This is a genomic window from Campylobacter concisus (genome assembly GCF_902460665.1).
Lineage (GTDB): Bacteria > Campylobacterota > Campylobacteria > Campylobacterales > Campylobacteraceae > Campylobacter_A > Campylobacter_A concisus_AL.
The window spans coordinates 150,726-208,115 of sequence record NZ_CABPUR010000002.1 but is presented as its reverse complement, the minus strand read 5'-3'; the positions used below and the strand labels follow the sequence as shown (position 1 = coordinate 208,115).

The 57,390-nt window shown below is 36.8% G+C and carries 61 protein-coding genes (1 of these 61 cut by a window edge); 13 read left to right on the top strand and 48 right to left on the bottom strand.

Annotated features, from left to right (window positions below):
• The 7 genes from trpB to F3G66_RS04370 all read right to left on the bottom strand — a co-directional run.
• On the bottom strand, window positions 1–954 hold the 5' portion of the coding sequence (gene trpB, locus F3G66_RS04400) for a tryptophan synthase subunit beta (RefSeq protein WP_149707275.1). 228 nt of this gene lie to the left of the window's left edge; 954 of the gene's 1,182 nt are visible here — the first part of the coding sequence; its start codon is at window positions 952–954; the stop codon falls past the left edge of the window.
• Between the two features lie 15 nt (window positions 955–969).
• Complete coding sequence (locus tag F3G66_RS04395) at window positions 970–3,330, bottom strand: AAA family ATPase (protein WP_149707274.1); 2,361 nt, start codon at window positions 3,328–3,330, stop codon at window positions 970–972.
• Between the two features lie 8 nt (window positions 3,331–3,338).
• Window positions 3,339–3,953, bottom strand: a complete 615-nt coding sequence (locus F3G66_RS04390; RefSeq protein WP_149707273.1) for a phosphoribosylanthranilate isomerase — start codon at window positions 3,951–3,953, stop codon at window positions 3,339–3,341.
• Window positions 3,940–5,556: an anthranilate phosphoribosyltransferase gene (gene trpD, locus F3G66_RS04385; protein ID WP_149707272.1), complete on the bottom strand. Its 1,617-nt coding sequence runs from the start codon at window positions 5,554–5,556 to the stop codon at window positions 3,940–3,942. The genes F3G66_RS04390 and trpD overlap by 14 nt, the downstream gene beginning before the upstream one ends.
• Window positions 5,557–5,641: 85 nt before the next feature.
• On the bottom strand, window positions 5,642–6,214 hold the full coding sequence (recR, locus tag F3G66_RS04380; protein WP_149707271.1) for a recombination mediator RecR: 573 nt from the start codon (window positions 6,212–6,214) through the stop codon (window positions 5,642–5,644).
• Window positions 6,211–7,467, bottom strand: a complete 1,257-nt coding sequence (locus tag F3G66_RS04375) for an ArsS family sensor histidine kinase (protein ID WP_084109547.1) — start codon at window positions 7,465–7,467, stop codon at window positions 6,211–6,213. The genes recR and F3G66_RS04375 overlap by 4 nt, the downstream gene beginning before the upstream one ends.
• A complete protein-coding gene (locus F3G66_RS04370) occupies window positions 7,464–8,135 on the bottom strand; it encodes a response regulator transcription factor (protein ID WP_021091583.1) in 672 nt (223 codons plus the stop codon). The genes F3G66_RS04375 and F3G66_RS04370 overlap by 4 nt, the downstream gene beginning before the upstream one ends.
• A gap of 122 nt (window positions 8,136–8,257) precedes the next feature.
• Here F3G66_RS04370 and dnaJ point away from each other — a divergent pair, with 122 nt between their 5' ends.
• Window positions 8,258–9,400 carry a molecular chaperone DnaJ gene (dnaJ, locus tag F3G66_RS04365; protein ID WP_149707270.1) on the top strand — a complete coding sequence of 381 codons (1,143 nt, stop codon included), beginning with the start codon at window positions 8,258–8,260 and terminating at the stop codon, window positions 9,398–9,400.
• A gap of 642 nt (window positions 9,401–10,042) precedes the next feature.
• On the opposite strand, the gene pyk is transcribed toward dnaJ, so the two are convergent.
• Window positions 10,043–11,494 carry a pyruvate kinase gene (gene pyk / locus F3G66_RS04360; RefSeq protein WP_149707269.1) on the bottom strand — a complete coding sequence of 484 codons (1,452 nt, stop codon included), beginning with the start codon at window positions 11,492–11,494 and terminating at the stop codon, window positions 10,043–10,045.
• A gap of 90 nt (window positions 11,495–11,584) precedes the next feature.
• On the opposite strand from pyk, the gene F3G66_RS04355 reads away from it, so the two are divergent.
• Window positions 11,585–12,640, top strand: coding sequence for a TRAP transporter substrate-binding protein (locus tag F3G66_RS04355; protein ID WP_021091622.1), 1,056 nt, complete (start codon window positions 11,585–11,587; stop codon window positions 12,638–12,640).
• A gap of 152 nt (window positions 12,641–12,792) precedes the next feature.
• On the opposite strand, the gene F3G66_RS04350 is transcribed toward F3G66_RS04355, so the two are convergent.
• The 9 genes from F3G66_RS04350 to gatC are packed head-to-tail and all read right to left on the bottom strand — an operon-like array spanning window position 12,793 to window position 20,250.
• The gene (locus F3G66_RS04350; protein WP_149707268.1) at window positions 12,793–13,581 is read right to left on the bottom strand and encodes a shikimate dehydrogenase; all 789 of its coding nucleotides are present in this window, start codon (window positions 13,579–13,581) and stop codon (window positions 12,793–12,795) included.
• Complete coding sequence (locus F3G66_RS04345; protein WP_149707267.1) at window positions 13,578–14,423, bottom strand: SPOR domain-containing protein; 846 nt, start codon at window positions 14,421–14,423, stop codon at window positions 13,578–13,580. Before F3G66_RS04345 ends, F3G66_RS04350 begins: the two co-directional genes overlap by 4 nt.
• A gap of 13 nt (window positions 14,424–14,436) precedes the next feature.
• The gene (locus F3G66_RS04340; RefSeq protein ID WP_149707266.1) at window positions 14,437–14,979 is read right to left on the bottom strand and encodes a DUF1882 domain-containing protein; all 543 of its coding nucleotides are present in this window, start codon (window positions 14,977–14,979) and stop codon (window positions 14,437–14,439) included.
• Window positions 14,979–16,223, bottom strand: a complete 1,245-nt coding sequence (locus tag F3G66_RS04335; RefSeq protein WP_087579191.1) for a serine hydroxymethyltransferase — start codon at window positions 16,221–16,223, stop codon at window positions 14,979–14,981. Before F3G66_RS04335 ends, F3G66_RS04340 begins: the two co-directional genes overlap by 1 nt.
• Window positions 16,220–17,728, bottom strand: coding sequence for a lysine--tRNA ligase (gene lysS / locus F3G66_RS04330; protein ID WP_223154233.1), 1,509 nt, complete (start codon window positions 17,726–17,728; stop codon window positions 16,220–16,222). The genes F3G66_RS04335 and lysS overlap by 4 nt, the downstream gene beginning before the upstream one ends.
• Window positions 17,729–17,732: 4 nt before the next feature.
• Complete coding sequence (locus F3G66_RS04325; protein WP_021091630.1) at window positions 17,733–18,200, bottom strand: Fur family transcriptional regulator; 468 nt, start codon at window positions 18,198–18,200, stop codon at window positions 17,733–17,735.
• 1 nt (window position 18,201) lies between these two features.
• A complete protein-coding gene (locus F3G66_RS04320; protein ID WP_149707264.1) occupies window positions 18,202–18,813 on the bottom strand; it encodes a CvpA family protein in 612 nt (203 codons plus the stop codon).
• Window positions 18,813–19,952, bottom strand: coding sequence for a type IV pilus twitching motility protein PilT (locus F3G66_RS04315; RefSeq protein WP_149707263.1), 1,140 nt, complete (start codon window positions 19,950–19,952; stop codon window positions 18,813–18,815). Before F3G66_RS04315 ends, F3G66_RS04320 begins: the two co-directional genes overlap by 1 nt.
• Before the next feature lie 10 nt (window positions 19,953–19,962).
• Window positions 19,963–20,250: an Asp-tRNA(Asn)/Glu-tRNA(Gln) amidotransferase subunit GatC gene (gatC, locus tag F3G66_RS04310; protein WP_072594515.1), complete on the bottom strand. Its 288-nt coding sequence runs from the start codon at window positions 20,248–20,250 to the stop codon at window positions 19,963–19,965.
• A gap of 127 nt (window positions 20,251–20,377) precedes the next feature.
• Between gatC and F3G66_RS04305 the strand changes: the two genes are divergently transcribed.
• From F3G66_RS04305 to F3G66_RS09720, 6 genes are all read left to right on the top strand, one after another.
• Window positions 20,378–20,941: a hypothetical protein gene (locus F3G66_RS04305; RefSeq protein WP_149707262.1), complete on the top strand. Its 564-nt coding sequence runs from the start codon at window positions 20,378–20,380 to the stop codon at window positions 20,939–20,941.
• Entirely contained in the window at window positions 20,941–21,948 is a 1,008-nt protein-coding gene (locus F3G66_RS04300; RefSeq protein WP_087579195.1) for an L-seryl-tRNA selenium transferase, read from the top strand. The genes F3G66_RS04305 and F3G66_RS04300 overlap by 1 nt, the downstream gene beginning before the upstream one ends.
• Window positions 21,945–22,277 (top strand): hypothetical protein, encoded by a 333-nt coding sequence (locus tag F3G66_RS04295; protein WP_087579196.1) that lies wholly within the window; start codon window positions 21,945–21,947, stop codon window positions 22,275–22,277. Before F3G66_RS04300 ends, F3G66_RS04295 begins: the two co-directional genes overlap by 4 nt.
• Window positions 22,264–22,893 (top strand): type III pantothenate kinase, encoded by a 630-nt coding sequence (locus F3G66_RS04290; RefSeq protein WP_149707261.1) that lies wholly within the window; start codon window positions 22,264–22,266, stop codon window positions 22,891–22,893. Before F3G66_RS04295 ends, F3G66_RS04290 begins: the two co-directional genes overlap by 14 nt.
• The gene (hisG, locus tag F3G66_RS04285) at window positions 22,890–23,498 is read left to right on the top strand and encodes an ATP phosphoribosyltransferase (protein WP_087579198.1); all 609 of its coding nucleotides are present in this window, start codon (window positions 22,890–22,892) and stop codon (window positions 23,496–23,498) included. The genes F3G66_RS04290 and hisG overlap by 4 nt, the downstream gene beginning before the upstream one ends.
• 366 nt (window positions 23,499–23,864) lie before the next feature.
• Window positions 23,865–23,999 (top strand): hypothetical protein, encoded by a 135-nt coding sequence (locus F3G66_RS09720; protein WP_258030513.1) that lies wholly within the window; start codon window positions 23,865–23,867, stop codon window positions 23,997–23,999.
• A 307-nt stretch (window positions 24,000–24,306) separates the two neighbouring features.
• On the opposite strand, the gene F3G66_RS04275 is transcribed toward F3G66_RS09720, so the two are convergent.
• The 15 genes from F3G66_RS04275 to F3G66_RS04205 form a co-directional block, all read right to left on the bottom strand.
• Window positions 24,307–24,951, bottom strand: coding sequence for an ABC transporter ATP-binding protein (locus F3G66_RS04275; RefSeq protein WP_149707260.1), 645 nt, complete (start codon window positions 24,949–24,951; stop codon window positions 24,307–24,309).
• A complete protein-coding gene (gene tsf, locus F3G66_RS04270) occupies window positions 24,951–26,015 on the bottom strand; it encodes a translation elongation factor Ts (RefSeq protein WP_149707259.1) in 1,065 nt (354 codons plus the stop codon). Before tsf ends, F3G66_RS04275 begins: the two co-directional genes overlap by 1 nt.
• On the bottom strand, window positions 26,015–26,803 hold the full coding sequence (rpsB, locus tag F3G66_RS04265; protein WP_084041949.1) for a 30S ribosomal protein S2: 789 nt from the start codon (window positions 26,801–26,803) through the stop codon (window positions 26,015–26,017). Before rpsB ends, tsf begins: the two co-directional genes overlap by 1 nt.
• 145 nt (window positions 26,804–26,948) lie before the next feature.
• A complete protein-coding gene (locus tag F3G66_RS04260) occupies window positions 26,949–27,164 on the bottom strand; it encodes an acetyltransferase (RefSeq protein ID WP_149707258.1) in 216 nt (71 codons plus the stop codon).
• Between the two features lie 77 nt (window positions 27,165–27,241).
• The gene (locus tag F3G66_RS04255; protein ID WP_149707257.1) at window positions 27,242–28,021 is read right to left on the bottom strand and encodes a DUF4198 domain-containing protein; all 780 of its coding nucleotides are present in this window, start codon (window positions 28,019–28,021) and stop codon (window positions 27,242–27,244) included.
• Window positions 28,022–28,176: 155 nt separating this feature from the next.
• Window positions 28,177–28,908: a peptidoglycan editing factor PgeF gene (gene pgeF, locus F3G66_RS04250; protein ID WP_149707256.1), complete on the bottom strand. Its 732-nt coding sequence runs from the start codon at window positions 28,906–28,908 to the stop codon at window positions 28,177–28,179.
• 9 nt (window positions 28,909–28,917) lie between these two features.
• The gene (locus F3G66_RS04245) at window positions 28,918–29,532 is read right to left on the bottom strand and encodes a riboflavin synthase (protein WP_103588530.1); all 615 of its coding nucleotides are present in this window, start codon (window positions 29,530–29,532) and stop codon (window positions 28,918–28,920) included.
• 215 nt (window positions 29,533–29,747) lie between these two features.
• Complete coding sequence (locus tag F3G66_RS04240; protein WP_149707255.1) at window positions 29,748–30,599, bottom strand: YwqG family protein; 852 nt, start codon at window positions 30,597–30,599, stop codon at window positions 29,748–29,750.
• A gap of 10 nt (window positions 30,600–30,609) precedes the next feature.
• Entirely contained in the window at window positions 30,610–31,464 is an 855-nt protein-coding gene (locus F3G66_RS04235) for a CbrC family protein (protein WP_149707254.1), read from the bottom strand.
• Between the two features lie 192 nt (window positions 31,465–31,656).
• Window positions 31,657–32,592 (bottom strand): acetyl-CoA carboxylase carboxyl transferase subunit alpha, encoded by a 936-nt coding sequence (accA, locus tag F3G66_RS04230; protein WP_149707253.1) that lies wholly within the window; start codon window positions 32,590–32,592, stop codon window positions 31,657–31,659.
• 1 nt (window position 32,593) lies between these two features.
• Complete coding sequence (locus F3G66_RS04225) at window positions 32,594–33,805, bottom strand: beta-ketoacyl-ACP synthase II (protein WP_103583101.1); 1,212 nt, start codon at window positions 33,803–33,805, stop codon at window positions 32,594–32,596.
• Window positions 33,806–33,839: 34 nt separating this feature from the next.
• Window positions 33,840–34,073 carry an acyl carrier protein gene (acpP, locus tag F3G66_RS04220; protein ID WP_021091725.1) on the bottom strand — a complete coding sequence of 78 codons (234 nt, stop codon included), beginning with the start codon at window positions 34,071–34,073 and terminating at the stop codon, window positions 33,840–33,842.
• A gap of 86 nt (window positions 34,074–34,159) precedes the next feature.
• Window positions 34,160–34,903: a 3-oxoacyl-ACP reductase FabG gene (fabG, locus tag F3G66_RS04215; RefSeq protein ID WP_149707252.1), complete on the bottom strand. Its 744-nt coding sequence runs from the start codon at window positions 34,901–34,903 to the stop codon at window positions 34,160–34,162.
• A 58-nt stretch (window positions 34,904–34,961) separates the two neighbouring features.
• The gene (locus tag F3G66_RS04210; RefSeq protein WP_149707251.1) at window positions 34,962–35,381 is read right to left on the bottom strand and encodes a pyridoxamine 5'-phosphate oxidase family protein; all 420 of its coding nucleotides are present in this window, start codon (window positions 35,379–35,381) and stop codon (window positions 34,962–34,964) included.
• On the bottom strand, window positions 35,382–35,750 hold the full coding sequence (locus F3G66_RS04205; RefSeq protein WP_223154214.1) for an L-arabinose ABC transporter: 369 nt from the start codon (window positions 35,748–35,750) through the stop codon (window positions 35,382–35,384).
• Between the two features lie 84 nt (window positions 35,751–35,834).
• On the opposite strand from F3G66_RS04205, the gene F3G66_RS04200 reads away from it, so the two are divergent.
• Window positions 35,835–36,356, top strand: a complete 522-nt coding sequence (locus tag F3G66_RS04200; protein WP_149707250.1) for an ATP/GTP-binding protein — start codon at window positions 35,835–35,837, stop codon at window positions 36,354–36,356.
• A gap of 18 nt (window positions 36,357–36,374) precedes the next feature.
• On the opposite strand, the gene F3G66_RS04195 is transcribed toward F3G66_RS04200, so the two are convergent.
• Window positions 36,375–37,115 carry an EI24 domain-containing protein gene (locus F3G66_RS04195; protein WP_149707249.1) on the bottom strand — a complete coding sequence of 247 codons (741 nt, stop codon included), beginning with the start codon at window positions 37,113–37,115 and terminating at the stop codon, window positions 36,375–36,377.
• Window positions 37,112–37,807, bottom strand: coding sequence for a dUTPase (dut, locus tag F3G66_RS04190; protein WP_149707248.1), 696 nt, complete (start codon window positions 37,805–37,807; stop codon window positions 37,112–37,114). The genes F3G66_RS04195 and dut overlap by 4 nt, the downstream gene beginning before the upstream one ends.
• 129 nt (window positions 37,808–37,936) lie before the next feature.
• On the opposite strand from dut, the gene F3G66_RS04185 reads away from it, so the two are divergent.
• A complete protein-coding gene (locus F3G66_RS04185; RefSeq protein WP_002940779.1) occupies window positions 37,937–38,125 on the top strand; it encodes a hypothetical protein in 189 nt (62 codons plus the stop codon).
• Here the strand turns inward: F3G66_RS04185 and F3G66_RS04180 are convergent.
• The gene (locus F3G66_RS04180; RefSeq protein WP_223154232.1) at window positions 38,122–40,200 is read right to left on the bottom strand and encodes a bifunctional diguanylate cyclase/phosphodiesterase; all 2,079 of its coding nucleotides are present in this window, start codon (window positions 40,198–40,200) and stop codon (window positions 38,122–38,124) included. The two genes, F3G66_RS04185 and F3G66_RS04180, sit on opposite strands and share 4 nt — an antisense overlap.
• Window positions 40,201–40,567: 367 nt before the next feature.
• Between F3G66_RS04180 and F3G66_RS04175 the strand changes: the two genes are divergently transcribed.
• On the top strand, window positions 40,568–41,107 hold the full coding sequence (locus F3G66_RS04175; RefSeq protein WP_149707246.1) for a hypothetical protein: 540 nt from the start codon (window positions 40,568–40,570) through the stop codon (window positions 41,105–41,107).
• Here the strand turns inward: F3G66_RS04175 and F3G66_RS04170 are convergent.
• Both F3G66_RS04170 and ciaB read right to left on the bottom strand, forming a co-directional pair.
• Window positions 41,100–43,427, bottom strand: coding sequence for a putative bifunctional diguanylate cyclase/phosphodiesterase (locus F3G66_RS04170; RefSeq protein WP_149707245.1), 2,328 nt, complete (start codon window positions 43,425–43,427; stop codon window positions 41,100–41,102). The genes F3G66_RS04175 and F3G66_RS04170 overlap by 8 nt on opposite strands.
• A gap of 9 nt (window positions 43,428–43,436) precedes the next feature.
• On the bottom strand, window positions 43,437–45,278 hold the full coding sequence (ciaB, locus tag F3G66_RS04165) for an invasion protein CiaB (protein WP_149707244.1): 1,842 nt from the start codon (window positions 45,276–45,278) through the stop codon (window positions 43,437–43,439).
• Between the two features lie 91 nt (window positions 45,279–45,369).
• Here ciaB and F3G66_RS04160 point away from each other — a divergent pair, with 91 nt between their 5' ends.
• Window positions 45,370–45,783 (top strand): acyl-CoA thioesterase, encoded by a 414-nt coding sequence (locus tag F3G66_RS04160; protein WP_021091795.1) that lies wholly within the window; start codon window positions 45,370–45,372, stop codon window positions 45,781–45,783.
• A gap of 143 nt (window positions 45,784–45,926) precedes the next feature.
• Window positions 45,927–46,565, top strand: a complete 639-nt coding sequence (locus F3G66_RS04155; RefSeq protein WP_087577832.1) for a Crp/Fnr family transcriptional regulator — start codon at window positions 45,927–45,929, stop codon at window positions 46,563–46,565.
• Window positions 46,566–46,645: 80 nt separating this feature from the next.
• Here F3G66_RS04155 and F3G66_RS04150 read toward each other — a convergent pair whose 3' ends face one another.
• The 11 genes from F3G66_RS04150 to F3G66_RS04100 all read right to left on the bottom strand — a co-directional run bounded on the left by F3G66_RS04150 (window position 46,646) and on the right by F3G66_RS04100 (window position 57,151).
• Window positions 46,646–47,512 (bottom strand): formate/nitrite transporter family protein, encoded by an 867-nt coding sequence (locus F3G66_RS04150; RefSeq protein WP_103599937.1) that lies wholly within the window; start codon window positions 47,510–47,512, stop codon window positions 46,646–46,648.
• Window positions 47,513–47,675: 163 nt separating this feature from the next.
• Window positions 47,676–48,122, bottom strand: a complete 447-nt coding sequence (locus F3G66_RS04145) for a hydrogenase 3 maturation endopeptidase HyCI (protein WP_054197154.1) — start codon at window positions 48,120–48,122, stop codon at window positions 47,676–47,678.
• Window positions 48,122–48,466, bottom strand: a complete 345-nt coding sequence (locus tag F3G66_RS04140) for a formate hydrogenlyase maturation HycH family protein (RefSeq protein WP_021091884.1) — start codon at window positions 48,464–48,466, stop codon at window positions 48,122–48,124. Before F3G66_RS04140 ends, F3G66_RS04145 begins: the two co-directional genes overlap by 1 nt.
• Window positions 48,463–49,287 (bottom strand): NADH-quinone oxidoreductase subunit B family protein, encoded by an 825-nt coding sequence (locus F3G66_RS04135; protein ID WP_021091627.1) that lies wholly within the window; start codon window positions 49,285–49,287, stop codon window positions 48,463–48,465. Before F3G66_RS04135 ends, F3G66_RS04140 begins: the two co-directional genes overlap by 4 nt.
• A complete protein-coding gene (locus tag F3G66_RS04130) occupies window positions 49,284–49,823 on the bottom strand; it encodes a formate hydrogenlyase complex iron-sulfur subunit (RefSeq protein WP_054197155.1) in 540 nt (179 codons plus the stop codon). Before F3G66_RS04130 ends, F3G66_RS04135 begins: the two co-directional genes overlap by 4 nt.
• On the bottom strand, window positions 49,820–51,556 hold the full coding sequence (locus tag F3G66_RS04125) for a hydrogenase large subunit (protein ID WP_107709699.1): 1,737 nt from the start codon (window positions 51,554–51,556) through the stop codon (window positions 49,820–49,822). Before F3G66_RS04125 ends, F3G66_RS04130 begins: the two co-directional genes overlap by 4 nt.
• Window positions 51,553–53,034, bottom strand: coding sequence for a hydrogenase 4 subunit F (locus tag F3G66_RS04120; protein ID WP_107709697.1), 1,482 nt, complete (start codon window positions 53,032–53,034; stop codon window positions 51,553–51,555). The genes F3G66_RS04125 and F3G66_RS04120 overlap by 4 nt, the downstream gene beginning before the upstream one ends.
• Window positions 53,035–53,036: 2 nt before the next feature.
• The gene (hyfE, locus tag F3G66_RS04115; RefSeq protein WP_021091711.1) at window positions 53,037–53,681 is read right to left on the bottom strand and encodes a hydrogenase 4 membrane subunit; all 645 of its coding nucleotides are present in this window, start codon (window positions 53,679–53,681) and stop codon (window positions 53,037–53,039) included.
• 1 nt (window position 53,682) lies between these two features.
• Entirely contained in the window at window positions 53,683–54,603 is a 921-nt protein-coding gene (locus tag F3G66_RS04110) for a respiratory chain complex I subunit 1 family protein (RefSeq protein WP_084041928.1), read from the bottom strand.
• Window positions 54,604–54,612: 9 nt separating this feature from the next.
• Entirely contained in the window at window positions 54,613–56,580 is a 1,968-nt protein-coding gene (locus F3G66_RS04105; protein ID WP_149707243.1) for a proton-conducting transporter transmembrane domain-containing protein, read from the bottom strand.
• 1 nt (window position 56,581) lies between these two features.
• Window positions 56,582–57,151 (bottom strand): 4Fe-4S dicluster domain-containing protein, encoded by a 570-nt coding sequence (locus tag F3G66_RS04100; RefSeq protein WP_021091760.1) that lies wholly within the window; start codon window positions 57,149–57,151, stop codon window positions 56,582–56,584.
• Window positions 57,152–57,390: the final 239 nt, after the last annotated feature.

Here is a 57,390-nt window from a genome sequence, read left to right as displayed (position 1 = left end):
CCTTTTGATGTCGTTTAGGTGAGCGTGCTCTGGGCCTATGCCTGGGTAGTCTAGGCCTGCTGAGATGCTGTGAACTGGCGAGATCATGCCGTACTCATCTTGCAAGACCGTCGTTTTCATGCCGTGGATGATGCCAGTTTTACCTTTGCTAAGCGTAGCTGCGTGACAAGGCGTCTCTATACCAAGTCCGCCAGCTTCTATACCTACTAAATTTACGCTCTTATCATCTAAAAACGCACTAAAAATACCAATAGCATTACTACCGCCACCGACGCAGGCGATGACGTAGTCAGCCTTTTTGCCGTAGTCTGCAAGCTGAGCTTTGGCCTCTGTGCCGATGATGCTTTGGAAGTCACGCACGATCTTTGGATATGGGTGCGGACCAACGGCTGAGCCAATGACGTAAAATGCACTCTCTATCTCATTTACCCACGCTTGTATGGCTGCTGTAGTCGCCTCTTTTAGCGTTTTTAAGCCATCTTCTACGCTCACCACCTTTGCGCCAAGAAGCTGCATACGAAAGGCATTTAGCTGCTGTCTAGCCACGTCCGTAGCGCCCATATATACGTCACACTCCAAGCCCAAAAGTGCCGCTGCAGTCGCTGTTGCCACGCCGTGCTGGCCAGCTCCAGTCTCAGCTAAAATTTTCTTTTTACCCATTTTTTTAGCAAGCAGCGCTTGAGCTAGGGCATTATTTATCTTGTGCGCGCCAGTGTGGTTTAGATCCTCTCTTTTTAGGTAAATTTCATGTCCATAGTGCTCGCTTAGGCGCTTTGCAAAAAAGAGCGGACTAGGCCTACCAACGTAGTTTTTAAGCAGATCATCAAGCTCGTCTTTAAACTCTTTTGTCTTTGCGATGCTAACATAGGCGTTTTCTAGCTCATCAAGGGCAAACATCACCGTCTCAGGCACAAACTGCCCGCCAAATTTTCCAAAATATGCCTTACTATTCATTTTTATCCTTTACTTTTAATTTATTCTGTTGTTTGATATCCTACAATTTCTAACCCACTGCTCTATTTTTTCTACCTGTTCTTTTTGTAAATACTTTTGCAGGTGCACCTTGTTTAGCAAGTATAGAAGAGAAAGGATGTCTCTTGCAGTATTTTGTTTTTCACTTTCGCTAATGCACGAGAAAAAATCAAGAGTTTTTGTTTTATCCATTGCATGACTTTCGCTGTGCAAAACCAAACGATACATTAAATTTTCAAAATAAGTTTGTTGTTCTGGGCTTAGATTTGCTACTATTGTTTTGTCTCTTACGATATCTTCTATACCGCACTGATAATTAAATGTGCCAAAGGCTTCTAGTACTTTTCTCATATTATTGCCAATATTTTCACTTTCTGATATGGAGTTATTTGCATAATCATAAATTTTTTTCAAAAGAGTTTTATATTCTGAATAATTTTTACCAAAATCATCAATAAGTTGCTGGTCTTTGAGCTCTTTTTGTATAAAGATAACATCTTTCTTATTTTTATTTTCTCGTTCATTATAAAATTCTATTTTTGGTAAATTGCTTATAATCTTTTGCATATCAAACACGCTCATCAAATCGTGAGTTAAAATTATCATCTTGCTTTTATTGCAACCGGTCATAATTTTATGAATTTGGTAATTTAAAAACGACATTATCCCAACTTTATTTTCAAAATCAAAGCTAGAAATCGGATCATCTATAACTATAAATTTTGGTTTTGTATAAAATTCCTCACTATTTTCGCCTTTGAAAATTTCGGTAAAAAAATAGCTTAATGCAATGGCATTTCGCTCGCCAGTCGAAATGTCTTTAGCTTTTACTCTATTGCCATTTGATTTTAAGATATATTGTTTTTGATCATTCGGCTCACAAAGCTCTAACCTACCTTCTTTAAAAAATATATATTTTAGATATTCATTAATCTTATCTTGAGCTATATTTATCTGCTTATTTTGAGCATTTAGTTTTGAAATTTTACTAGTTATACACTCTAGTCGTTTATCATTATGCTCTCTGTTACTATCTAAAGCCTGCTTAGCTTTTAGCTTTTCTTCGTAATGATTAAAATCATCTTTTATCTCGCAATAAGCTATTTGGTTGTTTAGTTTTTCAAGCTCTTGTTTTATCTCATTTGCTCTATCTTTTTGCACCATAAAAGTTTGTCTTTTTTTCTCAAGTTGCTCTAAATTTTGATTTAATCCATCAACTAAGTTATCAAAATTTACATCTAAATTTAAGGCGATGAATGGATTTTGTATTTTTTGGTCTAGTTTTTCAGTGACTTCAGTTTGGCAAGTATTAATTTGTATTTTTATGGCATCAAATAAATCTTTATCTAGTTTATCCATATCTTGCAAATTTTTTAAACCATTTAGTGAATTTTGAATTTCCTGCTTCTTATTTTCTAAATTTCTCTGATGGCTTCGTATGTTCGGATTAAAGATTGTTTCTAAGCTTGATAAAATTTCTTTTTTATATTCGTCTGTTAGCTTTTGAAAGCAATATGGGCAAATATCTTTATCACTTTCCATTATATTTTTAGTTATTACATGGTCTGCTTCTGCTATGGCTTGTTTTATTTCTTCTTCTTTTGGAGTTAATTGTTTTTGCTCTAGTTGGTATAATAAAAGCTGTTTAATATCTTCAAAATTTAGCTGTTTAATATCTTCTATAAAATTTAAATTGCTTCGGATATCTTCGTAAGATTTGAATTTATCATCAAAGTTATTTTTCAGCTTATCTATACTTACATCTGTTTCAAAATGATCTATGATATTTTTTGCGAATTCTATTGTTTTATTTTGTAAATTTCTATTTGTATTTCCTAGAATATTTTTCTCTCGTTCGGCAAAGTTACTCTTTAAATTTACTACTATATCATTTTCATATTTTTCAGGATTATCTGTATTTTGTTTATCATTATATTTTTGGAACTCTTCTTGATATTTAATTTGTCTTCTTTCTAATTTTTTGCTAATCCTTTTTGCTTTTTTAAGCTTCTTATCTATATTTGCCGCGTCTCCAAGTAAAACTATTGCGTCCAAACCATTATCTTTAATTTTAACTTTACTATTTACATATTCTTCATTAAATACAAAAATATTCTTTTTCTGATCTTCATTTATTAAATCTATTGCTACGCCGCTTTTATCTATAATTTGACTAACAATAAGAAATTGATTGTTTTGTTTAACGGTATCAAAAGCTTGAGAAATAGTGCTTTTACCGCTTCCGTTTTTGCCATAGATTAAACAAAATCTATGGTACTCTTTCTCAAAAAAATTTAATTTTACTTCACTTTGAAAGCACTTTCCATGAATTTTTATGCCACAAAAATTACTAAACATTGTATTATTCACTCCAATGTGTTGTTAAATTTTACTACCTTTAAAATTCTCTCTATCTTTTGCGCATCTTTTATGCCGTTTTCATCCTCGACTTTGGAGTTGATATCGACTAGATATGGCTTAAATTTCAGTGCCTCTTTTATGTTGTGCTCGCCTATGCCTCCAGCCATGCCAAATTTAAACTTAACCTTTTTTAAAATTTCCCACTCAAAGCTAGTGCCGTTTCCGCCAGCATTTTCGCCCTTGCAGTCAAAAAGCGCCATGTCAAAATGCTTAAAATCAACCTCTGGCAAGCTATCTTTCACGCTAAAAACCTGCCAAATCTCAAGCCCCATATCTTTTAAATTTACATATAAATTTTCACTCACCGCTCCATGCACCTGAGCCACGTCAAGACCAACAAACTGGCAAATTTCCATTATCTCGCAATCACTTTGCTCAGCAAAAACACCAACTACTTTTTTGCCCTTACTGTGAGCAAATTTCGCTATCTGCCTAGCTAAATTTAGCTCAACCTTTCTTTTACTTTTAGCAAATATCAGCCCGATAAAATAAACATCCAAAGCGCAAACCGCACTCGCCTCATCTAGCGTTTTGATGCCACAAATTTTAACTAGTGCCATTAGCCCCAGCCTTTATAAACTCTTCATAAAATTTATACGCCTTACCAGAATTTATCGCCTCAAGCACCATTTTTTTGGCCTCGTCTGGGCTCTTTGCGCCATCAGCCGCGTAGAGTGCAAACATCGCGTTAAAGACCACGATGTCAAATTTAGCCCCCTGCTCCTCGCCTTTTAGCGTGCGGATCAATGTTTTGGCGTTTTCTTCAGGCGTGCCGCCCTCGATATCGCTGTGAAGCGCTCTTTTAAAGCCAAACTGCTCTGGCGTGATGCTGTATTCAAAAATTTCGCCATTTTTTAGCTCGACGACACTTGTTTCGCTACAAAGAGTGATCTCGTCTAGTCCGTCATCTCCGCGAACGACTAGGGCGTGCTTTCTGCCAAGGATTTTAAGTGTCTGGGCGTAGAGTTTTAAGACAGGCTTATGATAGACGCCAACTAGCTGATTTGTAAGGTTTAAATTTGGATTTAAAAGCGGTCCAAGCACGTTAAAAACGGTCCTTATGCCAAGTCTTTGGCGCACCTCTCTCACCTCACCAACTAGCGGATGGAAAAATGGCGCGTGGAAAAAGGCTAAATTTTTACTAGCTAAATTTTCACGCTGTTTTGCCAGTGATTTTTCACTTTTGACACCTAAAATTTCAAGCACATCAGAGCTACCCGACTTGCTTGAAACTGCCTTGTTGCCGTGTTTTGCGACCTTTATACCAAGGCTTGCAAGGATAAATGCAACTGTAGTTGAGATATTTATCGTCTTAAAGCCATCGCCGCCAGTGCCGCAAAGATCGATCATAGGCGTATCGTCGCGGTAAGTTTGCGAGTATTTTAGGATATTTTTTGCAAGCGCAGCGAGGCTTTTTGGATAGAGGCTCTTTTCGCTAATAAGCACCAAAAGGGCTGAAAGCTGCACGATCTCGTACTCTTTGCTAGCTATTATCTCGCAAATTTGCTCAAAGTCGCTATCATCAAGCGGTATGCTCTCTTGAAGCTTGATAAGATATGGCTTGAATGAGCGAATTTTTGGCTCTTTTACCTCTTCTTTTGCCTTGTAATTTACAAAATTTTCAACTATCTTTTTGCCGTATTGCGTGAAGTAGCTCTCTGGGTGAAACTGGATGCCAAAGATCGGCTTATCTTTTACGCTAAGCGCCATAACTACGCCATCATCGCTCACCGCATCAGCGCTTAAACTAGCTGGGAGCTCATCGACATAAAGCGAGTGGTAGCGCATAACCTCAAAGCGCTCAGGCAGCCCTGCAAAGAGTGGCTCTTTGTTTTTCACGTCGATAAACGAGGTCTTGCCGTGAAGCGGGTCGTCTAGCCTTTTTATCTTCGCGCCAAAACTAAGCCCTATAGCTTGATGTCCAAGGCAAATGCCAAGCACCGGCACGCCAAGGTCGGCTTTTAGAATTTCTAAGCAAACTCCGCTATCTTTTGGGTGTTTTGGCCCTGGGCTTAAAATGATCTTGCTTGGGTTTAGTTTTTTGATCTCATCAAGCGTGATCTTATCATTTCTAACGCATCTAACCTCTTCATCTGTAAGCTCTTTTACATATTGTTCGACATTAAAAACAAAACTATCGTAATTATCTATGAGTAAAATCAACCTATATCCTTTAAATTTAGCAGCGGTTGAGCCTTGGCTAAATTTCTATAAATTTAGGCAAAATTATAACTAAAAGAAAGTTTAATTAGGCTTTTGTACGGCTTTCGTAGGCTTTTAAAAGTGAAAGCATGTCGACGTTTTCTAAATTTACACCAGTTGGCACGCCCTGGGCGATCTTGCTAAATGAAATTTCACTCATCCCTAGCTTATCCTCGACGTAAAGCATAAGTGCGTCAGAATTTAACCCTGGCGTAAAGGCAAAGACGACCTCTTTTGAGCCATTTTGTTTGATCGCACTTCGCAGCCTCTCTATGGCATCCTCGTCAATCTCGTCAAGCACGAAGTAAAGGCCATTATAAATGCCATTTTGCTCAAAAACTAGAATATCTTTTGGGCTCTCAACCAGTAAGATGACCTCGCTATCCCTGTTCTCGTCGCTACAAATATCACAAATTTCATTTTCGCTTAGCCCGCCACAACGCTCACAACGTTTGATAAACCTCACCGCGTCTTCGATATTTTGAGCGAGCCTTAGCCCTGCAAAGCTATCTTGCATGCAGACAAAATAGGCAAACCTTGCGGCTGATTTTTTACCGACACCAGGGAGCTTTGCAAAAGACTCAGTTAGCTCGTTAAATTTTTCTAAGCCTCTTTTCATGCTCGCTTCGCCTTTGATCTAAGTAAAATTTTAAAGACGTGATAGCCGTCTTCATAGTCATAAACTAGCTCAAATTTTTGCATCTGACAAATTTGTTCGATGATATAAAGTCCAAGCCCCATACCGCTTCCCGCACTCACCTTGTCGCCTCTAACAAAGGCTTGTTTGTAGTAGTCAATCGGATGATTTAGCTTTTTGCCTAAATTTTTAACCGCTATAAATTCGCTATCGCAGATCAAAATAGCCTTTTTATCTTCTGCGTATTTTAGGGCATTGTCTATCAAATTTTTAATCGCTAAGCTAAAAAGCTGAAAATCCACTCTCAATATCACGTCGTCTTTGATATCGCAGCTCACTCGCTCTTCAAATTTATCAAGCATGAGCATATCCTGCACTTGCTCTAAAATGAGCGAGAAATGGCACTCTTGATAGTTTAGTGCGTAGCTTTTAGAAAGGAGCTGCTCGACCTTGCTAAATTCATTTATTAGCATCTCAAGGCGCTCAAAAACGTTTATGAGCCTCATCTTTTGGGTCTCATTTGCGACCATTTCAGAGACGATCCTACCTTTGCCAATCGGAGTCTTTAGCTCATGCATGATCGCACGCAAAAATAGCTGCCTTGAGCGGATGAGCTCTCTGATCTTGCAAACGGCATTATCAAACTCAACCGCAACCTGTCCGATCTCATCTTGCTCGTTTTCATTTAGCCTAGCCGTCATCGCCATTTCCATATTTCCACTGGCAAATTTTCTAATGTCCTTACTAAGCCTTCTAAGTGGTGAAAGACTTCTAAGAACAGAAACATAAAGTGAGATGAGAAGGGCTGAAACTATTAAGAACGCGACCCAAAGCGGATCATTTACGTGTCTTGCATCATTACTTTCAAGAAGCAGCTGAAAAGACGGGTTTTTAATAAGCAAATACAAATCGCCTTTGTAATTAACCGATTGCACCACTCCAAGAGGTGTGTGCTGCGTAAAAACAACAGTCCCGTTTGTAGCTATTGAAGTGGCTAAATTCTTATTTCCAACATACTCTAAGTAAAAATTTTTAAAATAATGCTCTAAATCTCTTGGGGGATTTCCGCGTTCATAGAGTGCGACAAGGTAGTTCATCGCACTTATTTGTCTATCCTTTAGTTTTTCTAAAGCGCTCTCTTGCTGAATGTTTGCAAAAGTTACAAAGAGCAAGCACATCAGCGAGAAAGCTATGGCAAAGATAATAGTTATCTTCGTAGTTATGGAATATTTCATCCGATAAGCTTATATCCTATGCCTCTTACTGAAAATATATGTTTTGGGGCTTTTGAGCTATCACCGATTTTTGATCTGAGGCGTCCGATAATAACATCTAAGCTCTTTGAATCTTTATCTTTTAGGCTTTTGCAGTTATAAACTAGCTGTTCGCGTGATACCGAAAAGCTGTGTTGCTTAATGAGATAAGTTAAAATTTCATACTCAGCCGGAGTAAGCGCCAACGGCTCATTGTTAAAGTAAATTTCGTGACGTTTATCATCGATCCTAAATGCGCTATCAACGACCTCTTCTTGTACTTCATTTGTCTTTTTATATCTTCTTATAAGACTTGTGATACGAGCATACATCTCTTTTGGATCGTATGGTTTTGGCAAATAATCATCAGCACCAAGCTGAAGCCCAACAACCTTGTCGCTAATATCGCTTCTGGCTGAACTTATGATGATAGGGATGTCATATTTTTGGCGAATTTCTTTACAAACCTCAAGCCCATCAATACCCGGCAAAGTAAGATCAAGTATTAGCAAATCATAGTTTTTTATCCCAGCGCTAAGCCCTAAATAAGGGTCCTCAAAATTCGTAACTTTTATATTAAAACTATCAAGATATTCAGATAAAATTTGTGCAAATTCTGGATCGTCTTCTATCATTAAAACATTAACCATGAATTATCCTTTTTATTAAAAATAGTAGAGATTATACGGCAAAAATGTAAATTCTTTTTTAAATTTAAACTTTTTTGGGTAAAATCCCATATTTAAAATAAGCTTAATTAACAAGGGAAAATGTGGAATTTGACTATTACGAAATCCTTGAAATTTCAAGAAATGCAAGCGGAGATGAGATCAAAAAAGCCTTTAGAAGACTTGCTTTAAAATATCACCCAGATAGAAATTCTGGCGACAAAGAGGCTGAACTAAAATTTAAACAGATAAATGAAGCTTATCAAGTTTTAAGTGACGAGCAAAAACGCTCTATCTACGATAGATACGGCAAAGAAGGCCTTGAGGGTCGATTTGGTAGCGGTGGCGGATTTAGTGCCGATTTTGATCTTTCAGATATTTTTGACTCATTTTTTGGTGGCGGTTTTGCGAGTAGTTCCAGGCAGAGAAAAAGATACTCTGAAAAATACTCAGCCGATCTTGAAATTCCTATAAATTTGGAGTTTAACGAAGCTATTTTTGGTTGCGAAAAAGAGATAAAATTTGATCAAAAAGTGCCTTGCCCAACATGCAATGCAACTGGCAGTAAAGATGGCAAGAGTAAGACATGCCAGCACTGTGGCGGAAGTGGCAGAATAACACGCGGAAATGGCTTTATGAATATCGTCCAAGAGTGCCCATATTGCCACGGAAGCGGTGAAGTAATAAGTGAGCCTTGCCCTGATTGTAACGCAAAAGCTTATAAAATCCAGCAACAAACTGTAAAGATTACCATCCCTGAAGGCGTTGATAGCGGCATGAGAATGAGAGTAGCTGGTAAAGGCAATATCGGCACAAACGGCGTTCAAGGCGATCTTTATGTAAGTATAAACGTAAAAGAAGACAAGCATTTCATTCGTCACAACGACGATGTTTATCTAGAAATTCCTGTCTTTTTCACGCAAGCTATACTTGGCGAAAGTATAAAAATTCCAACGCTTCGAGGAGAAACCGAGCTAAAACTACCTGTTGGAGCAAAGGATAAGCAGCAATTTATCTTTGAAAATGAAGGTATAAAAAGCGTAAATTCGCGCAAAAAAGGTAGGCTTGTAACGCAAATTTCTATTCAAACGCCTGAAAAACTAAGCGATGAGCAAAAAGAGCTTTTAAATAAACTTCAAGCTAGCTTTGGCATAGAATCAGGTAAATCAAATACCGATGAAAGCGTCTTTGATAAGATAAAAAGCTGGTTTAAAGGCGATGAGCCAAAAGGCAAAAAGAAAAAATAAATTTAGATCTGTGACGTTAAATTTAGCGTCACAAATTCTTTCAAAACAAATTTTATATATCCTAATTTTTACAAGTAAATTTCACACAAATTTTAAAATTTCATGAACGGGTAATTTCGGCTCTAAAATTTGAGCTAAGCAAAAAGCAAGAACGAATCTTAGCAGTCAATTCTTACGAGTGGATGAAAGTTTTAAAATTTACAAAGCAATCTAGTTAAATTTAAATGTTTGTTTCTTTTGTTAAGGGGGAAGAGGCTTGAATTACGAAGTCGCTCCCTTCCCCTTAGCAATCCCCTAACCCCGACGACGTTAGAAGTGGCATGCCTCAGTACTAACGCACTGCATGCGTTATATTAAATTTCCAGCAAATTATAAAATTTATTATCGAGCATATCGCAGCTCTAAATTTAGTGCTAAACGAAGTGTGGCCTAAATTTAGTAGTTTGCTAAGGTGAGAGAGTAAGATTTTAAAATTTGCAAAATTGCTTTGTTATATTAAGTAGGCATCAGGCAAATTTTAAAATTTCATGAGCAAGTAATTTCGGCTCTAAGATTTGAGCCAAGCAAAAAGCAAGAACAAATCTTAGCAGTCAATTCTTACGAGCAAGCAAAATTTTAAAATTTGCAAGAGAGTATATAAATTTACTCAGTTGCAAGCTCCAAATAATAATCGAGCTGATCGCGTCTGATGATACGTATAAGGTTTGTACTACCCTCAACGCCCGTAGGGTGACCGGCTGTGACAAGATAGGTCTTGTCATGCTCGACATATCCAGCGTCGTAAGCCTTTTTGATGACATTTGCAAGTAGGACATTTAGCTTTGTCTTTTCAAGCACGAGCGCTGGCGTCACGCCCCAGGCAAGGGTAAGCATGTGAGCTGTCTGCTCGTCGTGCGCGATAGCGATGATGTCGATGTTTGTGCGGTTTCTAGCTAGTTTTATGGCTGATTTGCCTGAGCCTGTGATAGAGAGTATCGCATTGGCCTTGATGCGAACAGCTAGCGAAGCTGCGCTATTTGCGACCATGTCAGTCTCGTCAAAAAAGTCAAACTCATCAAATTTATTATATGGATAGATGCTTTGAGTTTGGATGATCGTTTTACTCATCGCCTCTACGACTGCAACTGGGTTTTTACCAATCGCACTCTCCTCGCTTAGCATAACAGCATCAGTACCGTCTAGCACGGCATTTGCCACGTCGCTGATCTCCGCTCTTGTGGCAGTTTCATGCTCTGCCATGCTTAGCATCATTTGAGTTGCTGTAATGACTGGCTTGCTTGCTGCATTTGCTTTTTTGATGATGAGCTTTTGGATAGTTGGAACCTTATAAAATGGCACTTCTATGCCAAGATCGCCACGAGCTACCATGATACCATCACTCTTTGCAATGATGTCGTCTATATTTTCAACCGCGTCAAATTTCTCGATCTTGGATAAAACAGCAGCTCTTGAGCCAAATTCTTTTAAGATATTTTTTGCCTTTATTACGTCATTTGCATCTTGCACGAAGCTAATGGCGACAAAATTTACGCCATGCTTTGCGCCAAATTTCATATCTTCTTTATCTTTTGGCGTGATGATCTCGATGCCAAGAGCCGTATTTGGAAAATTTACACCCTTGTTTGAGTTAAGAACTCCATCATTTTCAATAATAGTTTTTACTATTTCTTTACCTTCACTAACAACCTTTGCTCTTATAGAGCCATCATAGAGATAGACATACTCGCCAACCTTTAGCATAGGCAAAATTTGAGGCTGGTTTAGGCTTACTTTATAAATTCCGTTTTCCACTTTTTCACCGATGATCTCATCGGCATGGATACTAAGTTCATCACCGGCCTTTAGATAAAATGGCTCACTAAGCTTGCCAACTCTGATCTTTGGGCCGCAGATATCTTGTAAAATGCCTATTCTTTTATTTAGCCTTTTTTCGATATTTCTTATCTTGTCAATGTTTGATTTATGGTATTCGTGTGTCCCATGGCTAAAATTTAAACGAAAGACATTAACACCTGCTTTTACCATCGCTTCCATTGTCTCTTCATTATCACTTGCTGGCCCCAAAGTAGCTACGATTTTCGTCTTTTTTATCATTTTATGCCCCATAAATTTGATTTTTGCGATTATAACACATTTTAATAATGTAAATTTTTGTATAATAGTCAAAATTTTAAAGGAGAAGATATGAATAAATTTTTATTAGCGTCTCTTGGTCTAGCAGCTGTTGCTTGCGTTGCTATGGGAGATGATAAAGTTTATAAGCTAAAGCTTGCTAGCTCATGGGAGAGCACTATGCCAGTGCTTGGTGATGTACCAAAAGAGCTAAAGGATAAAGTTGAAAAGATGAGTAATGGCAGACTTGAGCTAAGGATTGATTATCCATCAAAGCATAAATCGCCTTTCGCAATGCTTGACTTTGCTAAAAGCGGTCAATACGACATTACCTACACAAGTAGCTATTATTATAAAGGCAAAGATGCTAAAACTATATTTTTTACAGCAACTCCATTTATGATGAATACTGATGAGCAAACAGCTTGGTATGAATTTGGCGGCGGTAAGGAGCTTGAGGCAAAAGTTTACGATCCATACAATATCAAAATTTTTAGAGCTGGAAATACCGGCATGCAAATGGGTGGCTGGTTTAAAAAAGAGATCAAATCACTAGATGATATCAAAGGCTTAAAGATAAGAATTCCGGGCTTTGGTGGTGAAATTTACGCTAAACTTGGCGCTAACATCAATACTATCCCAACTGGTGAGCTTTACATGGCTCTTGAGATGGGAACGATTGACTCAGTCGAATGGGTTAGCCCAGCTTATGATATGGCACTTGGCTTTCACAAAGTGGCAAAATACTACTACACAGGCTGGCAAGAGCCAAACGGTGAAACTCAATTTTTCTTTAATAAAAAATCATACGAGAAGCTTCCAGATGACCTAAAAGCGATCTTTGAAGCAGCTGCAGCTGAAGTAGCAAGAGATGCAAATACAAAAGTATTTTATTCAAACGTCGAGTACTGGGATAAAATGAAGAGCGAGTATCCAGACATCCAAGTAAAATCTTTCCCACCAGAGGTCATCGCAGCTCTTAAAAAGGCTACAAACGAGCTACTTGATGAAGAGAGTGCTAAAGATCCATTATTTAAAGAGATCGTTGAGTCTCAAAGAGCCTTCCTTAAAAAAGCAAGAGAATGGACTAAAATTTCAGACTACGCTTATATCAAAACAAATGAATAGTAAAATTTAGCAGGGATCTTCCCTGCTTTTTATATTTATTCTAATTACTTTCAATAAAAATTTTAATCAAAATATTTTCTACAAGCCATAAAATTTAACTTAGTTTAAAACCAAACTTACGCAAATTTTTATAAAAAATAAATACTAATTGGTTATAGATAGAAAATTTCTCTCATTGAGCGCTCGATCTTTGATTCATCAAGTGTATTATTAAAAAATAAATTTAGTGCTAAGACCGCTTGATATAAAAGCATATCGGCGCCATCTTTTACACTAAGGCTGCTTTGCTTGGCCATTTCTAAAAATGGTGTTTGCTTACCATAAATCACATCAAATGCGAATTTAGCATCTTTAAAAATGCTTTTTAAAATTTCTTTAGGTGCTGGTAGAAAATTATCCTTTAAGCCAGCAGAGGTCGAGTTAATGACTAGATCAAATTTTTGCTCTTCATAGTTATCCCAGCTAAAACATTTGCACTCATCTTTAAATTTCTCAAGCCTATCTTTGCTTCTATTTAGTATGCAAACATCAACGCCTTGTTCTTTTAATGCATAAGTTATGGCATTTGCAGTACCGCCAGCTCCAAGGACAATAGCTTTTTTTACATCTTTAAAATTTTTTATTGCTTTTAAAAACCCGGGCGCATCTGTGTTATATGCATAAATTTTGTCATTTTTAAGCACAAGCGTATTTGCAGAGCCTATTTTGCGTGCTATATCCGAAGCTTCATCGGCTAAATTTAAAGCCCACTCTTTATGTGGAAGTGTTACGTTTGCACCGTTTAATTTTAAGGATTTAAATTTATTGATTAATTCGCTGCCATCTTTTAGCAAGACTCTTGTGTAAAGTGCTTTTAAGCCCAGGTCTGCAATGGCTTTATTGTGCAGCCTCGGAGATACCGAGTGAGCTATTGGATCTCCAAAGACTGCGAATGTTTTCATTTTGCTCTAAAGATAAAAGCGTCTTTATTGATATCTTTTCTAATATCACCTACTGCTTTTTGAAGCGTTTTTTCATCAAATGGGCCAACTAAAATTTTAGTCAGCTCGCCAACTTTTATAGTCTTGTAGCTATATCCCTTGGCAGCAATCTTCTTCATATATTCAGCATTTGGATTAAATTTACTAGTCACAAACACTTGAACATAAGAGCCTTTTGTAGCAGGTTCAGTTTTAGCTGCCTCAGCTTTTTTGTCCGTTTTTTCTATTTTGGTTTCAGCCTTTTTTTCAATCTTTTTATCTACTTTATTTTCAGCCTTAGCTGGTTTTGCCTCACTCTTTTTATCGGTAGCTGCTACTTTTTCGACTTTTTTAACTGGAGCATCTACCTTTGTCTCAGCTTTTTTAGCTGGTATTTCAGCTGGCTTTTCAATAGGCTTAACTATCTCTTTTGACTCTTCAGTTTTAGAAATAGGCTTATTGTTTTCTTTATCCTTTAGCTTTTTGATCATATCTTCAAATTCGTCTTGTTGCTTATTTTCAGGCACGATCGGTACTTGCTCAAAAAGCTGTGTATCGCCTTTTTTATTGTCTGAATTTGTATCAGCTATCGGAGCTTGTCTATCTACTGGCTGCTCAGCTGGTACTGGAGGAAGCACTAGTCTTGAATCAGCTTCATTTTGAGCTTGTGAAGGATCACTTGAATTTACTAGCTTCATAGCCACTACAATGATCAAAAAAAGTATAATAAGAGCTGCTATAAATATCAGAAGTTTTTTTAGCTTCAATCCTCTTGCGTCATCATCTCTTTCTAAAAGAATATCTTTTAACTCATCGTTTTCCACTTTTTATCCTTAATTACATATATTTTGACCAACTTGCCCCGCGCTCTTTTTGATAGAGCTTATAAGGTAAAGTTAGTATGTTAAATTCTTTTGGCATATCGATATTTGGAAACATCCTCCACTCTTTAGGCAACTTCTGTGAAAGCTTTGCGTTGAGCATATTTGCTAGCTGGCAAGCCTCATTTAGCGTAGTGTGACCTTTATGTACATAAAGATGCAGATGCCCTGGTGTCCTACTCTCGTAGGCTGTAAAATTTATAAACCCTTCTTCTCTTAGAAGAAGCTGTGCTTTATGCCAAAATCTATCAGGGGTTCTGCCGTTATAGTCAAAAACTATATTTTCAACTTTATCGTATGCATTTATTAAAGAGTGCGCGATAACGGACTTACCCTCTTCATGCTCTTTCATAATATTATAGGTCAGTGGCTCGTTGATCTTTTCAAATTTATCAAAGAAAATTTTGCCTCTATATTCTATTTTATTAACGATCGTATCACGCTTGATATAGTAGTGAGTTGTAATAATCTTTATAAGTGCCGTATCAATACTTTGCATCAAAATGTCGCTTTATCATAGATTATAAATTTATGAGCAAGTTCAACTAGCTCAGCTTTTGTCTTTTCTTGCAAAGATGTGTTGTTTATATCGCTTAGCACATCAGCTATTTTGTTTGCTATTAGTTCAAACTCAGCCTCTTTCATACCACGAGCTGTAAGCGCAGGACTACCAACACGTATACCACTTGTGATAAATGGGCTTCTTGTCTCGCCTGGAACCGTATTTTTATTTACTGTTATGCCTGCATTTCCAAGAGCAATATCTGCGTCCTTACCGCTAAATTCACGATTTAAAAAGCTCATTAATATTAGGTGGTTATCAGTGCCACCGCTTACTAGGTCAAAGCCTCTTTTTATTAGTACTTCGCCTAATTTTTTAGCGTTTGCTTTTACTTGTTTAGCATAAATTTTCCACTCAGGGCTAAGGTTGTGCTTAAAGCCAACTGCCTTTGCTGCGATGACATGAACTAGTGGTCCGCCCTGGATGCCTGGAAAAATAGAGGCATTTATCTTCTTAGCATACTCTTCGTTGTTTGTCATAATGATACCGCCTCTTGGGCCTCTTAGGGTTTTATGCGTAGTTGAGCTTACGACATCGCAGTATGGAAAAGGACTTTGATGCTCACCAGCAACAACAAGACCAGCAATGTGAGCAACATCTGCAAAGAGTATCGCCCCAACAGCGTCAGCTATCTCACGGAATTTTTTAAACTCGATCTCTCTTGTGTATGCACTTGCGCCACAAACGATCATTTTTGGTTTTACTATCTTTGCGATATCCATGACTCTATCGTAGTTTATGCGGCCATCAAGCTCGACGCCATAGAAAAAGCTCTCATACATCTTGCCAGAGCTACTTACCTTCGCGCCGTGTGTCAAGTGTCCACCATGGCTTAGATCCATTCCTAAAATTTTATCGCCTGGGTTAAGTAAAGCGCCGTAAACACCTTGATTCGCCTGAGAGCCTGAGTTTGGTTGAACGTTTGCAAATTCACATCCAAAGAGCTCTTTACATCTATCGATCGCTATTTGCTCGATCTCATCGACAAATTCGCAGCCACCATAATATCTCTTGCCAGGATAGCCTTCAGCGTATTTGTTTGTTAGGATTGAGCCCATTACTTCCATAACTTCTGGATATGTAAAATTTTCACTAGCGATCATCTCAAGGTGATCACATTGGCGTTTTAACTCTAAATTTACTAGATCGTAAATGTCCTTATCATAGCTTTGCAAACTCATTTTTCATTCTCCTTTATCTCATTTTTAAGTGGCCTCATCGCTGGGAAGAGCACAACATCACGTATTGATTTTTTATCCGTTAAAAGCATCACGAGCCTATCAATGCCTATACCCTCACCTGCAACTGGTGGCATGCCGTATCCTAGGGCTTTTACATAGTCCTCGTCCATCTCATGTGCCTCGTCATCGCCTGCGTTTTTAGCATCGATTTGCGCTTTAAAGCGGTTGTATTGATCAATTGGATCATTTAGCTCGTTAAAGCCATTTGCTAGCTCGCGACCAGCGATAAATAACTCAAATCTCTCAGCCACATCAGGATTTGCATCACTTCTTCTTGAAAGTGGACTGATCGAAATCGGATAATCAATAACAAATGTTGGGTGTATAAGCTTACTCTCTACATAGTTATCAAATAGCTCAGCCTGCAAGTGACCAAGATCGAGCTTCTCATTTGCTTCAAGGCCATCAGCTCTTAGTTTTGCTAAAATTTTATCTTTGTCGTTTATGATATTCTCATCTAGTCCGCCGATCTCAACGAGAGCTTTTTTATAGCTTATTCGCTTAAATGGCTTACTAAAATCAATCTCCATGCCGTCAAAATTTACAACTTTTTCCATATCTAGCTTATCTAAAATGACATTAAAAAGATCCTCTGTAATGCCCATTAAATCGTGGTAGTTGTGGTATGCCCAGTAAAACTCTATACTTGTAAACTCAGGATTATGAGTAAGATCCATACCTTCGTTTCTAAAATTTCTATTCATCTCATAAACAGCCTCAAAGCCACCTACTATAAGGCGTTTGAGGTATAACTCAGGTGCGATCCTTAAATATCTCTCGACTCCAAGAGCATTGTGAAAAGTGATAAATGGCTTGGCGTTTGCACCGCCTGCTATTGGGTGCAGCATCGGTGTTTCAACTTCTAAAAAGCCTTTTTCTTCAAAAAATCTTCTAATCGTACTAATAATCACTGAGCGTCTTTTAAAATCAGCTCTAACTTCAGGGTTCATTATCATATCAAGATATCTTTGGCGATATCTTGTCTCAACATCAACTAGGCCATGGTACTTCTCAGGAAGTGGGCTTATCGACTTTGAAGCAAGGCTAAGCTCGCTTACATGCATAGAAAATTCGCCAGTTCTCGTTATAAATGCATAACCTCTAACATAGACGATATCGCCTATATCTACGTATTTTTTAACGATTTTAAACCACTCTGGATCAAGCGTTTTATTACTAAAGTAAATTTGTAAATTTCCATCTTCGTCTTCGATATTTGCAAAAACCGCTTTTCCAGCATCACGAATGAGTTTTATTCTACCTGCAAGACCTACTAGCTGACCTTCGGCCTTTTTCTCTTCTGTATCATTAATGTAGTTAAATTTTAGTCTAAATTTAGAGATATTCATATCTCTTCTAAGAAAATGCGGATATGGATTAATACCTAAATTTCTTAGTTCGTCTATGCTTTGTAGTCGTTGAATCTCATGTTGATTGTCAAATATCACCTTACTTTCCCTTTATATTATTTTTTGAGCATTTTTCACAAATTCCATAAAGCTGCATCATATGACCAGTTAGTTTAAAACCATGATCTTTTGCGATACTGATTTGTCTTTTTTCTATCATTGGATCTTCAAATTCTATGATAAGACCGCACTTTCTGCATATCATATGGTCGTGATGCGGCTTTGTGGCAAGCTCAAATTTTTTGCCTTGTGAACCAAAGCTGATTGATGTCACCATCTCTGATTCTTCAAGTAGATTTAGTGTTCTATAAACAGTTGCGATGCCAATATTTAGCTCAGGGTGCGTTTCTTTTATAAAAAGATACAGTCTTTCTGGAGTAAAGTGTTCACCATTGTTGTATAGCGTTTTTAGTAAAATTTCACGCTGTTTCGTGTATTTTAAACCATTGTCGCGAAGCACTCTTTTGAATTTCTCAAGCAACGCATCATATTCTAAATTTTCTATCATCTTATTCCCCTTTTGTGATATTAGAGTCGGTATTTACACTAGCATTTGCATCCATTGAGATAAATGCGTCAGTTTTATTTGTATCCATTGGTCTTGCCGCTATCTCATCTAACTCACTTTTGATATTTTTCACATCAAGATTTGTTATCCATTTGCCAGTTTCTATCAAAACCGGATAAACTTTACTGTTCGCAAAATAAGGAGCAATTATATTATTTAGCGAAGTGCCAGATATTACAGCAACTACTGCCGAAAATGTTAAGAAAATTTTTCCGCTTCCCATAACAAATCCACCAAGTCTATCCAAAAAACCAAGTCCGCTTACTGAAACTATTTTTGATAAAAATTTACCAACTAGCAAGCAAACTATCCAAAAAACTAGCCAAAGAGAGATAAATGCAACAAACTGCAAAAATGAAGGATTTTCAAATTTATATATATTTTTAGTTATAAACTCACCAGATAGATCTGAAAATCTACTAGCTATAATTAAGCCGCCGATAAGTCCAATAAGTCCGAAAGCTTCTTTTATAAGTCCATTTAATATGCCTTTTATGCCAAGCATCAAGACAAGAGCGATAATAATAATATCAAACCACGTTACTAAATCCATTATACAGTTCCTATTAAATTTTGAAGTTCTTGCTGGCTAGTTGAATAAGCTAGCGCATTTTCTTTTGTAATCTTACCCTCTTTTAGTACTTTCATCAAAGCCTGGGTTTGCGTACTCATGCCAGTTTGTTGTTGATTTAGCTGCATCTGAGAGTAAATTTGATGTATTTTGTTTTCACGTATCAAGTTTGAGATAGCCATATTGTTTATTAAAATTTCATGAACAGCGCACCTTCCACCGCCTATCTTTGGGATCAGGCTTTGTGAAACGACAGCAGTTAGCGAAACACTAAGCATATTTCTTACTTGTAATTGCTCGCTTCCATCGAAACTATCAACGATCCTATTTATAGTTTGAATGGCTGAATTTGTGTGAAGCGTACCAAAGACTAAGTGTCCGGTCTCAGCCGCCGTAATAGCTGTTGAAATCGTTTCTCTATCTCTCATCTCGCCCACAAGTATGATATCTGGATCTTCACGAACCGCAGATTTTAAGGCCCTTGAGTAAGAAGTTGCGTCAGTGCCGATATTTCTATGAGAAAATAGAGCTTTTTTATTATTATGCACAAACTCGACTGGATCCTCAATTGTAATAATATGCTTTCTATAATTTAAATTTATCTCATTAAGCATGGCTGCAAGAGTTGTTGATTTACCACTTCCTGTCGGTCCAGTAACCAAAATAAGACCTTTTTCACGCTTAATAATGTGTTTAAAAATTTGTGGGGCATTTAACTCATCAAGAGATGGGATATTGATTGGGATTATACGAAAAGCAGCAGCTAAATCACCATTCATGGTATAGTAATAGTTGCCACGAAAGCGACCAATATCTAGAAGCTCGATCGCAAAGTCAAGCTCTTTATTATTCTCAAGTTCACTTTTTTGTTCATCAGTAATCAAAGCAAAACATAAATTCTCTATATCCTTGCCACTTAATATGCCAAAATCAATGGGTTTTAAAGCACCATCTACTCTTATTTGCGGCTCAGATCTTGAAACAAGGTGAAGATCGCTTGCCTTATCACTTACAACAGTTTTTAAAAGTGTTTTTATATCGCCAGCAAGATTATTAAGGTTATTATCTTCTGGTATTTTTACACTTAAATTCTTTGCCTGAAGCTGTTCGATTAGATCCATATTTTTACCATTATTCTATTATTTTTGGTACAGCAAAAAAATGCCCTTCACGTGAAGGAGCGTACTTTAAGATCGTATCAATCACATCACTTGGTCTTGGCTCATCTTCTCTTAAAGGTGTGCCACCTTTTATAGAGCTAACTACAGCTTCATCGCTACTTAGATCAAGTTCATTTAAAATATCAACAAAAGATACAATCTCGCTTAGTTGTTTTTTCACTTCTTCTCTTTTTTCATCACTGATTTGTAAGGCAGAAAGTTTTTCTAATTTATTTAAAAGAGTGTCATCTATTTGCATTATATAAGTAACCTTATTAATTAATTTTGAGCCATTATATCACATTCAAGCTTTAATTTTGGGATAGTTTTAATTTAATTATGTTAAAATCTGCGAATTAAAATTTTTTAAAAATAAAGGAAAAGCGTTGGCTATAAAAGAAGATCTAACACAGATAAAACAAGAGATTGGTGCTCAAGAACAGTTTTTAGAAAGCATGATCAAAGGTGAGCGTTTCTTTAGAAAGTATAAAAAATTTATGATAATTGCCATTATTGTTGCTGTCGTTGCAATTATTGGATTTTATTCGAACAAAATAATAAATGATAATAGAATTGAAGATGCAAATTTGGCTTACTCAAAGCTCATTTTAAATCCAAACGATGCAAATGCCTTAAACATTTTAAAAGAAAAAGAACCAAATTTATATGCGCTTTTTTCACTTCAGCAAAAGCTTGATAAAAATGAGACAAATGGCATTAGTGAGCTTGCAAATTTAAAAGTAAATCCTATAGTAAAAGATATCATTCTTTCACAAAATGGTAATGCAAACACTCAAATTTTAAGCGAATATAGCACACTTTTAAAAGGTTTTGAGCTTTTAAAACAAAACAAAATCAAAGAAGCAAATGATGAGTTTAACAAAATTTCACTCGACTCTCAACTTCAAACTTTAGTTAAAAATTTAAAACACTATCAGGGAATAAAATAATGAAAAAAATTACTCTTTTCTTGGCTTTTGCCTTGGCTTTAGTTTTAAGCGGATGTGGCACAAAAAGACAATATTTTGAGCCAGCTCAAACCTCTGGCAAAATTTCTTTGTCAAAAGATATGCCATCTTATATCAAATCAGCAAATGCAAATGGTGCCACTCTTGACAATGGCAATATTATCACCAAAAATGGACTAAATACAAACATTAAGTTGCCTGAAAATTTTAATTTCTTAAATGAAAACAACGGCTTTATCATCTCAGCTAGTATAAATGGTGATCTAAATGTGACAGATCCTAGTGGACACAGCGTTTATAGTAATAAATTTCCAACAGCAATTGTTGCTGCTTCTCTTGATCAAAACCTATTAGCAGCTATCAGTGCGACAAACCACATCTATCTAATAGACATAAATACCGCAACAACAATAATGGAATATAGCTCGTCTAATATAGCAGCAGTTGATTCAAGGGTCGTAGCACCATTTTTTATGAGCTCACTTATCGTTTATCCAGCATTAGATGGCAAAATTTACATAGTACAAAAAGAGACTGGTAGAATTTTACGTGACGTGGTCGTAAGCTCTGAAAATTTCTTTAATAACATCATATTTTTAGGAGTTGAGGGCGATAATCTAATCGCAGCAACAGCTAAAAAACTTATCGTCATTAACCCAAACCAAACAGTTTATTATGACGGTGAGATCAAAGATGTACTGGTTAATAACGATGAAATTTATATCTTTAAAAAAGATGGTACGATCATAAGAACAAATCTTATGCTAAAAGAGCAAAATAAAGTTAATTTCAAATTTGCCATCTTCTCAGCAGCTACTATTATCAATAACAAGCTCTACGTAATCGAAAAAACAGGCTACGTTATAAAAACAAATTTAGATCTCAGTGGAGCTGAAATTTATGAGTTTAGCGATGAGATAAAAGATAAAAGCTTTATGGGCAATGGTGCCTTTTATTATGATAATGAACTTGTTAATTTAGGGCAATGAACCAAAAAATTTGGGAGCTTTTTGAAGCCAAAAAAATCCTTTTAAAAGATATCAAAGCACTTAATACAAGTGAATTTAGCACAAAAAAGACGCTTGATATCTTTTGGGGAGTGGACAATAAGAGCTTTTACAATCTTGTCTTTTTAAGAACAGCAAAAAGTAGATTGCTACGCAAAGAGGCTTTGGAGCTTGAAGAAATTTCTAAAAAAATAGAGATAAAATTCCAAACAAACCTAAGAAAAAAAACTATATTTTATAGCTCTGGCATTTGTTCTAAAGCCTTAAAAGAACTACAAGACAATAATTGGCGATGTTATGATTTTGTGTAATATAGGCAATACAAACGCTACATTTTTAGAAGATGGCAAAATCTTACGTATGAAAATTTCTGAGTTTAAAAGCTATAAACCAGAGAAAAAAGTATATTTTATATCCGTAAATGATGAAATTTTAAATCTTTTAAAAGATAATAAAATGTTTGTAAATTTAGAACCAGTTTTTACTATTGATACGATATATCAGGGTCTAGGCATAGATAGAATCGCTGCATGTTACTCTATAAATAATGGCGTAATCGTTGATGCTGGAAGTGCCATAACAGTTGACATTATGGCAAACTCTATCCATCTTGGAGGATATATCTTGCCAGGCATTTCAAGTATGCTAAATGCCTACAAAAGTATCTCGCCACGACTTGATATCACTATAAATTCACAAATTGACATAGATGCTCTACCACAAAAAACAGCCGATGCTGTGAGTTATGGCATTATTAAACCGATAATAACTCTACTAGATAAGCTAGCCGGTGACAAAAAAGTATATTTTACTGGTGGAGATGGCGACTTTTTATCAAAATTTTTTAAAAATGCTATTTGCGACAAGATGCTTGTTTTTCGTGCCATGCAAAAGCTAATAACTGAAAAGAAAGATATGATAATATGATAACAGTAGCACTACCAAAGGGAAGAATAGCCGAGGCAACACTAGAAATTTTTAGAAAAATTTTTGGTTCAAGTTTTTTATTTGAAGATAGAAAACTAATCCTTGAAGAAGGAAATTTTAGATTTTTAATGGTTCGCAACCAAGATATCCCAACTTATGTCACTGAAGGTGCAGCTGATATTGGTGTGGTGGGGCTTGACGTACTTGAAGAGCACAAGCCAAATGTTGTAAGGCTACTGGATTTAAAAATCGGACAGTGCAAAGTTTGCATCGGTATAAAAAATGACTCTGAGCTAGATCTAAACCAACCAGAGCTAAAAATAGCTACAAAAATGCCAAATATAACAAGGAATTATTTTACAAATCAAGCCGTAGCTGTAAAGATCATCAAGCTTTATGGTTCGATCGAACTTGCACCACTAGTTGGCTTAAGTGACGCGATAGTTGATGTAGTCGAGACTGGCTCAACTATGAAACAAAATGGACTAAAGATCGCTGGTGATATCATGCAAAGCTCAGCTTATCTAATAGCAAATAAAAATAGTTTTATTATTAAAAAAGATGAGATTTTAGAGCTTTATAAAAAAATCAAAGAGGAAATTTAAAGTCCTTCTCTATTATCATAAAGTATAAAATTTCTCTAATGATATAAAGTCCGATTATTTACTTATAAATTATTTTAGAATAATGCATTGGTAGTCACTGACACACTTTTATATTAATTTATCTTAATAGATTGGTACTGACATACCAAAGAGCGATCTAAATATTACAAAGATAGTAGTTTCTGACGAGCTAAGAGCTAAGCATAAGCTAAAGCCTCATCACGAACATTTAAGCTTTGATTGTATTTGCCATCAAAATCAAGACGATAATCCTAGCAAATTTAAAGAGATCGGTGATAATGACTGCACTAGCTGCCATACAAATGTGATAGGTAGCAATAAAATATCAGCACGAGCTCAAAAAATATGCACGCCCACTATAAAAAACTTCTTGGCAGCGATAAAGAGCTAAAATGTGTAAGCTACCACTATGATGCAGGATATAGCGCTGGCTTTAGAAATTACCTTGAATACTGGAAGCCAATATATAAAAATTTATGAAAATAAGATGCTTGAGCAAGAGATTGATACTAAGAAAAAATTTTGAAAGATGATTATAACCCTACAAAAAAAGAAGAGGAATTTTTAAAACAAAAGGCTGATAAGAATAATACAAAACCTGTTGTTGGGTTAACGGGATAAGTCTAAACTTTCTTATTAATCAGGCAAGTAATTTAAGCTTGCCTGATTTTACCTATTACGTAAAGCTTTTTAATACAAATTTTTATTATAAAGATATAGATAAATCTAAATTGGCAAAATTTATAGAAATACTAAAGATAAAATAGTAAATTTTGATCTTTAAAATTTAATAAATTCGTATAAACTCTTTGTTCTCGAGTTTGTATGAGTTGTCGCATTTAGCTGCTAGATCGTTGTCGTGAGTGACTAGAACAAGGGCAGCGTTATTTTCATTTATATAGTCAAATAAAACTTGCATCACCTCATTTGCAGTTTGCTTGTCAAGGTTGCCCGTTGGCTCGTCTGCAAAGATGATCTTTGGCTTTTTAGTAAGCACTCTAGCGATACTAACGCGCTGCTGCTGACCGCCACTTAGTTCGCCAACTTTTTGGTTCATAACGCTTGAAATTTTAAGCGCTTCAAGATCATTTTTTTCTATCTTTTCACCAGATAAAATACTAGCAAGCTCGATATTTTCATAAGCACTAAATCCTTTAAAAAGATAGTGCGACTGGAAAATAATGCCAAAATGAAGCCTTCTAATGGCCAAAAGCTCGTTTTGAGAAAGCTCATAGATAGATTTATCTTGATATATGACCTCACCAAAATTTGGTTTCAAAAGCGTTGAAAGTATATGTAAAAGCGTTGATTTTCCACAACCGCTAACGCCGGTTATCGCGATGCTTTGTTTTTGATTGAGAGTTAAATTTATATTATTAAAGAGCGTATAATCATACGCAAAGCCTAGATTAGACGCTCTTAAAATTTCCATTAGCCTATTTGAGCAGCAACTTCTGCAGCAAAGTCATCTACTTTTTTCTCTAAGCCTTCGCCAAGCTCGAAACGAACGTATTTTACGATCTCGATCTTGCCGCCAAGCTCTTTGCTTTTTTCTTCAATAACTTGTTCAATAGTCTTTTTATCGTCCATTACATAAAACTGGCCTAAAAGTGTGAGACGTTGATCAAGCACTGTGTTATCAGCGTAAAATCTCTCGATCTTACCAGGGATGATCTTGTCCCAAATTTTCTCAGGTTTGCCCTCAGCTTTTAGCTCTTCTTCGATCGCTTTTGTAGCTTTTGCAAGCTCTGCCTCGCCTATTTGGCAGCGACTAGCATATTCAGGAATGTGGTGAAGTGGTTTGCCTAGGCGTTTTAGCTCTTCATTATCTTTTTCAAGTTCAGCGCGAAGTGCGATAAATTCTTTCTCAACAAACTCTTTATCAAGGTCTTTGTAGCTTATAACGCTTGGCTTCATAGCAGCTGCGTGCATACATAAATTTCTTATAAATTCAGCTGCTTTGTTTGCAACTTCAGCACTTTCACAAGCTGCACCAATAAGTACGCCAACACGGCCATTTGAGTGAACATAGCCATTTACCACGCCTTTATCATCAGCAATAATAGTCTCAAAGCGACGAACTACAAGGTTTTCACCGATGGTTGCGATCTGAGTTTTGAAGTAATCTTCAAATTTAACACCATTTAAAGTGCTCGCATTTAGCTCTTCAACTGTTTTTATGCCGCTTGATTGGATGTGAGCTGTTGCATCTTTTGCAAGTGCTTGAAACTGTGGGTTTCTAGCAACGAAGTCGGTTTCAGAGTTAATCTCGCTAATAGTTGCTTTTTTGCATTTTGAGCAAACTTCAACACTTACTAAGCCCTCACTTGCAAGGCGGTCAGCCTTTTTAGCAGCTTGGCCTAGGCCTTTTTCACGAAGGATATCAACGGCTTTTTCCATGTCGCCATTTGCTTCGCCAAGTGCCTTTTTGCAGTCCATCATGCCAGCTCCGGTTGATTCGCGGAGCTCTTTTACCATTTGTGCAGTTATTTCCATTACTCTTCGTCCTCGCCAAAGTCTTCTTCGCTCATAGCCTCAGCTACAACTGCGTCTTTCTCATCTTGGCTTACTTCTTCACTAGCAGCTTGCTCACCACCATCTTGTTCAAGAAGTGATTTACCTTCGTTGATCGCCTCAGCCATCTCTTGGCAGAAAAGCTGAACAGAGCGGATCGCGTCGTCGTTTCCTGGGATCGGATAGTCAACAACGTCAGGATCGCAGTTTGTATCGATCGGTGCTACAACTGGAATTTTTAAGCGATTTGCCTCTTGAACAGCGATCTTTTCTTTAACTGTGTCAACAACAAATATCATATCAGGTAGGCTTTTCATATTGCGGATACCACCAAGAGTTGCGATAAGCTTCTCTTTTTTGCGGCGAAGCATTAAAGCCTCTTTTTTAGTTAACAAATTTATCGAACCATCTTCTTCCATAGTTTCGATAACTTCTAGCTTGCGGATAGACTGGCGGATAGTACCAAAGTTTGTCATCATACCACCTAACCAGCGGTGATTTACATAAGGCATTCCACATTTTTCAGCGTACTCTTTGATAGCATCGATAGCTTGTTTTTTAGTACCAACAAATAGCACTGACTTACCTTCAGCAGCTGCGTCACGAACAATGTTGTAAGTGTAGCGGAAGTAGCGGATAGTCTTTTGTAGATCTATAATGTAGATACCTTTTCTCTCGCCAAAGATAAATTTTTTCATCTTTGGATTCCAGCGGCGTGTTTGGTGACCAAAATGTACGCCACACTCTAATAAATCTCTCATAGTTACCATGAGTTTCTCCTTGTTTTAGGCATTTTGCCTTGAATTTAGTTTTATCCTCCACGACCATTAATGCTTTCGCACAACCAAATTTAGGATTGTCGTGTGTGAAATAAAGGGGGATTATACTTAAAGTAATATGAATTTAAACTAAAGTTTATTTACTTAATTGTGAGTCTTCTTCGATTTTTATTAATTTAGCAAAAATTTCTGCCATTGCTTGCCTTTTTTCGGATGAAATTTCAAGCTTCTTGATATTTAAAAGAATGCTTACAAACTCCTCGTTTTGTAGCGTTTCTACGCCAAATTTTCTTGCGTTTGTAGTGATTTTTAGCACAAGAGGATTTTTTGATTTAAAGTTTTCGTAAGACATTCTTTCTCTACTTTCAAAATTACAAAGCGATTATAAAAAATTTATAATAAATTCGGACTCAAATTTATATCAAACTTTTATTCTTTTATCTCAAAGCTAAGTGTCGTTTTTAACGTCTCTTTATCACACTTCGCAGCATCTGGATAAGGTCTTTCATAAATAACTTCAAATACCCAAAATCCTGGTCTTAGAGCTAATACTTCAATGATGCCTTGCTCATCTGTCATACCGTAAAACGCGTGCTTATGGTCTAAAAATCCAGCAAAAGTACCAGTTAGTTTGGCTCGCTCTAGCGGCTTTCCATCAGCAAAAACCTGCAATTTAAAAGGCTTATCTACTCTAAATTCCGCAGGATTTTGTAGTGGCACGATCTCGATTTTAACTCCAATAGGTTTAGTTACGAAGTCGTTTGTTTCACCTAAATTTAAGACACTCTTAGATGTTATCGTCATCAGCCGGCAAATCTGTATATCGCTTAGATCCTTTAGATCAAGCTTAGTTTTGTCTATTAGCCACTTGCCATCACTACGCTTTTTAAGCGAATACATAGGATTTTGCTGTGCTAGTAAGATATATGTGCCTTTGTCTAATCTTTCGCCCTCGTAGCGGTAGTTCTCGCCACTTTGTGTAAGCTTCTTTTTGCTACCATCTTTACTTATTACAGTAATTGGCGCAAAAAGATGGACGCGTTCGGCCATAATAGGCTCTAGCTTTGGAAAATCGTCGCTATAACCCATGTTTGCGATAAATTTTCCTAGCTTTTCATCATTAGCTCCATCTACCCAAAACATGTGTGCTTGCGCCATATAAAAGGCTCCTGTTAACATAATGGCGGTCAAAATTTTACCTATTTTCATGATTTTCCTTGTTGTTATTTTTGAGATTCGATGTCAAATTGTAGCTAAAAATTATTATATTTAGCCATTTTTTAGATCAAATTAAATATCAAAACGTTCAATACAATTTAGCTAGCAAATTTTAACAGGCAAGTAATGAAGCTAAAAATTTACTTTTATTTTTTAGTATTTATCGATGTGGCTCTATTCATCACAAATCCGCAAAAACGCCCAGTCCTACTCTGTTTGCGGTATGAGAATAATTCATCTCTCTCAAAAGTGCAACGAGGATCTAGCGATATTTGCTCTACCCCGAGCTTAGCAAATTCGTCTAATAAAGCTGCGTTTATATCAAATTTTCCATCTTTTTTATATCGGTTAAATTCACCAAGATCTAGCTTGCCTACTTCGTAGTTTTGCACTTTGATATTTGCGCCTATAAATACGCGTAAATTACTAGCGCGACAACCAAGCTCACTCGTCATTAGCCCCACTGCATTTGTACAAATTTTACTAGTAACACCTGCGCGTCCCGCATGCACAGCTGCGACTACGCCAAGATGTTCATCTATTATCAAAACAGGTGCGCAGTCTGCGACTAAGACGCAAAGTGCTACGCCTTTTAGTGATGTTATCACACCATCGCATGGAGGTAGATCGTCGTTAAAATCTTGCAAAATTTCCACTCTATTTGAGTGGATTTGGCTCATAAATTTTAAATTAACAGGCATAATACCAAGCGCCGTTGCTAAAATTTCACGATTTTGTGCGACCTTTAGTGGATCATCGCCAACATGATCTGCTAAATTTAAGCTCTCAAAAGCCCCCTCACTCACACCGCCAAATCTATTTGTAAAGCCAGCTAATACGCCATTTTTATCAAAGACTATCTCTAAATTTTCACGCATTTTATCCACCTAATAAAGGCTAGAAATTCGCTCAACATCGTCCCAGCTAAGGCCACTATCTTGCTTACAAAAAAGCTGCCTAGCTACGTATCGAGCCAAAAGATCACTTTCAATATTTACGCGCCTGCCGACCTTAAAAGTGCCAAAAAGGCTATCTCTAAAAGTGATTGGTATGATAGTGAGCCTTATACCCTTTGGCAAAATTTCATTTATGGTTAGACTCACGCCCTCGACGCCCACCGAACCTTTATTTGACATCAAGCTCATAGCATCGCGCGGCAAGTCGATGTAAAAATCAACCCCATTCTCATTCTTTTTGATATTTGAAATTTTACCGATAAAATCGATATGTCCTTGCATCAAATGACCATCTACTCGGTCTCCTAGCTTCATCGCTGGCTCGATATGCACTCTTTCTTTTAAATTTTCAACCGCGATATTTGCCCTACTCTCTGCGCTTAGCTCCACACTAAAGCCATCTTCATGCAGTTTTATTACGCTCAGGCAAGCACCATTTACGGCAATGCTATCGCCTAAATTTGGACGAAAATTTGCCTTTAGCCTTAAAATATTTTGTGAATAACTAACAACCTGTGCGATCTCACGAATCAAGCCATTAAACATATTTTGCCTTTAAAATTTTTAAGGATTTTACTAAATTTTGCCTAAATTTGGGCATTACCATCTTTGATTATTTTATATATTTAAGTAGTTAGTGGCAGAAATGGCGGTGGAATTTTGGCAATCGCACCAAGAATGCTAGCAAAAATTTATTGTGTAACCCTAGTATAAAATTTCTCTATAAATTTCAATTTTTATCTTTTATAAATTTGGCAGCCTTAGCTTGTCTGTAAAATTAGCCACGTCTTGCTAAAATCGCGTGCTACCAGATCATCCCTCTTTATCCACAGATAAATTCTACCCTCTCCGTCCCAGTCCATATCGCCCTCATCATCACTATCTATCTGTAAAAGTAGTTGCCACTGGGCAGAATTTTTCTCAAATTCCGCTATTCTTGAGTGGTGATAAGCGCTACCATCACCACAGCTAAGCCCATTTGTAACTAGCTCACACTCTAGCTCCATACCATCTTGGACATTATCAGAGTGTCCAAGAAGCTTATTTGCTTTAGCCTGCCAGCTTGGCTCAATAACCTCGTGATAGGCCTCCCACTCAGCCTCACTAATTTTGCTAAATGGCACAATCGAGCTTTGTAAATTTGGCAAATTTATCTCATTTTCAAAGCTAAGCAAGCGTGCGTTAAATGCAGAATTTTCTCCCTCTAAACTCTCCGCTCTCCTGCAAGAAAGTGGCCCATCATTTACATCAGAAAAGATCACTGCAAAGCCATTTTTATCGACAGGATCATAGCCCCAAACACGCAAATTTCTATCATAAAAGAGATAGAGCATTCCGCTTTTTGGCAGTAGTGAGTCAATGTCAAATTTGCTAGCTTCAGCAAAATTTATCTGTGCCACAAAACTCAAAGCACCATTTTCATTTGAAGGCCATGATAAACCATCTGGCAGATCTGGTGAGCCACCAAATTTAGACGCTCCAACGGCGATATCATCGTCATTTTTAGCTTGCGTATCTATCCTTATGGCATTTCTTGCTAGTGGCGATAAAAGTTTAAAAAGTTCATCCAGGCCACGTTCTTTACAACCTTTAGAAATTTTTGCAATATCCATATTTTCCTCTTTAACAAGCATCAACGTATATATGATACTTCTTACAATGCAAACAACGAAACAAATATCCGGCAATATCACCAGCTTTAACAAGATATTCGCGTAGCATTTTATCGTCGTATTCGGCTCTTTTTGCGTAGTCCTCAAAAACCTCGTCTGCTATACCCATTTCTTCAAGCTCTCTTGTACCAACGTCACCTAAAAATTCGCAATAATCATCACAACAAACTATCCAATGCTCGCCCTGCCAGCTCTTGTAGCCAGGTGTTCTTCTAAAAAGTTCGTCATCCTTTTTGGTATCATTTGTAGATAGCTTATCAGCATCTTGCACAAATGTAGCATCAAATTTCTTAGCAGCCTTACCACTAGAAATACAAGTAGGACAAAGATACGAAATATCTTGCTCGCAATAAATGCTACCGCTATAATAAACTTCAGTATCTTTGCCACAACACTCACACACTATGCTCATATCATCTTTAAATGTGCCAGTTTTTAAAGGATCGGGATGGTAGATAAATTTTGGCAGCGTGGAAGCTTTTTCTTTTTGAGCCAAAATTTGACCTCTACTTTTTGGGCGAGGCAGCGCCCATTTATCATTTTCGTCAATAAATTGCACTAGATAGCCAAGTGCCTTTAGCTGTTTTTTATCACTTTTGTCATGTATCTTTAAAAGTAAGTCGTAAGCACTCTTTCTCATAGATAAAAGCTGATAAACATCGACCAAAACATACTTTGCGCAAGCGTCATCACAATTTTCCAACTCTTCTTTAAACTGGTAGAGTGCCTCAATACTAGAAGCATTGCCATTATTTTTATAATATTCTTTTGAAAGAGTGATATATTTTTCTTGAAATTTATTCATTAATACTCTTTATGTGGATTTGATGTTAACAATTTTAGTGTTTAAATCTTAAAGATATAAAAGCTAGTATAAAAATTATGGCTATTAAATCGATTAAATTTATATCGATTTTTAAATTGTTTTAGTATTTTAGTAGATGATGCCACAAACAAATTTGATAAGTATTCTTATAAAATTGTTGTGACTATAAATTTATTCTTCAAATGCTCCGATAGAGAGAATTTTTTCTATTCTTTTTGCTACAAGATCATTTATATCAAGCTTTTCAAGCTCAGCTAGCTCTGAGACAAAATAATTTGCAAGTGCTTTTGCGGCACCATCTTTATCTCTATGAGCTCCATTTATAGGCTCATCTATAACAGCATCAATCAGTGATAGACTTTTTAAATCATCAGCTGTTATTTTCATAGATTTTGTAGCTTGTTCTTGTTTAGCTGGGTCATTCCAAAGTATTGCCGCACAGCCTTCTGGTGAAATAACTGAAAACACAGAATTTTTCATCATAGCAAGTCTATCAGCCACGCCTATAGCTAAAGCGCCACCACTTCCACCTTCGCCTATGACAACAGCAATTATTGGAGTTTTTAAATTTGCAAACTCAAATAAATTTCTAGCTATGGCTTCACTTTGTCCTCGCTCTTCAGCTCCAACACCTGGATATGCGCCTGGAGTGTCTATGAGAAATAAAATGGGTAGATTAAATTTCTCAGCCATTTTTGCAACTCTAAGAGCTTTGCGATAACCCTCAGGATGAGGCATACCAAAATTTCTTCTTAATTTGTTTTTAGTGCCACGGCCTTTTTGCTCGCCTATAACGACAGTCTTTTTGCCTCCGATATAGCCGATGTAGCAAACTATCGCTGGATCATCTCTAAATGCTCTATCTCCATGAATCTCATATCCATCAATTAAAAACGCATTAATATAATCAATAGAATATGGTCTATCTGGATGACGAGCAAGTTGCAAACGTTGATATTCGTTTAAATTTTTATATATTTTTGATATCTCTTTAGATAAATTCTTATTTAAAATTTCAACAGCATGTTCATCGCCTCTGATCTTAGCATTTGCTATATCTTCATCAATTTGCTTTATGCTTTTTTCAAAATCTAAATAATTTGACATCTTAATCCAACTTTTTAAATATCACGACGCCATTCGTGCCGCCAAAGCCAAACGAATTGCTCATAACAGCCTTTATATCAGCTTTTCTAGCTTTATTTGGAACATAGTCTAGATCACACTCTGGATCAGGAGTTTCGTAGTTTATTGTTGGAGGTATAATACCGTCTCTCATTGCCATTATAGATATAACAGCCTCGATCGCACCAGCACCACCTAGGCAGTGTCCAGTTTGACCTTTTGTTGAGCTAACTGGTGGACATTTGTCACCAAAAACTGCTTTTAACGCCGCAGTTTCATTCTTGTCATTTACAGGTGTTGAAGTACCATGTGCATTGACATAATCTATCTTTACACCTTTTGCCATATCAAGTGCTTGTTTCATCGCACTTAATGGACCTTCAAGTGTTGGTGACGTGATATGATGAGCATCTCCACTCTCGCCAAATCCAACTACTTCAGCATAAATTTTAGCACCTCTTGCAATAGCTGACTCATACTCTTCAAGTACAAGCGCACCGGCTCCTTCACCCATTACAAAACCATCACGATTTGCGTCAAATGGCCTTGATGCCTTACTTGGCTCATCATTTCTAGTTGAGAGAGCTTTCATTGCTGCAAAGCCGCCTATACCTACACCACAAATAGTAGACTCAGCGCCGATAACTAGCATATTTGTAGCTTGACCAATCATAATGCATTTTACAGCTTGCGATATCGCATGAGTGCTTGCTGCACATGCTGTTACACTAGACAAATTTGGACCCTTAAGTCCGTGATTTATAGAAACTATACCACCTAGCATATTTACAAGTGCAGATGGAATAAAAAATGGTGAAATTCTCTTTACACCTTTTTCAAAATATGTAATCGAGTTTTTCTCAATATTTGGCAAACCGCCTATACCAGCTGCTGAACTAACGCCAAATTTATGAGCATCAAACTCTTTAAAATTCGCATCAGCCATAGCTTCATTAGATGCTTTTATGCCAAGCTGTATGAAACGATCTACTTTTTTCACCTCTTTGCCGTCCAAAATACTATTTGGATCAAAATCAGTTATCTCGGCAGCAATTTTAACAGGAAAGTCACTTACATCAAAGCTCGTGATCTCTTTCACACCTGTTTTACCCTCGCAAATAGCCTTAAAAGAACTCTCTTTGTCAAGGCCAAGTGCGTTTATCATGCCTATACCAGTTACAACGACTCGTTTCAATACATCTCCTTAAATCAAACTATGTAAATTTTAATTATTTACCTAGTTTTTCTATATAATTTACAACGTCTTGAATGCTTATTAATTTCTCTGCTTCGCTATCAGGAATTTCTACTTCAAATTTCTCTTCTAAAGCCATAACTAGCTCTACAACGTCAAGTGAATCAGCGCCTAAATCCTCAATGATTTTAGACTCTAATTTTACTGCTTGTGGATCTACGCTTAGTTGCTCTACAACTACGTCTCTTACGTCTTCAAATACTGCCATTTAAGGTCTCCTTATAAAAAATGTCTGTTATCTTATAATATTTACGCTTTTATTTATTTTAAATTTCAAAACTTGTTGAAATTTCATTACATATAAAGTCCGCCGTTTATTTTAAGTGTCTCGCCAGTCACGTAACTTGCGTGATCGCTCAGCAAAAATGCCACAGCCTCAGCCACCTCGCTAGCGTTGCCAAAGCGTTTTAGCGGGATATTATCACTATAAGTTTTTTTCACCTCATCACTTAGCCCATGCGTCATATCAGTCTCGATAAAGCCCGGAGTTACGCTGTTAAAGCGGATATTTCTGCTTGCGCCCTCTTTTGCAAAGCTCTTACTCATGGCGATTAGTCCGCCCTTGCTGGCTGAATAATTCACCTGTCCAGCATTTCCCATCTCGCCAACGATAGATGCGATATTTACGACCGCTCCAAAGCGCTTTTTGCTCATCACTTTTAAAGCCTCTCTACATCCTATGAAAGCTGAAGTTAAATTTGCATTTATCACATCTGTAAATTCGCTAGTTTTCATGCGAAGCGCTAGCTTGTCGTTTGTGATGCCAGCGTTATTTACAAGATAGCTTAGCTCGCCGTCGCTATCAACTATCAAATTTATACCTTTTATAAACTCATTTTCGTCTGTCGCGTCAAATTTTATCACTGCAGCCTTGCCGCCATTTTGCTCGATCTCAGCTTGTAAAGCGTCTGCTATCTCAGGCTTTGAGCGGTAGTTTATCCACACTTTTAAGCCCATATTTGCAAGCGTCTTTGCGATCTGTGCGCCGATACCTCTACTTGCGCCTGTTATTAGTACGTTTTTTCCGCTAAATTTCATAAATTCTCCTTATTTTTTTCTAATTTTTCAACGATTGTAGCTTATATAAGCTTAACGTCTAAATTTTATCGTTTCTTTCCCACTTTATCTTTTTGCCGAAACCAAGAACATTACTTGTAAATTTTAGTTTTTCAAGGCTTATACACCAAATTTTTGGATCCATTGCTTTTGCATAAAAAAATCTTTTAAAGTAAATTTCTCGCTCACTTGCGCTAGCCTTGCTCATCACTCCTTGAAACTGTACGCCCTCTATCTTGCCAACGATCTTTGTATCAAGAGCGACCGTACCAGCAACAAGCTTTGAGTTTTTTAAAAATTTGATATGTGAGCTATCATCAGAGCTAGCTAACAAAAGGCTAAAATTTAGCTCATCAAAGGCGTAAAACGCGCTAAAAGCGTAAGGCTGCCCATCATCATCAATGGCGCAAACGCTTGCAAGATGCATCTTTTTTAAAAATTTAACTATCCTCTCATCCATCTAAATTCCTCTAAAAATGTCAAGAATGGTTTGAAATTTAAAGATGACTACGGCGATTATAAGCACCCAAAGCGTAAAAATAATGAGCTCTATTAGAGTAAATTTATCTTTTGCAACCTTTTTAAAAGCAAGCATTGTTAAAAATGCCCCAAAAAAGCCACCAATTAGCGAAAAATAGTGGATCGCATTTACCTTTACGAAGCTTGGCAAAAGCCCTTTAAAAAATAGTGAAAACATCAAAATGGCAAGCAAATTTGCAAGTATCAAGTAGTAGCCAACGACTGGCAAAACTGGGCAAAGCCTAGCAAAAACAAAGCTTAAAACAGTGATAAGCATCAGCAAAAAGATCCTAGTCCCAAAACAACACATCGCCCGTCCTTTTTTGACGCATTTTACAAAATTTTGCTTTATGAAATTAAAAATTTGCCGATTTAGCCTCAAAAGGATTTAAAAATGCAAACAAATTTTTACTCTCAAGGAAGCTACAACAACATGAGCTTTTCGATGAAGACTAGCTCAGGCGACGAGATAAGCTTTTCTATGTATGACAATAAAAGTTTGGAGTTTTCTAGCCAGAAAAATGGCACTTCAAACCAAAGAAGCCTAACTCTCACGCATGAATACGGCTATGAATTTGCTTATAAAGGCAACGGTATAGACGAGCAGGATATGAAAGAGATCGAAGAGGCTATGAAGCAAATTCGCCCACAGGTTGATGAGTTTATGAAAAATGTCAAAGAGGGCGACAAGATCGCGGGTAGTAGCCAAAGCATAAGTGAGCTTTCAAACAAGATCAAGCAGATGCTGCCTGACGCAAAAGATATGGATCATAAAAATTTCATAAATGATAATATGCTAAAGATGTTTGACGAACTTTTAGCTAAAAATGATGCTAATAAAAACCTACTAAGTGCGACAAAAAGGCTATTTGATACCTTGCTTGATGAGAGCAACAAACTATCTTACTACGCATAAATTTAGGGCCTTTTGGCTCTAAATTTTAACTAGCGCCTCCCTTTGATAAAAGAGGTGCGACAAAACTATCACAAAGTAAAGCTGGAAAAATAATCCCACAAGCGGCACAAGCGAGATGAGATAAAACAAAAGTGTAAAAACTACAAATTTAACCCCGCCACCCTCAAGCAGTGCTAGCTCGAATTTATCGCTATCAAGCGTGTTTGAGCCAACGTCTATGAGTAAAAGCTTATAGTAGATGTAAAAAAACGGCACGTTGATGATGAAAAAATTTACAAATGGCACAAACAAAAGTGGCAAGCAAACAAGCAAGATCCCAAGAAATTTCACGATCTCAACCATCATCACCTTTAGCACTCTAGCCGTGCTAGCCTCACTTTTAAGCACGTAGTTGTAGTGCCTTTTGTTTATCTCTTTGGCTACAACTGGCGTTAAAAAGCCAGCTACTATTAGGGCGATCACGATGCTAATGATGATCGTTAAAAAGGTACTTAAGACGTAAAAAAGTATGCTAACTATCCACTTTGTAGCGCTAAAGCTTAAAATTTTAATAGCTATAAAAGATAGCGTCGAGTTTGACTCTAGAAAGGCAAAATTTTCGTTTTTAGCGCCGTCACTTAAAAGGTCAAATATCTCGCCACCTCCCCATATCGTAAGCCAAGCTAGGCAAAGTATGCTAAGACAAAGTGGCAAGATCGATAGCGTTATAAATTTGGCTGTAAAAAAGTCTTTAAAGCCAAGACGAAGAAGATTTATCATTTTACCTTTTTGTATTCACGCTCAAGTGCAGCGTAAATTTCATCAATCGTGCTAACGCCATTTGATAAAATTTCACTCATCACTTCGTTATCTTCGCGTCCGTTCCAAATTTTCTTATAGCTGCCCTCTTTGTAGCCATTATTTTGGCGGAAGCGATTTAGCACGTTTTTAGCGATGTAGCACTCATAAAGCGAGTATAAATTTACGCCACATTTTAAAGACATTGAGAAATAAGTTTTAAAGATATCAAAGATGTCATAGTCAAAGCCGCTGCACTCATGTATGAGCATCTCAACGTCGTTCATGATCTCATAAATGCTCTCATCTTCGACCTTTAATGGCTCTTTGCAATAGTCACTAAAGCCACTTGACTGGCAGATATCATCAGCTAATGTCTCAACATCGCCAAGCTGTTTAGCCTTGTAAATTTGTAGCGCTAGGCTCATTATAAAGTGCCAGATATCGACAACCTCTATGCGTAAATTTTGCTCATCAGTCTTAGCATCTATGCTCTTCCAGTGCTTCCAAGCAAAGCTATCAATGAGCTCAGCGCACTCCATATATATGCAGCGCCTCCAGCTTATGAGTTTATTTTTATTTGTATAGCCATTTTCCCAACCAAGCCCGTTTGTCTCGTCATTTAGGCTTTGTTGCATCTTTAACATCTCTAAAACAATAGTTCTTTCATCCATTTTTAAACCTTTTAAATTTTAAATGATTATAACAAAAAACAATTAATGCTTAAGCGACAAGCTTGACCCAAATCATCTTAATGCAAGCTTACAAGATGTAAAATCACCCAAAATTTCAAAGGAGAAAAGATGAGAGAGAAAGATCTAGTAGTTTGCAACGTTTGCGGACTAAAAAGCAGCGATGATAAAAATGCAGTTTTCATCCACGCTCACAAAAACGGCGAAGAGGTTGATATCTGCACAAGCTGTATCCCAAGCGTGATACATGGCTCAGGCATGGTCGTAAAATCAAACGAAGAGATAAAGGCCGAAATTTAAACTCTAGCTATCATTTGAGGATCTTGTCTTACAAGGTCTTCAAATTCTTCTGCACTCATAGGACGAGATAAGAAAAGTCCTTGCACTTCATTACAATCAAGCTCTTTTAAGAAATGAATATCTTCTTCTTTTTCTACGCCTTTTGCGCCAACTTTTATCTTCATTGCCTTCGCTAAATCGATAATTGCGGATACGATTTGTGCATCTATTTTACTATTTGATGCTTGAGCAACAAATTCACTCGCTATTTTTATACGCTTAACACCGTACTTTCTAATATAAATAAATGAAGTATATCCAGAGCCAAAATTATCTATACAAACATCTATATTATTTTCTTTGAGAATAGAAAAAATTTTATCAAGTGTCTTAGTGTTATTTGTCCATATTTCTTCGCCAAATTCTATTTCAAAAAGCTCTGGATTTATATGGTGCAAGCGTAAGCTAGAAACAAAATCTAAAACAAATTTTTCTGATTTACTTTGAATCTGTGCAACATTTATACTTATTTTTGGTATCAAGAGTTTTTCTTTTTGCCATATATCTATATACTCTATAGTCTTTGAAACTAAAAGCGAGCAAATATCGTTTAAAATATCGCTATTTACATTTACCTCTTTCATAAATTTGCTTGCTTCCATCAAGCCAAATTTTTCTGATTTCCAATATAAAAAAATCTCTGCACAGATCATTTTTTCGATTTTTAGATCAAATATTGGTTGAAAATATGCATGAAGGTCTTCTTGCAAATTAGCTTTTTTAAGCGCGATCTCGATACTTGAGCTTAGGTGCATTTCATTGCTAATTTTATCGCTATAAACCATAGGATTTAAAGCTGGATTTTTTTTGGCGTAATACATTGCCATATCTGCATTTTTTATAATATTTCTTGGATTTGCCGTGCTATTTTTTGTTGCTACGTCTATGCCTATTATGCACTTAAGCCCAAAGTGATATCTATCTATTTGAATTGGCTTTTCAATAGCGTCTTTTAAGGCAATACCAAGATTTAAGCGTTTTGTATGACTATTTATCTCCATTTTTGCTAGTACGATAAATTCGTCCGCACTAATCCTTGCTATGGCTTCTTGTCTATTGCAAACTTCAAGTATCCTTTTTGCAACTAGCTTTAAAATTCTATCGCCTATTTCATGCCCGTAAGATGTATTTATGCTTTTAAAACGGCTTAAATTTATATAATAAACTGCGATTTCCTCATCTTCAGAGATGCTTTTGCACATTCTTTCAAGCTCATTTACTATAAAATTTCTATTGCCAAGATCTGTTAGATAGTCTTTTTCGGACATATCTTGAAGTCTTAAATTTGCGAGCATAAGTTCATTAGTTCGCTCATGCATCGACTTTTCCATCTCTCTATGAAGATTTCTCTCATAATCTAATATTTTTCTACTTGCAATAGAGCTTTTAACGTAGTAATTAACAATAGCATTTACAACTAAAACAAAAAGTGAGATGAGCACACTAAAAGATGTTAGATCTTCCTGTAATAGCAAAGGTAAAACTATTATTATTGGTAGCCATTTTGATCCTATTGAGATATCTTTATCGGTATTTGTAACATATTCGTTTTTAGCTTTTAAATAAAAAGCTCCTATCATCAAGAAGAAGAAAGGAACGATATATAAAAAATCTATTTTATGGCCAAAATTTACATTTGAGATCTGGCTATAAAAAATAAATAAATTTAGCATCGTAAATAAAATACTAGCTGATATAAGGTAAAAGCCGCTAATTTTTATATGAAGCAAACTGCTTGTAAAAATCTCACTTAAAGTGATAAAAAGTATAAGAAAATTTATGGCTACAATAGAGAGAAAAACGATATTTGATCTATTATTTATCATGGATAAAATATCTATTTCGTCAAAAATACCATATATTAAAATTACTATTAAAAAAAAGACACTTATGCTATCCATAATAATGGCTAGTTTTTCTTGACTGGCTGCAAATTTTGAATACAAAAATATACTAACGCCAGCTAAAATAGATATCATCGGCAACATAAAAAACACATCAAGATATGCATAAGAACTATGAGCTCGCAATAGCACGTCTTGATTTAACACCATTAATGCATCGCAAATAGACCATAAAAAAACACCAAAACATATTGCAAGCCAATGCGTTATTTTGGTTTTTACTTTATCCATTGAAGTATAAATGCCAAAAGTTACTATAAAGAAACTAAGTAAAATAGAAATTTTTCCAATTAGATTATAGTCTAGTAAAGATGCTAATAGTGCAAATACGAATAGCGCTACAACTGCAACTAAGATCCATTTTCGCATGCCAGTTATAGATGATTTTGATAATAAAAAAATAGTGTCCCTCTCCTAAGAAATAGTCCAAATTATACAAAAATTGACTTTGCTTTTGGTTATAATTTCCCAAAAATTTTAAAATTCACAAAGGTATCTTATGAAGTGCAATATCGTCATAAATGGACAAAATTTAATAGACTATAAATCTTTTATCTTATTTTTCTCAAAGGCGGCAAGAAAGCAGTATTTTATAAACACTTTTATGATATTTACTGAAGCCATCATAGCTGGTTTTGTTGCTGATATGCTATTAAAAAGTAAAATTTTTACTGTCATCGGAGCTGTTTTTGCTATATTTTGGATCATTTTTTATCCTATTTTTTTAAAAAGAAGTCGCATAGCTGCATTAAAAAGAATTGAAATTTCAGATACTCAAAAGCAAATGAATTTTGAAGTAAATGAGAAATTTCTGGCTTACTATGAAAACGAGCCCAAAGAAAATGAAAAATTTGACCTAAATGAAGTTAGTGAAATTTATGAGCTAAAAAATATCTTTATCATTTTTTTAGAAGAAAAAATTCATCTAATAATCCCAAAAGATGAAGTTAGTTCAAAAATGATAAATGAGCTGGCTAAACTTTGCCATAAAGATATTTTGAAATTTGAAAATTTTAGCGCAAAGAGTGTGCTTAAATAGCACTTATTATAAGCTTTTCAAAATCCTCTGCACTCATAGGCTTACCCCAAAGATACCCTTGCACCTCATCGCATCCAAGCTCTCTTAAAATTTCAAGCTGGGTTTCATCTTCGACGCCTTCAGCGATAGTCTTTAGCTCCACATTTTTGGCCAAAACTATAACGCTTTTTACCACATCTTTATCTATATCATTTTTAGCAATATTATCTATCAGCTCTTTAGCGATCTTTAGGCGACTCATAGGATATTTTTTGATATAATTCATCGATGAAAAACCGGTACCAAAATCATCTATGGAGATGCAAATTCCTCTATTAGAAAGCTCAGATAACACACTTTGCATCATCTCTTCAGCATTGACAAGACTAGCCTCAGTGATCTCAACATCTACACAAGATGGATCGATGCCGTATCTATCTATATAGCTTAAAAATTTAGATGCAAAATTTATATTATCAATCTGTTTTGGTGAGATATTTATACCTATTTTTAGGTTTGTATTATATTTCTCATTCCAAAAGGCCATTTGTTTTATAGCATTTTTTGCCACCCATTTTCCTATCGTATTGATAATAGAGCTTTGTTCGGCTATTGGGATAAATTTTGATTGATCCACTGGACCTTTTATAGGAGAGTTCCACCTAACAAGAGCCTCTGCTCCTACTATTTTTTTACCTTCTATTAGATACTGGGGCTGAAATTTTAGCTCAAATTCTTCATCAAAGCTTATACTATTTAGCAATATTTCTATGTAGTTTCTATCCTGAATCATGCTTTTTATATCACTATAAAAAACGTACTTTTCAGATGTATCTTTTTTTGCTGCTTCTAGTGCTGCTTCTGATTGCATGATAAAATCATCAGCCAAAATTTCACTAGTTTGTGTCGAACTAATCCCTATTTTCGCATCAAGTACAATTTTATAATCATCTATAACGATTGGCTCTGAAATAGCTTTTAGTAGATAATGTAAAAATTCCCTGCAATGAATGTCTTCATTTTGCTTGACAACAACGATAAAGTCATCTCCGCCAGATCTTGCAAATAAGGAATCGTTTGGTGGCAATATTGACTCAATATTTAAAGCGAACTTTGCTATTACATCATCGCCGATATAATGCCCGTACGAGTCATTTATCGCTTTAAAATGGTTTATGTCAATACTATAAATATCTATCTTTTCGCCAAGTGCCTTTGACTTTATCATCTCTTCAAGCCTTGCAATAAAATACTGGCGATTTAGAGCATTTGTCAAATAATCATATTTACTGATCCTTTGTAGATGCCTATTTGTATCTTCAAGCTCTTTTACTTTACTTTCTATCTGATTATTTAACACTTTTTTGATATGTATTTCACGTTTAATTAAAATATTCATCTTTCTAACATTAGAAAATGTATAAGATAATGCTCCGTATGCAAGCAAAGTAACTAAAATAGAAAATAACCATGTCAAATTTATCTTCCAAGAGTACAAGATCATAATCGTTAAAAATGCGGCGAAAACAAATAGCTTTTGTATTAAAATTTTATCAAAATCGTTTCTGAGTGCCCTAAATTTTAGATTTGCCTCACCCTCTCTTAAATGAAGCGCAGCAACAAACAACATAAAAAATACACTCTTAAATACAATGTCGTATCCAAAAAAGGATATTTCATCTATCCAAAAATCCATTGTAGTGGTAAAAATATCATAAACGCTTATTGCAATAAGTGCCATCAAGCATAAAAGTATAGATAGTCTTCTTTTTGAAAATTTAAGTGAAAAAAACGCAGTAAATGAAGTACAAAACATAAATAAATCTATGACGATATAACTTAGATTAAAAAAATCTTTTTGGCTTAAAACTTGAGTTAAGCTTCTATCAAAAATCATAAACCACATAAAGCTAAAATATATCGCAGAAATAGAGACCGAGTCCACAAATACTTGCATTAAAAATAAATTTTTCAAATTTTTAATCAAAATGTAAAAAGCAGAAAATGCAAACATAAAATATGAGACCACGTATGAGATTTGTATAAAATTGACTTTAGAAAGAAGTTGTTTAAGAAAATCAACCTTACCATATAGCATCAACATAGTGTCCGCTATCACCCAGCAAGTAAGGCCTAACAATATGTATATCCAATATGTTTTTAAATTTCTTGTCTCTTTTAGCTTTAAAAAGATAAATAATGTGATCATAAAATCAAATAGAGTAGTAATTATGTCTTCATAAAAACCACTAGCAATAAAATAACTAACAACATATACACAAAAAAGTATCAACATAAATACAAAAGATACTTGATTTTCGTTGCTTATTTTACTTATCATGTTCCGTCTTTATATATCTTTCTCTGCCTTTTTGGCTAAACTTTGCCATCTTTGCCACTCACCACTATCATCGACGTCGTTGCCGATAGCTTCGTATCTAGCGTAAAAATGCTCAACAAATTTCTTGCACTCTTCATCTTTTGGCAGATAGCTTAGCTCATCTTTTTGGCAAAATTTCTCCAAAAATATGCTCGCATCATCTTTTTTAGCGTATGTTTGTGCTAGATCGTAATAGTTCTCTAAGCAAATTTCTTTAAATTTAGTGTAGGCTTGCTCGCTCATATCTACGCTTAGTTTGCCGTCAAATTTAAGCACTCCAGCTCTAAAAAGTAGGCTAAGATGTATGAGCCCCTCGCAGTAGTAAGCCCTCACCTCATCGACCTTTCGCCATGCGATAAGCCCAACCGCACGGGCGATTAGCTCGTGAAAGACGGCCATTTTGTACTCCGCCTCTTCGTGTAAGAAGAAATTTACTAACCCACCAGTCGTCGCCTTATACTCTTCTATAAATTTAAAGACGCCACTTTTATTCATCATCATCTCAGTATCAAGTCCGATGAAGAGAATGTGTCCAAACTCATGACCGATCGTTGAGATTTCATAGACTTTTTTCCAAATTTTTGGCTTTAGAAATAAAATCTCTCTGCCAAAATCCAAAAATTCCTTGCTAAAAATTTCAGCTCCAAGCTTCATAAAAGGCTTTGCCTTGGCACTTTCATAGACGTGATTTACAAAGGCAAAAATTTTCTTACCACATTTTGCGCTAACACTCTCATCATTTGGCACGACTTGAGCGCTAAAAAGCCCGTTTAGCTCCGCTGCGTAATAGATCATCGGCACGCTTATATAAAGCTGCGTTCTAGCGATATTTTCACTAACTGCCCTATTTGTCTCAGCGTTATCAAATTTTATCTTTTTGCAAACACTCTTATAAGTTTTTGCCACTTTTTCTTTAAATTTAAGCTCATCTATGCCCTCGCTATCAACCAGCCTGATGTCCCACTCAAGTGCAACAGCGTGCGTGTAGGCATCCTCGTAGTACTCCAGCGGATGGCCTGGCTGAAGCGTGCCTTTTACATCCATCCACGCTATCTCGGCCTCTTGCCAAGCATTTATCACCTTTGCGTTATCCTCTTCGCAAAAGGCGTTTTGTAGTTTTTCAAGGTATTTTATGTATGATTTTTGCTCGTCATTTTGGGCTAAATTTCTTAAAATTTTAAGGTTTTTTGCAAAGACTTTTTTAAGCTCTCTAACCTCATCTTTAAAAGCAAGTGCATAAGGCAAAAAGCTAAATTTCTCACCTTCTTTTACTACCGCGCCATACGCTCTATCAGCCCTTACGCCGTTAGCGTCACACTGAAATAAGCCGTTTTTAGTGATAAACTCATTTGCCTGGCTTAAATCTTTAAATTTAGCCTCAAACTCTTTGTTTGTAGTGTCAATAATACGATCCTGCCATGAAATTTGCCACGCATTTAGACTAAGTCCAAGCTCGTGCATAGCCTGCACAAAGGCTTGGTTAAATGGATCTAAAATTTTCTCTTCTTTGGCCTTTTCTAAAAGCTTGGCGTGCAGGTTTTCATATAAATTTCTAACGTAGCCATACATTAAATTTAGCACTCGTTTTTGCTCGTCTTCGCCTAAATTTAGCTTTTTTAGCTCATTTTGAAGCGGATCTACTTTAAGATCAACTATCCTTCTAGCAAGAGCTAGTTTTTGGCTTGGTGTGCCAGCAAGACCAGAAATTTTAACAGCTTCGTTTATGATGTCATCGTCTAAATTTTTATAAATAGCATTTAACTTATTTTTTTGCTCTTTTGTGAGTTCGTTTAATCTTTTAAAATCGTTCATTTTTTCATCCCCTGAAGTTGCAAGATTTTAGCATAAAGCCTTAAAATTTGCTACAATCAACCAAAAATTTTAACATCTAAAAAGGCAAAAAATGGATATTTTAAAGGATTTTGGTGAGCCGCGTATCAAACAAGTTATGTTGCCAAAGGACACAAACTCAGCTGGAAATATTTTTGGTGGCTGGATAATGAGTCAGATCGACCTTGCAGGTGCACAAGCTGCAAGAGAAATTTCTCCTGAACGCGTTGTGACGATCTCTATGAAAGAGATCATCTTTAAACAACCTGTCTTTGTTGGCGATGTGCTAAGCTGCTACGCTAAAATCATCTCTGTTGGTAAAACCTCGATAACAACGCAAATAGAAGTAACCGCTCTTAGGCTAAATCCGGGCGGATATAGAGAAACTATACACGTTACAAGCGCTACTGCAACTTACGTAAGCGTAACGAAAGATGGACTTAAAAAGCCAATCGATGAGAAACTAAAACAGCTTCATGGATTTTAAAAATTTGGTTGCGATTTATGCAACCAAATTAAAAAATTAATACTACTTTTAAAAATTATTGAAATTTAAAAATTAAAAAGCAAAAATTTCAACTTGATTAAATACTTTCTAAGATAAAATCCAAAACTACTTTTGGGAGAATCATGAAAAAGTCGCGTTTAGGTCTTTTGCAAACACAAATTTTAGATATCCTAACTCAATCCGAGCTTGATAAATTTGAGTACAAAAACCTTCCAAAAACAAGCATCATCTACGCAGAAGAGATCAAGATCATCATCTTAAAAAGCGGCTGTGCAAAGCTTTCGTTTTTTGAAGATGGAGAGGAATTTATCCTTTATCATTTAGAAGCAAGCAATATCGCCGTACTTGATGATAATTGCGCTTTTGAAATACTTGAAGATGCTGAAATTTATGCTATAAATTTAAACAAAATAGGTGAAATTTTATCAAATGCAAATGTCGCGGATGAAATTTTAAAAGCTGTGTTAAATGCAGTGATCGTGCAACGCCAAATCATAAAATCCATACTTTTTGAAGATGCAAAAGGCAGGATTGCAAATTTTTTGATCGAGCTTGCAAAGGAGCAGGATCTAAAGCAAAATGGATATCACTACATATTTTTGCCATTTTCTCTAAAGGTACTCTCAAGCTTTGTGGGGCTCAAACGCCAAAGTGCTTCAACTGCATTTAATGAGCTTATAAAAGACGACATCATAAGAAAAATAACACCACATGAGTTTTTAATAATTGATTATGAAAAACTTGAAAGTTACACAAACTAAAAATCAAAAATTTTTATAATGGCTAGCAAAGAGTAGCCTTAGAGGATTAGTCTTTGCCAAAAAGCAAAGACTAAAAATTTTTAAGCTTTTTTCTTCATGTCAAATTTATTAGCCATGAAGCCAACTAAACCAACAAAGAAAACTCCTCCGACAATATTGCCAAGAGTAACCGGAACTAAGTTTTTACCGATGAAATTTCCCCAGTTTAAAACTTCTAGTTTTTCAGCCGTAATGCCATGTCCTAGAGCTGCAGCTGCAGCAGCGATATCTCCGCCGTTTGCTGCTATATAGTGAGCTTTTGAGATAATGGCTTCAGTGATTATAAACATATTTGCCACGCAGTGCTCCATAGAGCAAGCCACAAATGCGCCGATCATCCACATAATGGCAAAGAATTTACCAGATAGATTGCTCTCACTTGTCGCAGTCCAAATAGACATACAAACAAAGACGTTACAAAAAATTCCACGGATAAATAGCTCATGAAATGGTGCTGTGATCTTACCAATAGCAGCTGGCACGAAGTGTTGTAATATGTAGCCATCATACTTTAGTGGCAAGCCTGAGTAGTAGTACATATACGCAATCAATGCACCTCCAACAAAGTTAAATATCCAAACAATAGCCCAGTATCCGATAGTCTTACCTAGTTTTAGCTTTCCTTCATATGCACTAACACCACTTAAAACTGAGCTTGTAAAAAGATGTCCGCCATAAAAGACAACCATCATAAGACCACAGCTAAATGTGATACCGCCGATAAAATTTGAAAGGCCAATAGACTGGTTTTCAGCCATACCAACTGTCGAGTGAGCCCAGAAAATATCACCCATAGCAATAGCAGCTCCAGCCATGATAGCAAGGAAGATAATACTAGTAAGTGGCATATGAGCCTTATGCTCCATAGAGCTTGAGACCGCTTGAGCGGTTTCTGCCGGATTTAACATCACATTCTCCTTTTTATTTTCAATCTCGCACATGAGCCAGGCTCATCTTTGCGACCAAAGTTTAACACTTTGCAAAATTACTAAAGTCAAATCACTGCTTGCGATTAAAAGTAAAATTTTGTCTTTAGTAACCAAAAAGACTAAATTTAGCTATTTACTAAATTTAACCGACTAAATTTTTATCAATCTCTACAATTCTCAAAAAAGCTTTTCTGGCACTTTTTTTAGCCTGCTCGCTTAGACCCTCTTCAAAATCAAGGACATTTTCAAGCAAGACGCTAATGCCAAGAAAAAGCGTCTTTGGACAAATTTTACGCAAATAGCTTAAAAGTACTGGCGTTGGGAGATTGTGGGTTGAGTAGATGTAGTCCCTATCGTCACTTAGGTCAAAAAACTCTATCTTATCCTCATCAAAGCCGCTCATCGCATCAACTACTATCAAGATATCAGGCGCAAATTCTCTAATGGCCGAAAATTCATTCTCAGGCACATCTTGCCCAAAAAAGACCTTCCACTCTTTTAGCTCAGCTTCTACAATGCGACCTACTTCATTACCCACATCATCATCGCCACGCATAGGATTACCGATGCAAAGGATGGCCTTTTTCATCAAAAGTCCTTCCTAAGCACGATATATCCTTCTTTTAAATTTGCCAAAATTTCTTTAAGCTTACACTCACAAAGCTGTGGCAAGAGTTTAGCGATATGCTCGGCAAAAATTTCAACTTCAAAATATTTGCTTAAATTTCCGATCTTAAATTTCACGTATTCGCCTGAGTTTTTGATCATCTCGTCAAATTCCTCATCGCTTAGCTCTAAAATTTTCTCGCTAAAGTCTATCGTGCCAACGCCATGTCCCACGCAAGTGGAGAAAATTTTTATCTCCTTTAGCTCGCGTGGAAGCTTATCGTTGTCGTCCATATGCCTTTTTGTAAGCTTATAAACTTGTATCATCTCTTACTCCAAACCTCGCTATCAACGTCTATCGCAAAGCTTTTATCAGCTTTTGCATATTTTAGATAGACATCATTATGCAAAAGCCCCATGCACTCGGCATATCTAGGATCTTCCTCTTTTTTAATAGCTGTAAGCACAGCCTCTCTTGAAATGCTTGGGTCATGGACATCTTTTGAACATTTGATAGCATTCATATATTTTTCAAAAAGGATTCTACCAAAGATATAGCTCATTAGCCTTCTACTTTCAGCTTGCAAGTCACGCTCAAACAAGATATCGCCTATGACCGACTTCTCAACTGAAGGTGGCAATGTGTTATCTTCCTCATAGCTTTTTTTATGAAGTTTTTGATCGATGATACCAAGAGCCATGCCAAGGCCGTAAATAATGCTTGCTGGATGTGGAGGACAGCCTGGGATATAGACATCAACTGGAATTATCTTATCAATGCCACCCCAAACGCTATAAGCGTCATGGAAAATTCCACCACTGCTTCCGCACGCACCAAGAGCAACTACGATCTTAGGATCTGGAGTCGCCTCATAAGCACGAAGAAGCGGATAATACATCTGTCTTGTTACAGGACCGGTGCAAAGTAAAATATCAGCGTGTCTTGGGTTTGCCACAAGCTTAAAGCCAAAGCGCTCAGGGTCCCACATCGGTGTAATAGCCGCAAAAATTTCTATCTCACAGCCGTTACAGCTTCCGCAGTCGATCCTATAAACGCTAAAGCTTCTTTTGATATTTTTTAGATGCTCTAGCTTTGCAGTTAGATCATTTGCTGTTTTTATGTCCTCTGGGACTTGATATAGACTCATTTTATAGCCTCCTCAATGCCTTTTGTTAGCCTCTCAGCAGATTGATTTTTCTTGCACTCTGGGCAGATATAAAGGTAGTCTTTTGCCTCTTCAAGTCTGCCTGGGAGTAAATTTGCAGTGCCAAGCTTTTCAAGAGTAAAATTTATAAGCCTTTTTGGTGTAAATGGCTTGCCGCAGCATTTGCAAGTTTGCATCTCAAGCTCGCCCCTTTGTATAAGAGCGCTCTTGTCAAATTTAACCGCAAGCTCAAAGCTATCGCTAAGTCTTACAGCTCCAGTTGGGCAAACCTCATCGCAACGTCCGCAAAATATGCAGCGTCCGCAGTCAAATTCCCAAACAAGCTTTGTTTGCTCCTCGTTCATCTTAAGCTCTATCGCGTTACTAGGACAAGCAATACCGCAAGCTGCACAACCTATGCAAAGATCGTATGTATAGTTTGGCTGACCACGGAAATTTTCAGGAACAATATATGGCTCAAATGGATAGGCGTATGTCGCTTTTCCATATTTTTCTGTGATGTCAAATAACTTCATCATCTTAAATCCTTCTTACTAACCCCGCCATCTTGACAGAATTTTTTAAGGTCTTTCTCTGTTAAAATTTTGCTCTTTTTAGTCCTTACATCGACTAATGTAACACGCTCTGTACATGAGTAGCAAGGGTCAAGTGAGCAAACAATAAGTGCTGCGTCACTTATGTTGTTTCCTCTAAATTGATACCTTAGGCTTGGCCAGTTGTTATATGTTGCAGCCCTACATCTCCAGCGATATACTTTTTGAGCACTACCTTGCATGATCCAGTGGACATTCTCGCCACGTGGTGCTTCATCATGACCAAGTGCAAAATTTTCAGGTTTGATCATAGTCACAGGATCGATCATGATCGGAGTTTGAGGCATTAGCTCAAAGCATTGGCGGATGATGTGGATAGAGCTTTTTAGCTCTTTATATCTAACCATCTCGCGAGCAAAAACGTCGCAACCATGCTCAACTGCTACTTCAAATTCTATCTGTTTGAAGAAGTCGTATGGGTGATCGTAGCGGTTATCGCGTTTAAAGCCAGAGCCTCTCATATTTGGACCAACTGGGCTAAAGTCACGTGCTATTTGGCGGTCTAAGATACCCACACCTTTCCAGCGTCCGATTTGGCGTTTATCTTCCATAACTGCGTCCCAAATTTCTGAAATTTGAACGTCAAGTTTATTTATGATCTCGATACCTTTTTTGATCTCTTGGTTTGTCATGTCACGTCTTAAGCCTCCCATAACGACGTTGCCGTATGTTTTACGTCCGCCAGTTACTAGCTGAGCTAGCTCCATAGAGTACTCACGAACTCTAAAGATGTGCATGAATGCGTTGTAGTTGCCAGTGACCTCACAAGCTAGACCGATATTTAAAAGGTGGCTGTGAAGACGCTCGATCTCAAGACAGATGACGCGTATAGCTTGAGCTCTTAGTGGAATTTCAAGCTTGATAGCTTTTTCTGCTGCTTCAATACAAGCAATAGCGTGAGCATAACCACAAATTCCACAAACACGCTCTGCAAGATAGCCCATTTGATCATAGTTCATTCTATTTTCAGCTAGCTTTTCCATACCGCGGTGTTGATAAAAGAGGCGGTAGTCAGCGTCGATGATCTCGTCGCCGTCGCAGAAAAGCCTAAAGTGACCTGGCTCATCTGAAGTGATATGTAATGGTCCAAGTGGCACATCAACTACTGCATCACCTGTTGGGAACAAAAACTCAGAATCAGGCTCATCTCTGTGATCTACTGGATCAGGGCGGTAGCGATAATCCATCGCATCTTTTCTAAGTGGGTGAAGTCCATCTGGCCAGTCATCACTTAAAACTAGACGCCTTTTATCAGGCAAACCTTCGGCTACCAAACCAAACATATCATAAGCTTCTCTTTCGTACCAAACACAAGCTGGCACTAGCGGAGTAACTGATGGGAATGTCGGATCGCTTCCTGGAATAAGTGTTTTAACAGTGATAAAGCACTTATCCTCAGTCGCAAAGTCGTCCGCTTCAGTCATCTTGCTACCTTCCATTGAGATAGCATAGTAAAGCGCAAAGCTGCCATTTATCTGGCGCTCATCATTTGGTATCATCGTGCTTATGAAGCCGCCAATATCATAATAAAGCGTTTTAACAGCTAGTGGAAGATCATTTCTATCAACCAAAACTGTGATCTGATCGTCTGCTTGACGAGTTACTTCTAAAATTTTTACCTTTGTTTTTAGGATTTCAACAAATTTATCGCCTCTCATTTTAAAGCTCCCATCATTATATTAACACCGTTATTTACTAGCGTATAAAAGCTATCTACGTGCCATACGCCAAAGATTATGATAAGGGCACAAAGTGCTATAAGAGGTAAATTCTCTAACAAACTCATCTCTTTATTATGAACAACCACACCTTTTGGCTCACCAAAGCTTGCCATGTTAAAGTGTGCAAAGTCAGCTATAAAAATAACTGCAAGTGCAATAGCAAATAGCGCAACTGCGATGTATTGACCGCTTGTGATAGCTCCTACAAAGACGTTATATTCACTAACAAATATAGCAAATGCTGGAACACCAACTAGTGAGCAAACAGCCGCGCCAAACATTATAGTGGTAATAGGCGCGATCTTAACCATGCCGCCCATCTTACTCATATCTTTGTGGCCGTAAATTCTTGCAATGTTGCCTGTTGAGCAAAATGCCAAAGCTTTTGTAAAGCTGTGAGCCAAGCAGTGGAATATCGCTGCAAATAGACCAAATTTACCGCCAACACCAAGTGCAAATGCGATAACGCCCATGTGAACGATTGAGTGATATGCAAACATTCTTTTTACGTTGTGTTGTCTGATTAGGAAAAATCCCGCTACAAAAAGAGTGATAGTTCCTGAAACGATCATTATGCCCTCAACAAAGCTAAATCCAACTGCTTGAGCAGTGATAGCGTAGTATCTTAAAAGTGCCAGCATCGCACATTTTAAAAGTACGCCTGATAGCAAAGCTGAGATAGGCGCTGGACCTTCAGCATGAACGTCTGGTAGCCAAGTGTGAGTTGGAGCAAGACCAGCTTTTGTACCAAAACCAATTAGAGCAAATACAAAGATAAGCTTTGCTGCATCTGGGTTTAAATTTTTAGCGTTTGCCATTATGCTTGAAAATAGCATAGAAGCTTCGCCATCTCCTAGAGTACTAAATGTGGCTGAATATAAAAGAACAGTCGCATAAAGTGCAAATGCTAGACCGATTGAGCAAAGAACGATGTATTTGTAACCACTCTCTGTTGATTTTTGATCTTTGTGGATAGCGACCAAAAATACTGAAGCAAGAGTTGTTGCCTCAATAGCAGCCCACATAAACGCAACGTTGTTGCAAATAACACTTAAAGTCATTGTAAAGATAAATACATGGCTTAGTGCATAATATTTTTTAAGATCGTTTAAGTGGATGTGTCCATCTTCGAGCTCCCATCTCATGTAGTGGATAGAGTAAAAATTTACTATAAATCCAGTTACAGCGATAAGTACCAAGAAAACACAGCCTAAGCTATCTAAAAACAAAAATTTATCAAAACTATAAAAAGTTCCGCTACTTAAGACTTTAAGAACATTGTTAAGTAAAGCCACCGATGTCGCAGCAGAAAACAAAACGTGAAGTCCGCTTAATACCGCATAATTTTTAGGACTCAAAAACAAGACCAAAGCACCAAGGAGCGGTAAGATAAGTATTAAAGCTAAACTATCCATCTCTAACCCCTTAAATTTGAAGCTTTAGAAGTATCTAAGCTATCATAAGCTTTATAAAATCTAATCGCTAGAATGCTCATGATGATAACGGCAAATATCGCATCTGTTAAAATTCCAAGCTCAACTAACTCATGTGAGTTATAAGCCATTAGAGCAAGGCTTAGGTGGATACCGTTTTCAAATAAGCAGTAAGCTAGAATTTGTTTTATAAATGAGTTTCTTAGCATGAAGCCAAAAATTCCCATCATAAAAACCGTTCCAGCTGCGATTAGCATGATCTCTTCTTTGATAAGAGAGAATTTTAAAAATATTGGGTGGATACTCATTGAAAGAGCTAGAGAAAATCCCATAGCAATAACAGGACTTACAAAAAATCCACCAACTGGCTCATCTTCGCTAACTACGCCAAGTTTTTTGATAAGCCAGAATAAAATTCCTGGCACAAGTAAAACTTTGGTAAAAAAGGCAACGATCGCCCAAGTTTTGAGCTGTTCGGCGTTAAATTTCTCAGATAACAAGAAAAATATGCTAACTAAAAGTAGTGTCTCAATCGCATAAGCGATGATTGAGAGTTTCAAGCTTCTAAGACCAAAAACTGCAAGCGAAGTTACGATCATGCAAATGGCTAAAATATCAAGTGTTTGCATCTCACACTCCTACTACATAAAGTGTTAGTGCAACAAACGAGATAGCAAGTGCACCAAGTGCATTTTTGCGTAAAGATGAAGTCATTTTAAAGCGTGGTCCAAAGTTGTCTATAAAGACAGCCGCTACGTAAAATACTCCAGTCTTTATCACAAAAACGATAATAGCTAAGAAAGGATTGCTAAAATTCCATGGCTCAAATATAGTTAGGAAAAGTCCGATCATAGCAAACTGTTTTAATATAAGTGATGCTTGAACTAAACCAAGGTCGCTACCTGCATACTCGCCAAGTAAGCCTTCTTGAAGCTCTTGCTCAGCTTCAGCTACGTCAAATGGTTTTCTACCAGTCTCAACGTACATGCACCATAAAAATGCGATAGAAGCTACGGCAAAACTTGGGATTTGATATCCTATAACGCCAGTTTTTACCATCTCTTGGATCTCAATTAAATTTGATGTTTTAGCTGCAAGCATAACTACGATTAGGCACATGATCATAACTGGCTCAACATATACACCCAGCATTTGCTCCCTGCCGCCGCCTGTTGCTGCAAATGGGTTGCCGCTATCCATTGAAGCTGCACCAAATACAAATCTAAGCAATGCGCCAAGATAAAGGATCACAAATATATCTGAATACGCTCCAAAAACAGTGTCTTTGCTATATGTTATAGGTATAGCAGCTAGAACTGCAGCTGAAGTTGCAAAAAGGAAAAATGGAGCCCATCTAAATACCCAGTGAGAGCACTCAGGCACGGTTCTTCCTCTTCTAAAGAGTTTTATAATATCGCGATATGTTTGAAAGAAATCGCTACCTTGTTTTGATTGAAGTCTAGCTCTTAGTTTTCTTGCCATACCATCAAACAAAGGAGCTACCAAAACGATAACGACTACTTGAAATATCATTAAAAGTATAGTTTGCATTTTCGTCTCCTAAACTAAAAAGTAGCCCACAGCAAGTATGGCACAAAGATAAATTAGGATATAAAGCGTATAGATGTTTGTGTATCCGCTTTGAACGATGCCTAGTTTATCGGCAAATTTCATACACCATTTGATGACTGGCTCATAAAACATTCCCCACCAGATATCTTTTGGATGGTTGTGATATTCAACCGCGTCAAAATAATTTCTAGTAACGATCTTTTTATCAGCTCTAAATAGCCATTGCATGATCTTTCTAAGATCGCCTGTAAATGGACCACCTGTCATTTGCATACGTGAGCTATATTTAAAGCCGCAAGCCCATGGATCAGTTTCGCGTGGTTTATCTCTATTTGCTTTCATAACAGTAAGGATGATAAATGGCAAAATCATAGTCGCACATAAAACTAAAGCGATAAGCGGAGTTGAGATCATACTGCCTATTGGTGAAGTTACATTTATAGCTCCAAGGCTAGCTTTATAGTCGCTTATAGCGATAGAATTTACAGCTTGCATGATGTAATCAACTATGTAATTTGCGCCAAGGCCAAAGCCAACGCAGCCTATCATTAGGATGATCATACCAAGAACCATACCTATTGGACTCTCTTTAGCATTTTCCCAAATTTTTTGATCTCTTGGAGTACCTGCAAAGATAACAGCGTAAAGTTTGAGGTGCATACCAACCAAAACGCCTGTTAGCGCAAGAGCTACGACGCCAAGCGTAAATGCATATCTAACTAATGTTCCCTCGCCCATCGCACCTTGAAGCATACCTTGATATGTAAACCACTCTGAAACAAAGCCATTTACTGGAGGCAAGGCTGCGATACCCATGATACCTATAAACATACCAAGGCTTGTCCATGGCATTTTTTTAGCAAGACCGCCAAGGATGTCCATATTTTGTGTGTGAGTAGCGTGGATAACCGAACCAGCGCAAAGGAAAAGCAGACCTTTAAATATAGCGTGATTGACTACGTGGTAGCAACCTGCTAGAAAACCTACTGCTGCTAGTGTTAAATTTCCAGCTGCAACGCCATAAATTCCTGTGCCAAGACCTAGCAAGATGATGCCTATGTTCTCAACTGAGTGATAAGCAAGTAAAGCCTTAAAGTCGTGTTGGCAAAGAGCGTATAAAACACCAAATAGTGAGCTAGCTGCACCAAGAGCGAGTATTGTAAGACCAAAATATGTACTAAGTGGCAAGTAAAGTGTAAATTTAACTAATGTAAATAGAGCAACTTTAATCATAACGCCTGACATAAGGGCTGAAACGTTTGATGGTGCTGCTGGGTGGGCTTGTGGAAGCCAAACGTGAAATGGCCACATACCAGCTTTACTACCAAAGCCAACCAAAAATAGTGCAAATACAGCAGCAGAAGCACCAAATGGCATCTTAACGCCCATAAACGCGCTAAAGTCAAAGCTTCCTGCGTAGTAAGCTGTGATAAGCAAGCCACAGGTGATACAAAATGCACCAATTTGTGCGATGCCAAGATATACCATAACTGCTTTAAGTGTATTTTTACCATCATTGACGATGATAAGAAATGATGAAATAAGAGTCATAAGCTCCCATAAAACAACAAAGCAAAATACATTATCAGCGCTGATTACTAGAAGCATTGAAAGGATGAATGTATTAAATAAACATGCAAACACGCCAACATTTGCTTTTTTGATGTACTCATCTGCATAGCTCATACCATAAACGCTGCTTGCAAATCCGATGAAAACAACGACAAAGCTAAAGAAATTTCCAAGTGGATTTAGCGCAAATTTTGGCGAATACAAAAAGCCATCCATAAGAGCAAAGCTATCGCTTACTCCCATATTTGCAACAAAGTGACACATCGCGTAAAAACAGCTTAAAGCACTTAGACCAAAACCAACCTTTACAGCGGCCTTTGGAGCACAATAAAGCAAGATGCTAACGACGGCACTTACAAGAAATAGCATATAAACCGTAGTCATCTTATGCTCCTTGTCCGTTTAAAATTTTAGTAGCAAATTTATTCGCTGCTTCATAGTCTATCCTCTTGCCAAGTTTATGTTTGCCCTCTTCTGGATCAATCATAACAAGAGCACTCGTTGGACAGACATCAACGCAAGCTGGTCCATTTTCACGACCAAAGCACATATCGCATTTAACAGCGATATTTTTTGCGCCTGATTGTGACTCTATCTCAAGGTTATACTTTGGCTCGACAGCGTAATTTACTGAAGGCATAAGCTCTGCACTTGAGCTTATCGCACCGTAAGGACAAGCGATCGTACACATCTTACAGCCTATACAAATTTCCTCGTGAAGTTCAATGCAATTATCATTAAATCGCAATGCTCCAGTTGGACACACATTCGCACAAGGACCATCGTCGCATTGTCTGCACTGAGTTGGCATAACGCCAGTAGCTTCTCTTAGCACACTTAGCCTTGCACGTGACAGCTTGCCGCGTTCATAAGCGCTCTTAAAACATGCAGCCATGCAGGTTGCACATCCTATACAGCGTTTATAATCGGCAATCACAAATTTATGTTTTTTCATAAATTCCTCCCATTAAACAAGGCTAAACTGCCCTGCTCACTTTTAAAGTGATGGTTAGTCACCAAAATAGAGATAGTTAAATTTTTATTTAACATCTCAAACGCTCCTTCCTAATTTTTGTAATAATTCTATAACTTACAATGAATAAATTCCGTCATCTATCTGACAAATTTTGTATTTTTAGAATTAAATTTTTATTTTATATATCTTTAAGATTATCTACTTAATATCGATTTTTA

Bases quoted from the DNA above. Each gene is read 5' to 3' on its own strand.
- F3G66_RS04275 (WP_149707260.1), bottom strand. From the start codon at position 24,951: ATGGAAATTTTAAGAGCGTCTAATCTAGGCTTTGCGTATGATTATACG.
- F3G66_RS04395 (WP_149707274.1), bottom strand. From the start codon at position 3,330: ATGTTTAGTAATTTTTGTGGCATAAAAATTCATGGAAAGTGCTTTCAA.
- F3G66_RS04160 (WP_021091795.1), top strand. From the start codon at position 45,370: ATGGATATTTTAAAGGATTTTGGTGAGCCGCGTATCAAACAAGTTATG.
- F3G66_RS04260 (WP_149707258.1), bottom strand. From the start codon at position 27,164: ATGTCTTACGAAAACTTTAAATCAAAAAATCCTCTTGTGCTAAAAATC.
- F3G66_RS04105 (WP_149707243.1), bottom strand. From the start codon at position 56,580: ATGACTACGGTTTATATGCTATTTCTTGTAAGTGCCGTCGTTAGCATC.
- F3G66_RS04125 (WP_107709699.1), bottom strand. From the start codon at position 51,556: ATGAGAGGCGATAAATTTGTTGAAATCCTAAAAACAAAGGTAAAAATT.
- F3G66_RS04200 (WP_149707250.1), top strand. From the start codon at position 35,835: ATGCAAACAAATTTTTACTCTCAAGGAAGCTACAACAACATGAGCTTT.
- F3G66_RS04170 (WP_149707245.1), bottom strand. From the start codon at position 43,427: ATGATAAGTAAAATAAGCAACGAAAATCAAGTATCTTTTGTATTTATG.
- F3G66_RS04150 (WP_103599937.1), bottom strand. From the start codon at position 47,512: ATGTTAAATCCGGCAGAAACCGCTCAAGCGGTCTCAAGCTCTATGGAG.
- F3G66_RS04205 (WP_223154214.1), bottom strand. From the start codon at position 35,750: ATGTGTTGTTTTGGGACTAGGATCTTTTTGCTGATGCTTATCACTGTT.
- F3G66_RS04120 (WP_107709697.1), bottom strand. From the start codon at position 53,034: ATGGATAGTTTAGCTTTAATACTTATCTTACCGCTCCTTGGTGCTTTG.
- F3G66_RS04130 (WP_054197155.1), bottom strand. From the start codon at position 49,823: ATGATGAAGTTATTTGACATCACAGAAAAATATGGAAAAGCGACATAC.
- F3G66_RS04135 (WP_021091627.1), bottom strand. From the start codon at position 49,287: ATGAGTCTATATCAAGTCCCAGAGGACATAAAAACAGCAAATGATCTA.
- F3G66_RS04320 (WP_149707264.1), bottom strand. From the start codon at position 18,813: ATGGATTTAGTAACGTGGTTTGATATTATTATTATCGCTCTTGTCTTG.
- recR (WP_149707271.1), bottom strand. From the start codon at position 6,214: ATGAAAAGAGGCTTAGAAAAATTTAACGAGCTAACTGAGTCTTTTGCA.
- pgeF (WP_149707256.1), bottom strand. From the start codon at position 28,908: ATGCGTGAAAATTTAGAGATAGTCTTTGATAAAAATGGCGTATTAGCT.
- rpsB (WP_084041949.1), bottom strand. From the start codon at position 26,803: ATGGTAACTATGAGAGATTTATTAGAGTGTGGCGTACATTTTGGTCAC.
- F3G66_RS04375 (WP_084109547.1), bottom strand. From the start codon at position 7,467: ATGAAATATTCCATAACTACGAAGATAACTATTATCTTTGCCATAGCT.
- F3G66_RS04100 (WP_021091760.1), bottom strand. From the start codon at position 57,151: ATGAAAAAACATAAATTTGTGATTGCCGATTATAAACGCTGTATAGGA.
- F3G66_RS04185 (WP_002940779.1), top strand. From the start codon at position 37,937: ATGAGAGAGAAAGATCTAGTAGTTTGCAACGTTTGCGGACTAAAAAGC.
- F3G66_RS04240 (WP_149707255.1), bottom strand. From the start codon at position 30,599: ATGGATATTGCAAAAATTTCTAAAGGTTGTAAAGAACGTGGCCTGGAT.
- hyfE (WP_021091711.1), bottom strand. From the start codon at position 53,681: ATGCAAACACTTGATATTTTAGCCATTTGCATGATCGTAACTTCGCTT.
- F3G66_RS04210 (WP_149707251.1), bottom strand. From the start codon at position 35,381: ATGGATGAGAGGATAGTTAAATTTTTAAAAAAGATGCATCTTGCAAGC.
- dut (WP_149707248.1), bottom strand. From the start codon at position 37,807: ATGGATGAAAGAACTATTGTTTTAGAGATGTTAAAGATGCAACAAAGC.
- F3G66_RS04370 (WP_021091583.1), bottom strand. From the start codon at position 8,135: ATGGTTAATGTTTTAATGATAGAAGACGATCCAGAATTTGCACAAATT.
- F3G66_RS04295 (WP_087579196.1), top strand. From the start codon at position 21,945: ATGAACCAAAAAATTTGGGAGCTTTTTGAAGCCAAAAAAATCCTTTTA.
- hisG (WP_087579198.1), top strand. From the start codon at position 22,890: ATGATAACAGTAGCACTACCAAAGGGAAGAATAGCCGAGGCAACACTA.
- F3G66_RS04255 (WP_149707257.1), bottom strand. From the start codon at position 28,021: ATGAAAATAGGTAAAATTTTGACCGCCATTATGTTAACAGGAGCCTTT.
- gatC (WP_072594515.1), bottom strand. From the start codon at position 20,250: ATGCAAATAGATGACACTCTTTTAAATAAATTAGAAAAACTTTCTGCC.
- F3G66_RS04175 (WP_149707246.1), top strand. From the start codon at position 40,568: ATGAAGTGCAATATCGTCATAAATGGACAAAATTTAATAGACTATAAA.
- F3G66_RS04245 (WP_103588530.1), bottom strand. From the start codon at position 29,532: ATGTTTAATGGCTTGATTCGTGAGATCGCACAGGTTGTTAGTTATTCA.
- accA (WP_149707253.1), bottom strand. From the start codon at position 32,592: ATGTCAAATTATTTAGATTTTGAAAAAAGCATAAAGCAAATTGATGAA.
- F3G66_RS04195 (WP_149707249.1), bottom strand. From the start codon at position 37,115: ATGATAAATCTTCTTCGTCTTGGCTTTAAAGACTTTTTTACAGCCAAA.
- F3G66_RS04110 (WP_084041928.1), bottom strand. From the start codon at position 54,603: ATGCAAACTATACTTTTAATGATATTTCAAGTAGTCGTTATCGTTTTG.
- F3G66_RS04290 (WP_149707261.1), top strand. From the start codon at position 22,264: ATGATTTTGTGTAATATAGGCAATACAAACGCTACATTTTTAGAAGAT.
- fabG (WP_149707252.1), bottom strand. From the start codon at position 34,903: ATGAAATTTAGCGGAAAAAACGTACTAATAACAGGCGCAAGTAGAGGT.
- F3G66_RS04300 (WP_087579195.1), top strand. From the start codon at position 20,941: ATGAAAAAAATTACTCTTTTCTTGGCTTTTGCCTTGGCTTTAGTTTTA.
- F3G66_RS04355 (WP_021091622.1), top strand. From the start codon at position 11,585: ATGAATAAATTTTTATTAGCGTCTCTTGGTCTAGCAGCTGTTGCTTGC.
- F3G66_RS04155 (WP_087577832.1), top strand. From the start codon at position 45,927: ATGAAAAAGTCGCGTTTAGGTCTTTTGCAAACACAAATTTTAGATATC.
- F3G66_RS04315 (WP_149707263.1), bottom strand. From the start codon at position 19,952: ATGGATCTAATCGAACAGCTTCAGGCAAAGAATTTAAGTGTAAAAATA.
- ciaB (WP_149707244.1), bottom strand. From the start codon at position 45,278: ATGAACGATTTTAAAAGATTAAACGAACTCACAAAAGAGCAAAAAAAT.
- F3G66_RS09720 (WP_258030513.1), top strand. From the start codon at position 23,865: ATGCACGCCCACTATAAAAAACTTCTTGGCAGCGATAAAGAGCTAAAA.
- F3G66_RS04350 (WP_149707268.1), bottom strand. From the start codon at position 13,581: ATGAAAACATTCGCAGTCTTTGGAGATCCAATAGCTCACTCGGTATCT.
- F3G66_RS04145 (WP_054197154.1), bottom strand. From the start codon at position 48,122: ATGAAAAAGGCCATCCTTTGCATCGGTAATCCTATGCGTGGCGATGAT.
- F3G66_RS04390 (WP_149707273.1), bottom strand. From the start codon at position 3,953: ATGGCACTAGTTAAAATTTGTGGCATCAAAACGCTAGATGAGGCGAGT.
- F3G66_RS04235 (WP_149707254.1), bottom strand. From the start codon at position 31,464: ATGAATAAATTTCAAGAAAAATATATCACTCTTTCAAAAGAATATTAT.
- tsf (WP_149707259.1), bottom strand. From the start codon at position 26,015: ATGGAAATAACTGCACAAATGGTAAAAGAGCTCCGCGAATCAACCGGA.
- F3G66_RS04335 (WP_087579191.1), bottom strand. From the start codon at position 16,223: ATGAGTTTGCAAAGCTATGATAAGGACATTTACGATCTAGTAAATTTA.
- F3G66_RS04140 (WP_021091884.1), bottom strand. From the start codon at position 48,466: ATGATACAAGTTTATAAGCTTACAAAAAGGCATATGGACGACAACGAT.
- pyk (WP_149707269.1), bottom strand. From the start codon at position 11,494: ATGATAAAAAAGACGAAAATCGTAGCTACTTTGGGGCCAGCAAGTGAT.
- acpP (WP_021091725.1), bottom strand. From the start codon at position 34,073: ATGGCAGTATTTGAAGACGTAAGAGACGTAGTTGTAGAGCAACTAAGC.
- F3G66_RS04340 (WP_149707266.1), bottom strand. From the start codon at position 14,979: ATGCAAAGTATTGATACGGCACTTATAAAGATTATTACAACTCACTAC.
- F3G66_RS04325 (WP_021091630.1), bottom strand. From the start codon at position 18,200: ATGATAGAAAATTTAGAATATGATGCGTTGCTTGAGAAATTCAAAAGA.